The organism is Shewanella sp. BC20, from assembly GCF_003129585.1.
Taxonomy (GTDB): domain Bacteria; phylum Pseudomonadota; class Gammaproteobacteria; order Enterobacterales; family Shewanellaceae; genus Shewanella; species Shewanella seohaensis.
On the sequence record NZ_NHRI01000007.1, the window covers coordinates 1 to 56963 of the forward strand.

The following is a 56963-nucleotide window of genomic DNA, read 5'->3' on the forward strand; positions in this document are numbered from 1 at the left end:
CCATGTTTCTCGTTTCCTCTTACTTGTGGTGAATAAGAAGGTCTCTTTTAACATGGGCGTTATTCAGGCTATAGCCTTAAGGGACAATCACCACCGCCAGAGGCGGTGGTTTTGGGATGACAATAAAAAGGCCTTGCTAAGCAAGGCCTTTTTATTTTCAAGGTTCTTTATCCAAGTGAACTTAAACCTGCCATTGGATCGACGCTTCGCCCCGCGCCATCAGCATTTGATTCACTTTAGAAAAATGCCCACAACCGAAGAAGCCGCGATAGGCCGACAGCGGTGACGGGTGGGGTCCCGACAAAATTTGATGCTGCGGCGCAGTAATCACCGCCCCTTTTTTGATGGCATGGCTGCCCCAGAGTACGAAAATAATCGGCCGCGCCTGCGCATTAAGCAGCTTTAAGGCCTCAGTGGTAAAGGTTTCCCAGCCGGCATTGGCATGTGAGTGGGCTTGCCCTTGTTCCACCGTCAGCACGGTATTGAGCATCAAAATCCCCTGCTCCGCCCATTGGGTTAAATCACCATGGTTCGGGATTTGGAAACCGGGAATATCGTTCACTAACTCTTTATACATATTGGCTAACGATGGCGGCGGTTTAATGCCTCGCTTAACCGAGAAACACAGGCCGTGGGCTTGGTCGGGACCATGGTAGGGATCTTGACCGATAAGCACTACACGCACTTGCTCCAATGGGGTTGTTTTAAAGGCGTTGTACACATCCTCTTTAGGAGGATAGATCACCTTACCCAATTCACGCTCTTGATTCACAAATGCTATCAACTGCTGATAATAGGGTTGAGAACGTTGATGGTCAATAAATGCCTGCCAAGTCGCCAAAATCTGTTTCTCTTACTTAAGTTACGATGCCGTTAGCTTAAAAGTGATAGCGCGACATGACAAGCCAACTCCGGTTTTTATTCCCGAGTCTTAAGATATCGCAAGCATATTGCGGCCTAAACCTGTTCGGTTCCTTTGGTTAAGGCAATCGATTGCTATCGAGAAATGCCCCGTATCGCAAAAGTTAACTCGAGCAAAGTTGAGTGCAGTGCCATGTTGTGTCTAAACGCTTTGGCTCATTAAATGACTCTGATAATCCATCAGCTAGCGTGATAGGGGCGTTTGTATAAACAATCCGTATTAATCGCGACCACGGTGGCCATGACCACGGTCGTCATCCCTATCTTTGCGGCGCTCATGTTTGTCGTAATGTTTGTGGTGATGCTTATCCTGTTTATAGGAGCGATAACGGGGTACGTACTCATCGCGATACCAGACATCCTGAACAAAATAGACTGGGCGGCCGCAGGCACCGTAGGAGGCACAATAGCGACCCCATTTTTTTGCATGACCGGGCGGCACATGCAGATAGATAGGTTCATACACGACCCGAGACTGCTCTATCACGATAGGCTGTTCGTAAATCACCTGTGGACGAGGAAAATTACCAATATTGATCTGACCGTAAAAGTTTGGATCGCCGATGTTAATCGACACTCCGACATCTGCCGCAATGGCCGAAGATGAAGCTGCAGCGAGTAGTAAGGCTGACAGTGTAAGTTTAATTGCTTTCATGGCGGTTCTCCTGTTGATGGAAGCAGTATGCGAGTGGCTAACTGAACAGAAGATGAATCCTCACAGGAGGCTAAATCAGATATTATTTCCCCCGCACCGCCATGCAGACCTTGTATTTCGGCAGGCTATCTACATCCCAAATCGGCAAGAATTTAAATCACGATGATAGAACTGTTACATATCTTCCGTCTTGAAACGATGCAGCAAAACCCATTGATACTAAATACAATATCGCCCAATCAACCATCAAACTAACCGCAAGTTAGCGATGGATGACCTACTAAGTATTGGGCTCACTACAACAGATTTAGATCCCAATACTTAAGCGTAAGCGGTTCCTTCCTGCAGAATTTAGGATAGAATCGCCCACCAATAAATTATTTTGAGTAAGCGCTATGACTGATACCAGCAACACCACGATTTTTGAACTTGCCGATCAATTTATTGCCTTAGCCAATCAGCTAAGCCAGCAGGAAGGTGATGTCGGTAAAGTCGGCACAGCCCTGCGTTTTGCCGCAGCGCGTTTTAACGCCTTTGAAGCCGCGATTAAATCTGCCGACTTAGGCGCAGAAAAAGACAATGCACTCGACTGGTTTAGCGCCGAATACCGCGAAATGCTAAGCGACAACCTAGACGACCATATCGCTAATCCACCCGTTATGCAGGAAGAAGCTGTGGCAGCGGATGATTCGGTACAAATCTTTAAAGGCTGATGATGCGCTATAGGCCAAGCATCGCCTGCTAAAATCCCATAAAAAACGCCATCTTGTGATGGCGTTTTTTTATCTATTTGCACTGTTCAATATGCATTGCGATACGTTAGAGGGTATATACCACTCGTATCGCGAGCAGGATCAGTACCACACCAGAAAGTTTATCGATAAGTCCCGCTTTTTCCCGTAACTTAGGCAATACACTCGAATGGGACAACAGTAAGGCAATCAAGGTGTACCAAAGCCCATCAACCACCAAAGGCGTTAGCACGATAAGTGCTTGACCCGTCAAGCTATCGGCCACCATCACAAACTGACTAAACAGCGCCAAAAAAAACAACATAATCTTAGGATTGAACAGGGAAATCGCAATACCATCCCGCGCCGCAGTGAGCGTATCCGTCGCCTCCCCCGCCGCAAGTTTTGCCTGCATGCCACCGTTTGAGCGCAATGCTTGGATCCCCATCCAGGCGAGATAGAGCGCGCCTAAAATCGCGATCCCATTAAAAATCAATGGCGCTTTTTTCAATACAACGGCTAGGCCGAGCAACGTCACTAACGCATAAATGCCAATACCGATCGAGTGCGCCCAAGCGCAAACTATCCCCTTGCCGCGACCACCGCCCAAGGTATGACGCACAACCATGGCCAAACTCGGCCCGGGAGACATAGCGCCCAAGCAACAAATCGCCAATAGTCCTAACCAAGTACTAAAGCTCATTTTTAACCCTTTAAAGCATAAAAAGGCCCTCAATCGGGCCTTCACAGGAGTGGCAGTTTAACACTGGCCAAATAATACGGTCACTCTCATTTAGCCGCGTTAGGATGATAAAAAGCGCGGATATCTTGCACCAGTTGCGCAAGCGACGCGGGCTCCACATACATCATGTGGCCCGCTTTGTAGTAATGCATAGTGACACGGCTATTATCTATGCCATTATCAGCAAAGGTATTTTCGGTCGCAAAGAAGGGCGTCGCAAAATCGAAATAACCGTTACCAACAAAAATACGTAGGTCTTTATTCTCGCGCTGCGCTTGCCCTAAATAGGGCGCCACATTCACATAATGCATTTGCTTACCACTGATATTCCAGTTCCAGCCACGGTTAACATCGGTGGAGAGCACGTTGAAGGGGCGTGATAATTTAACCCCTAAATCCTCATACAGATACTGATGGATAGCCGCCGTATAAGCGCCATCGATACCATATCCTGAAGGATCGTTATCGGTCGAGTCACCGCCACTGTCGTAATCTTTGCCGGTATAGCGACTGTCTAACCGCCCGACGGTCAAATCCTGATCCCTGAGCAATTCTTTGGTGTAGCGACTCGCACTCACCCGCAAATTCACTCGGTAGAGGTAAGACTCACTCAGGCCCGTAAAACGCGCCAACTGTTTGCGTACACTCTGATAATCGCTTTGCGCTAAACGGCTACCCTGTAATAGGGCTAAGGCGTAATCCTTAATTGCGAATTGACGCGCCTGTTCGACAAACGCTTCGAGCCCTAAGGCCTTGTCGGCATCACTAACTTTATTGTGATAAAACGCAGTTGCCGCCATGGTCGGTAAAAAACCAATGTAGGGTTGGTTATTGCCCGGTTGATAACGAGCGTGGCTAAAGTCGAGAATCGATGAAATCAGCATCACGCCATTGACCGAGATATCGGTCCAACCGCCTTGGAGCTCATCCACTAATGCTGCCGCTCGTGTCGTACCATAACTTTCACCGGCAAGATATTTGGGCGAATTCCAACGCTTATGTTCAATCAACCAACGGCGCATAAACTCGGCAATGGATTGGGCATCTTCTTTCACGCCCCAAAAATCGGCGCCTTTCTTCTCACCGAGGGCGCGGCTAAAACCAGTACCCACAGGGTCGATAAACACTAAGTCTGACTCATCGAGTAATGAGTAATCGTTGGCTTCAATCCGATAAGGCGCCGCACCATCATCTTTGGCATCACCGGGCACAATCACACGTTTTGGGCCAAAGAGGCCCATGTGCAGCCACAGCGAGGCAGAACCTGGGCCACCGTTAAAAATAAACGTGACCGGGCGTTTACTACTGTCCTGCACATCATCCCGTAAATACGTAATAGAGAAGATGCTGGCCTGAGGCTCCCCCTTATCATCCTCTAAAATGGTCTCACCACTGATGGCTTGATAACTGATCTTCTGATTTTGAATTGTCATTCTGTGCTTAGTAGTCACCACCTCTGGCACTAGCTTATCCACTTTGACATCGCTTTTTTTAGCTTGCTCGGCATGGCCGACCATGGACACAGTGAATAATAAGGGCAGCAACACACTTGCCCATTTCAGCCTTGAGGGCGTTTGCTTCTCTGTTAGCGCTAGCATCAATTATTCTTCCCTTCTGTAGTGGTTATTTTGTGACCTTTTTATTGGTGCACCAGCTTACAAAGACTGTGCACTCGGCGCAAAAGCACAATTGCAACCGAATGCGTCAAAGCTTTAATCGGCTTTTAAAGCATAAATTCACGCAGATTTAAGCTGTTAGTCGCTAAGATAGAATGGATTATCGGAAACTCATGTAGGCATCTATGGGCACTATCACTCTTATCAGTCTGGTCATTCTCGCATTACTCGTGGGCGCGATTGGCCTGTTAATCTGGCAACGCAGCAAAGGTAAACGCATTCCACTGGCGGTGATTTTTGTATTGGGATTTTTCGCCGTTGGCCTAGGCGGAATTATCGGTTTTGTACATAAAGGCGAAGATTATCAAGCCTATCAAAAGCTGCAGTGGCATACGCTGGCCCCTGAAAAAATCGCGCCGCTGGTCGCCGATGGCTATACAGTGTTTGTGGATATCACCTCAGACTGGTGCAGCATTTGCCAAACCAACAAGGCTGAAGTCACCCACAGAGAGCAAGTGGTGAATGCACTGATGGCCGACAAGGTTATTTTGATGCAGGGAAATTGGAGCGAAGCCGATTCCACCATTGCGGGTTATATGAAGCATGAAGGCGTACCGGGTACACCTTACAATAAGGTCTATGGTCCAAGGGCGCCTAACGGCATAGTGTTGCCTTCAACGCTCACCATAGAAGCTGTACTTAATGGCTTAGCTCAGGCAAAAGCACTGTAAGCGATTGATTTGGCTTTAACCTCAAAAACCGAAGCCATAAAGCTCAACACTCGCGCAATAAAAAAGGCTGCATCGCAGCCTTTTTGCACACTTCAAATCAGTAGAAAGTAATTTTCCGGAAAGGTGGGCAGAAAATCACTCCATACTCTTAACAGCCATCTCACCCCAAAACGCTATTAAACTCGTTCATTCACTCACACCGTACTTCAATAAACATCTCCGCGTTGCCGTGAATTCCCAGTCTTAAGGGCGAGCCTGCTTTGTTCAGGTCAACTTAGCCAAAGATATTTATGAAACATTTTTATAACAATTTACTCTTTTACGCCAGCACTAAATACAACTTTCGATCGATTAAAATATAAGCTTTTTATTATCAACAAGTTAATGGTCAGACCTCTAAACATATCTCTAAACCATTCAATTCAAGCATTACTGAATAACTCACGATATATCGCGACACGACTCAAGGGGTTATACTCTGGGCACTCATTCGTATTAAGGAATCAACGGAATGACCTCAACACAGCCCGCCGCAATGCCCTTGGATAAACATTTTCTGCCAGAAAACCAGCTACTGCTCAATGCCGTGGGTGAAGGCATTTATGGGTTTGATTTAAATGGTAATGCCGTCTTCATCAATCCCGCCGCCGAGCGCATGACGGGCTGGAAGAATGAAGAATTACTCGGCAAAAATATCCATAATTGCCATCATCATAGCCATGCGGATGGCAGTCATTATCCCCAAGAAGATTGTCCCATCTACAATACCTTGAAGGATGGAATAGCAAGGGAAATCACCCACGATGTGTTTTGGCGCAAAGATGGCAGTAGCTTTCCAGTACATTACAGCTCGACCCCCGTCTATCGGGACAACAAGCTTATCGGCGTAGTCGCGATATTTCGCGATATCAGTATTCAGAAACAAACCGAGCAGTCGCTACGTCAAGCTTTAGCGCAGGTTCAAGCACTGTCGGAGCAACTAGCCAGCGAGAATCATTATCTCCAAGCCGAGTTAGCCGATAAGACAGGCGATGTGGATATTTCGGGCAGCAGCGCGGTAATCCGTCATATGATCCAGCAGCTGCATATGGTGGCCAATACCGACAGTACCGTATTGATTTGTGGCGAAAATGGCACAGGCAAAGAACTGGTTGCCCGTAACTTACATCAACTGAGTCGCCGTAAAGATAAGCCCATGATCAGCGTTAACTGCGCGGCGTTTTCAGCCTCACTGTTAGAGAGTGAGTTGTTTGGCCATGAGAAAGGCGCCTTTACCGGTGCGACACAGCAGCGCAAGGGCCGCTTCGAACTCGCCCATCAAGGGACACTGTTTCTCGATGAGGTGGCCGAATTAAGTTTGGAGGCGCAATCTAAGTTGCTGCGGGTGATCCAAGAGCAATCCTTCGAACGACTCGGCGGCAGTGAAACCATTAAGGTCGATATTCGCTTAGTCGCCGCCAGTCACCATGATTTACTCAAGCGCGTTGAACAGGGCTTATTCAGGATGGATCTCTATTACCGCTTGAATGTCTTCCCAATCCAAGTGCCACCGCTGAGGGCAAGACTTGAGGATATGCCCGAGCTTGTCAGCCACATTTTGCATTCCCTAAACCGCAAACTCGGTAAGAAACTGCGCGGCGTGAGCCAAAAAGGTCTGCAAAAACTGATGGCCTACAGTTGGCCGGGTAATGTGCGCGAATTACAAAATATCCTCGAGCGGGAGGCCATTTTATCTCAAACGGATATATTACAAATCCATGCCATGCCCACGCATCACCTGCAGACTCAAACCGCGGTCTCACCATTACAAACCTTGGCCGAGGCGGAAGCACAACACATAGAGCAAACATTAAAGCAGCTCAACTGGCGTATTTCAGGCCCCAATGGTGCGGCCAATGTACTCGGCGTCCCGCCAAGTACACTCAGATCGCGGATGAAGAAGCTCGGGATTACACGTCAAACCATTGCAGAAGAATAGCTTTAAAAACGCGATATATCGCCAATTAGCGATATATCGCGACACCCACTAAATCGCAAATACACTTAATCATTAAATATCAATAATTTAAAATAAAAAACTCTTGGCCTAACGTTTGCTATAGGGAGCCGAATCTTATTTAAGCCGTTAGGACAGCATATGCCCAAGAGTGACACCCAACACAGAGAGAACGCCAAGCGCCCCTCTGCTGAGCAATTTATCCCCGTAAAAAATATCCAGGCGGACGATAAACCAGCCCCCGTGAATGGTCAGATTCATTTCCGAGAGCAGAAGGGTTATTTTCAGCGCCTAAGAACCACAATGAATAGCCTGTTAGTTCTGCTGTTTTTTGCCCTGCCCTTTATTTCCTTTGATGGTCGGCAAGCGATATTGCTGGATGTGAGTCAGCAGCAGTTCTTCTTTTTCGGCCTCACCCTCTGGCCACAGGATTTCACCTTGCTCGCTTGGGTGTTTATTGCCGCCGCCTTTGGATTGTTTTTCATTACTGTGTTTTGGGGGCGCGTCTGGTGTGGCTATCTTTGCCCGCAAACCGCGTGGACTTTTATGTTTGTCTGGCTCGAGAGCCGAATTGAGGGCAACAGCAACAAACGTAAATTGCTGGATAAGGCGCCGTGGTCAGCCAATAAACTCGGTAAAAGAAGTCTCAAACACGGCCTGTGGGGATTAGCCGCATTAATTACTGGCTGTGGATTCATCGGTTATTTCATTCCCGCCCGCGAACTCTATTTGGATATTTTTACCGGCAACGCCGGTTTTTGGACGACCTGCTGGGTATGGTTTTTCGCGATTTGTACTTACTTAAATGCAGGCTGGATGCGCGAGCAAATGTGCTTACACTGCTGCCCCTACGCGCGTTTTCAGGCCGTGATGTTCGATGCCAACACCAAAACCGTGACCTATGATGCCGCTCGCGGCGAAGCGCGCGGCCCACGTAAGCGCAAACAACAGACGGAACTCGGTGATTGTGTTGACTGTAACCTATGTGTCGAAGTCTGCCCGACGGGGATTGATATTCGCCAAGGCCTACAATACGAGTGCATTAACTGCGGCGCCTGTGTCGATGCCTGTAATGAAACCATGCAAAAATTCGACTACAAACAAAACCTAATTAGCTATGTCAGCGAGAATGAATTAAAGGGCATCACCCATTCCAACTGGCGCTCGCCACGCTTTTTAGGTTACGGCGCCGCCGTTGTTATTATGTTGGTTGTGATAGGTTTAGATCTCTCCAGTCGCAGTGAAATTCAGCTTAACGTCATTCGCGACAGACAGAGCCTGTATCGCGAAACCGCCGATAACAAAGTTGAAAATACCTACCAGCTGAAGATCCGTAACAAGACTCAGCAATCTAAGCAATATCAACTCGCGGTCAACAGCGAAATGCCCTTCAGCTTAATTGCCGACTCGGTCATTACCCTTGCTCCGGGTGAGCAATCGGATTATCCCGTGACAGTATTAGCCGATAAGGATGCAATCCCAACGGGGCGCAAAATTATCGAATTCTCGGTAACGGATGTGAGCAAACCTGAACAAAGCGTTAGCCAAGAAACCGGCTTCTTTAGCCCTTAGTGCGTCATGCGGCAGTGTGCTCGCCGATAAGCGAGCACACTCCATCACAGTTAGCCACTTTCGTAAATCAGGCCCGTTAATCACTGTGGTTCGCGTTTTTTTTACTCAGCTTGTTTCGTTAAATCCGCTAAATAGCCTCAACTCGCGCCGCACAAACATGAAGTATGCCAATGCAAAATCATAGCCTTCTAGCCACTTCTCTTGCGCTTACGGCGACTGCTTCAAAAGAGGCTCGGCTGTCATTGCGGTAAACCAATGTCGATTTATTATTGACGGTTCGCTATATAGATCGAATACAATAAACATACGAAACATATATAAAGTATATTTATGGGCATAGTTAAAATTTCCGAAGAACTGCATGATGAGCTGAGAAAAGCCAGTTCGGTCATGTCACGTTCAATCAACTCGCAGGCAGAATTCTGGATAAGGATCGGGATGCTGGCAGAATTGCATCCACAACTCTCCTTTAATCAGTTAGTCGCCGATCTGATGAAATCTGCGGATGTGAACCTAGCCAACGTGACCCAGGTAAAGGAAATGGCCGATGAATAATCAGGTGAAGATAAAATCTGCCGAAGAAATTGCACTGATGCGCCTCGCGGGGCAATTACTAGCTCAAGTATTTCAAATGCTTGATACCTATGTCCGCCCCGGCATCAGCACCATGGATATCAACGATACGGTCGAAGCCTTTATCGTCAACGAGCTCAAATCGCGTCCCGCGAGTAAGGGTCAGTATGGCTATCAATATGTGTTGAATTCGTCCATTAACGAGGTGGTCTGCCATGGTGTGCCCTCAGCGAATGAGGTCATCAAAAGCACAGATATCATTAACTTAGATATTACCCTCGAGAAAGACGGCTATATTGCCGACTCCAGTAAAATGTATGTGATGCCACAGGCGCCCGCCCCAGCCCAAAAGCTGGCCGATGTTACCTATCTTGCCATGTGGCAGGGGATCAAACAGGTTAAACCTGGGGCCACATTGGGCGATATTGGCCATGCGATTCAACAGTATGCACAATCCTTTGGTTATAGCATCGTCAGGGATTACTGCGGCCATGGGATAGGTCAAGAAATGCATGAAGAGCCGCAAGTCCTTCACTATGGAAAGCCGAATCAAGGCCTTAAGCTCAAAGCGGGCATGGTGTTTACCATTGAGCCTATGGTGAATCAGGGCACTGAAAAGATAAAGCTTAAAAAAGATGGTTGGACGGTTGTCACCCGCGATAAAAAACTCTCGGCGCAATCGGAACATACGATACTTGTCACCCCTACGGGATACGAAGTGCTCACCCTACGCCACGATGAGCAATCTCCCCGTTAATTTCGACGCTAACCCTCGCTTTTTCATCTCAAATTCAGGTGTGCTGTAGTAAATTTGCACTGCAGTTCACCGCCCTTCATTAGAGTAAAAATTCTATTTTTACAATTGGATAGCCGTGCAAATTGCTACAATAATTTAACGATAAACGTTGACCTGACAGGTTGAATCCTTCTAATCTAAACACTCGTTTGATTTTAAAATAATAACAACGATAAACCTATTTGAGGTAGTTAGGCATGGCATACGATCAAGAGTCACAACTCGAACTTGGCAAATACTCATCACTCATAGACTTAATCGAACGCACTAGCCAACGCTTTGGTGATAAAACGGCATATGCTTGTTTGGGGAAAACCAGCAGTTTCAATGATATAGAACGCGATTCACGCTATTTTGCTGCCTATTTGCAGAATAACACTAATCTAAAACCCGGCGATCGGATCGCGATTCAATTACCCAACATTACCCAGTTTGTTATCGCCGCCTATGGTGCGCTGCGGGCGGGACTTATCCTAGTCAACACTAACCCGCTCTACACCGAACGAGAGCTTATTCATCAGTTTAATGACTCGGGTGCTAAGGCCTTAGTGGTGTTGTCGGATCTGTTGCCAACCCTTGCCAAAGTGGTTGCGACCACACCAATTGAATTGGTGATTTCCACTCATCCGTTAGATCTTATCGATCCGCAGGTACAGCCCAAAACGGGGCTTAAAAATGTCGAATTCTGCCAAGTGCTAAAACAAGGGGCCGAGCTACCCTTTAGCCGAATAGTCCCTGCCGCAGGTGACTTAGCGGCGCTGCAATATACCGGTGGTACAACGGGTCTCTCCAAGGGGGCCATGCTGACCCACGGTAATATGCTCGCCAATGCGGCGCAGGTAAAATCCCGCATTGGCAGCGTTATCAGCGAAGGGGAAGATATTTTTGTCGCGCCACTGCCGATTTACCATATCTACGCCTTTATGGTGAACTTAGTACTGTATTTTGAATGTGGTGGTTGCTCGGTATTAATCCCCAATCCCCGTGATATTAGTGGCTTAATCAAGACACTGGCTAAATACCCTTTTACCGGCTTTGCAGGGCTTAACACCCTCTTTGTCGCCCTGTGCCATCAGCCCGAATTTAAGGCGCTGGATTTCAGCCATTTAAAAATCACTATTTCGGGTGGTACGGCACTCACCGCGGCCGCAGCTAATATCTGGCAACAAACTACGGGCAATACCATCAGTGAAGGTTATGGATTATCCGAAACCTCGCCAGTGATTTCACTCAATGCTCCCGGATATCAGAAGATTGGCACTATCGGTAAGCCCGTTCTCGGCACTGAGGTCAAACTGCTAGATGAAAACGGCAATGAAGTCGCGCAAGGGGAAGCTGGCGAACTCGCCGCCCGCGGCCCGCAAGTGATGCTGGGTTATTGGAATAATCCCCAAGAAACGGCCAATGTAATGACTGCCGATGGTTTCTTTAAAACCGGGGATATTGCGATTTTGAACGAGGAAGGATTCCATCAAATCGTTGATCGCAAAAAGGATATGATTATTGTCTCCGGCTTTAACGTCTATCCGAATGAGGTCGAAAACGTGCTCGCCAGCCATCCGAATATCATTGAATGTGCCGTGGTTGGCGTAAGGGATGAACACTCAGGAGAAGCTGTCAAAGCCTTTGTTGTACTTAAGGATGACAGCCAAGATCATGAGCAAATGAAAACCGCCATTCTCAACTTCTGCCGTGAGCAACTCACCGCCTACAAGCTGCCCAAGTTGATTGAATTTATGCCGCAGCTACCTAAGAGTACCGTGGGTAAAATTCTGCGCAGAGAACTCAAAAATCACGCTTAAACATACGCAAACATCAGTGACGTTTGAGCAATCTTAAATCCAAAACAAAACCCCAGAGCAACACTCTGGGGTTTTATTTATATTACATTGTCCATACAAACCTTACTCGCTAAGCACACTCACCTCATCCGTTAGCAGCTGTAAACTGGCAAACTCGCGATATAAGGCATTGGTTTGTAATAGTGTTTGATGCTTACCACTGGCGACGATACGCCCCTTATCGAACACGATAATTCGATCCGCATTGATCACTGTGGCGAGGCGATGGGCGATGATAAGCGTGGTTTTCCCTGTCATCAATTCATCGAGTGCCTGCTTTACTTTTTGCTCACTTAAGGCATCGAGCGCACTGGTCGCCTCATCGAGCAGCAAGATAGGCCTGTCGGCTAAAATCGCCCTCGCAATCGCGATACGCTGCTTTTGACCACCGGATAAGCGCACGCCGCGCTCACCCAAATAGGTTTGATAACCTTCACTAAATTCGCTAATAAACTCATGGGCACGGGCCGCAATACAGGCATCAACCACCTCCTGCTCGCTGGCATCGACGCGGCCATAGCGCACGTTCTCCAGCACGCTAGTAGCAAAAATCACTGAGTCCTGCGGCACAAGCGCAAACTGCGCCCGTAAATCCTTTGGTGAAAGCTCAGCAATATCAATCCCATCCAAATGAATGCTGCCCGATGACGGCACATAAAACCGCTGCAATAACTGAAACAGCGTACTCTTTCCAGCCCCACTCGGCCCGACCAAGGCCACCCGCTCGCCCGCGCTTATCGTCAGTTCTAAGTCGCTGAGCACTAACTGAGTTTGCTCGGGATAATGAAAATTCAGTTGTTGCAGTTGCAGCTCGCCACGCACTTTCGCGGGCAGTGTTTTAGGCACTAGTGGCGCAGGAATATCGACCTCAGTTTCAGCCAGTTCGATTAAGCGCTCGGCGGCGCCCGAGGCGCGTTGGATCTCACCGACAACTTCACTGATGGTGGCGACGGCGCCTGCCACCATCACGGCATAAAACATAAAAGCCGACAGTTCGCCGCCCGTCATTTTTCCCGACATCACGTCGTGGGCGCCGACCCAAGTCACAGATGCAATGGCGGCGATACTTAAAAACATCACGGAGGAAATCAACATGGCACGGTAACGAATACGACCACTGGCGGCGGTCATCACATCTTCGACACGACTATTGAATAAACTGCGGTCCTTATCCTCATGCCCATAGGCTTGCACTGTGTGGATTTCATGTAAGGTTTCATCCACATAGGCCCCCAAATCCGCCACCCGGTCTTGACTCTCCCGCGCTAAGGTTCGCACTTTTCGGCCAAAGAAGCCGACAGGCCCCAGCACCAAAGGCACTGCCAGTAGCACCAGCAGCGTCATCTTCACGCTGGTGATCCCCATCATCGCCAACCCACCGATCACAGTCACGCCGGAGCGCAGCGCCATCGAGAGACTCGAGCCGACCACGGTTTGCAGCAGAGTCGAATCGGCGGTAAAGCGCGAAATCACCTCACCGGTACGCACCTTGGCGTAGAAGGCTGGAGACAACTTCAGCAGTTGATTGTAAACCGTCAGCCTTATATCGGCGCTGACCCGCTCGCCGAGCCAAGTCATCAGATAAAATCGGCAAAACACCGCAGTGCCACTCACTGCGGTGATGAGCAGTACCAACAAAATAATTTCATTGAGACGCTGGGCGTTATCCTTAATAAAACCTTCGTCCACCATCAACCGCACGCCCTGCCCGAGGGATAGCCAGGCCAAGGAGCCAATCAAAAGAAATACAATCGCCGCAACCACCCGCAGGCGATAGGGCTTAAGAAATTGCCAAATCCAGGGCAATACCGCCCGTTGGCGAATCGAGGTATTAGCAGCGTTATGAGGCATAGTGGACTCTGATAATGATCGTGGGGGAAGTGTACTCGATTCTGTAGGCTCAGTTAGCGGTTTGTTCACTATTGATATCCTTAGGCTTTATGCGCCCATCAACCTTAGCACATGCGAGTATCAACAGAGCATACTCGAAAGCCCTAAGGATAAACAAAATGACTTTAGCAAGGCGTCGCTGAAAAGCAGGCAATAACAAAGGATGAAGGTAAAAGTGAAAATGCTTTGAGAAATATAACAATAAACCCGCCTAGATAGCGGGTTTATGCTTTTGCCTTGAGTCGGTCAAGCTCAAGACGCTGATTTTCAAAACATAGGTGTTCAAGACACGGATGTTTAAGACTCGAGAGCTTAAGCTACTTGCATATCTTCGGGTGCTTTAGGTGTGCCATGGTGGCCATCACGCTTCCAGTTAACATCGAGTAATTCACTGCCCGTCAGACTAAAAGCTTGGCCAAAACCTTTCACATACAATCCCTGATGGGGCGCTAACTTATACAGATTAAAGTCCATCAGTGCCGCGAGGTTATCGGACATGTCGCCAAAGCGTTTTGATAACAGGCTGACTCCTTTGCTAAACGAGGGCGTATCGCGTTCAACCGCTTGAGCGATTGCATCGAAAGTGAGGCGTTTACGGGCGAATACCGACTTAGCTTCGGCTTCATCCTCCACCAGCATCACAGACACTTTGGTCGACTGTTTAAGGTTGTGGCCGTGGCGGGCTAAGTCACTCACTAGTATGTAAAACCCATCGTCAGCTAAGGCAAATGGCGCGTAACTGGCATTGGGTTGCCCATCCGCATCCACAGTGGCGAGTTGCAAAGTATGGCGCTGCTGTTTAAAGGCCTCAATTTCGGGTAACAGTTTGTCCCTTAAACGTTGTTCTTGCTCGAAGATTTCAGACTTCATATTGGATACCTTAATAAATTATGTCGGTGACTATTGAGTAGCAAAGGTGCCCGCTAGCGTTTTAAAACGGCGAACTTGCTCAGGAAAAAGCACTCTTTGCTTGTCTCGTCCTAAATAAACTTTGAATACCACCTCGCCTTGAGGGCCAAAAAAGTTAATCGAATGGCTCTCGCTGCCCCTAAAGGGTCTGCTAACTAACGCGATCGCTCGCATGTTATCCAGCTTGAGATGACCATGAAGGCCATCACCTTTGCTGTAGAGGTTGTAGTAACCATGGGCAAATTTCCCTTGGGGAAAATCACCTTTGAATTCAAACACGCTGCCCGAAAGCATCACTATCGTGGTCAGAGGTCCCCACTCGGGTAAGCTCTGCAGCAGCTCGTCGATTTGTGTCAAAGGAAGAAACACTCGCTGCGCTTGCGGCAGTGCTGCGACCACATCAAGCTCGGCAATCCCTAATTCACTCGCCAGTTGTGCAGGCATTAAATCGGGCTGGCTGACAAAACGCTGCCTTAACATTGACTGCGAGTCGGCATCTATGTGATGGCTCGAGTGAGCGATTTCAGTGTCGATTGTCTGTGTCATTTGCGTCTCCTAAAGCTGGGTCTAGAACATATAACGTGCTGACAACTTCATATTGCGGCCAGGTTGATAAAGGGTCTGCCATGCCTGCTGGTATTTCTCGTCACCAATGTTTTCAATGGCGAAGTCGACTCTCAGGCCAGACATAGCCCCCATCGCAGGCTCCCAAGCGAGGTAAACATCCCACAGGGTGTAGTCGTCATACTTAGCCACGCGATAACCTTCGGGTGTATTAGATTGGCTGGCGACATAGGTCACTCGGGTGCCGAGTTTCATATCACCTTCCATAATGCCTTGGGAGAGATCGACGTTGAACTTATTGGCGGGCATACCTTCGATATAGTCACCAGTCTTTCGGTCTTCGCCGCGAGTCTGACCGTAATTCATTGCCAGCCGTGTTTGACCAATGCGATAACGGCCGCTGAGCTCAAAGCCAGTTAACTGCGCATCTTCTACGTTATTCCATGAGGTGGTTTGCTCAAATCCTGGGATCCCCATTAACGGATTGGAGACTTGCTGAACGATAAAATCGTCCACATCGTTACGGAAGATGTTTACGGTGAAAGCCAGCTCATCATCTCCAGCTAAGTCGTTGAAACGAAAATCAGCTTTCAGTTCTTTATTGCGGGCGACTTCAGACTTTAAGTTAGGATTCGTCGCAAAGGTATTACACAGACCTTGGGGTAAAAAACCGGGGATCGGCGGAATGCAATAATGGGTTCCGGTAGAAAACATTTCCTCAACCGTGGGCGCACGGAAAGCCTGATCGTAACGGGCACTTAAGGTTAGCCACGGCTGAGTCTGCCAACTCAAACCCAGCGAAGGCGATAACTCATTGTCATCTGCAGAAGCATTGAGATTGTGGCTCTCGTTTTTGAAGCTGTCGTAACGTAAGGCGGCGTCGAGATTAACGGTTTGCGTCAATTGAATATCGGCACGGGTAAAGGCGCCCCACACTGTGGTCTCACCATCAATATCCCCTGGGCGCTGCCCCACTTGCCCCCTATCGTCTCTGACTGTTTTAAGGGTATCGCGATAACCATCGACACCATAGGTCAGCTTAGTGTTGCCTAACTGCGAACTGTTGTTGAGATTAATCCCAATGGTGCGGTATTCGGTGCTATCGAATTGACCTTTGGTCACCCTGTCTTCGTCATAATCCGTGCTATTCCAATAGACTTGGACTTTGGTGTCCAAATACGGATTATTTGCCGGCGCCAAGCTGTAATTGAGGGTGACGTTTTGATCGTCCGTTTTACGGCGTACTAAAGGCACTGAACTGCTCACCGCGGCGGAAGGATTACTCGGCACCAGTTCATTAATCTTGCCAACTCTTGCCGATAACTCTAAGCGTGAAGCCTCATCGGCTTGCCAACCAAACTTAGCCAAACCGTTGCTCCCCAAAGAAGCACTGTTCGCTAAGGTTTCGTCATTACCCGTATTGATATTATTGGAGTCGAAGTAAGATCCATTGATTAACCAATCAATAGTATCTTGTTGGCCATACACGGCAGCGCTGGTTTTAGTGCGATCGCCATTCGTGTCATAGCCTTGCTTTAGATAGCCACCGAAGGTTTCGTTAGGGGCTAAGAAGTCTTGAGCCGATTTAGTATTCTGCGCCACCACACCACCGATGGCACCACTACCCCAGAGGCTACTGGCAGGACCGCGAATCACCTCAATTGATTTGAGTAATTCAGGATCCATAAAGTAAGAGCCACGGTGACCTGAACTGGTATTCTGTCTTGCGCCATCAATAGTTTGTAATACACGATCGCCGCTTAAACCACGGATCTCAACCCCTTGAGACGTCGCTCTCGGTCCATTGGTTAAAGTGATGTTAGCTTCATTTTTTAATGCTTCAGCAACCGATGATGCCTGAGCCACATTGAGTTGTTCTTCACTCACAACGGCGACACTGCGACTCGTTTGGGAGACTTTTTCACTCAAGCGTGTCGCGCTTACTAATACTTCGTCAAACTCAGTTTCGACTAATCCCGGCTTTTTTTCCTTTTGCTGAGCAGTCACACCTTCTTCAGCCGCTAACGTAAAACTTAGCGCCGTAGTCGTTAATGCGATCGCAACGGCGATAACTAACGGCTTCTTTTTCATGGTTACATCCTCAAATCATCAATGATATTAATCGATTAGAATTCAAATCGACCATTTGTGGTTGGTCCGTCAACCTAGGTCGAACTGCTGCATTTTTGAGCATCCATTTTCGTAATTGCTGGCACTCTAACTGAGATTAGAAAATTGATCAAATAGAAATCATTATCATTTGCGATCTCAGTTGTATTTATGTATCTTAATTAGCATTGATTGATGGGCGACTGTTTTTTGAACTTGGAAGGCGTACTGTGACACCGAAACGATATCTGGTTTTTGGCGCATTAACCGTTGCAATCCAAACGGGTGTGATTGCATCGCAGCCTGCTATGCCATTACCAAGTATTCTCAATGAATCGACCCAAATGCTTGTGTCCAATGAGGCGAATAAAGCGGTTACCTTAAGCTTTGCAGCACCTCGTGCCACAGAAAAATCAGCGGCCATATCTGCGGTAAAAAGTACGCCAGCGAAAACGATTCCCGTAGATGCGACCTCGACACATGTGTCTAATACTAGTAAGCCCCAAACGGCGCCAGCACTCACTGATACGCCAATAACTGAAATAGCAAGGCAAGCACCCGCACCAACCACAGATAAGCCACGAACGATTCAATCCGCAGTGCAAAACAAGCCAACGCCGAACACCTCCTCTAAGGCCGATGCAACAACAGCAAAGCCTCTTATGGCCGCAAATACACAACATCAGAAAGAAACTGGAGAGATAACAAAATCTTCTGACCAAGTGTTGTCGCAAATGGCAGAAATCAAGACTCAAGATAATACCGCCATTAACAACACCAATATGACGTCCACCAGTACCAGCGAGAGCAGTGACGCCACTCCCGAGATTATTGAACTGGCGACGCCAACTTTTGCCAGTAAACCGCCGCAACCCACCTATCCACGCATGGCACGTAAAAAAGGGCTTGAAGGCACGGCGACGGTAGAAGTGATGTTTAACGAATTTGGACAACAGCTCGCCCTCACCTTAGTGAAAAGCTCAGGCGTTGGGCTGCTAGATCAAGCGGCATTAGAGGCGGTTGAGACTTGGGAATTTCAAGCTCCCACCAACAAACTGGCCAGCCATTACAAAGTGAGAGTACCTATTCGCTTCGCCTTAAATTGAACGTCCCTAACCGCAGCATTCCAGTTATCGCTGATAGCTTGATAACCCATTATTAGATAACGAATTTGACCTAAGAGGCTCAATTGCCCATGACTGACTTTTCCACCCTACAGGCTCAACTCGGCGCCCTGACGTGGCCACTACTTATCTGCGCCTTTATCGCGTTAATGATTTGCCTCGAACGTAGTGCCTTATTTTTACAGCAATCCTTTGCATCTATGTCACCCAAAAAACAGGCTTGGGTGAAAGCGCTGCGTCAATCCGATGCCAAGGCCAGCAGTGAAACCATTCAAGCGCTTATCGAGAGCACCAGCCGTCAGCAGGACTTACTGACAAGAGGCGCCAATTTACTGCTAAAACAAGCTGATAAACCAAAGCAACTCAGAGAAGAATTACTCAGTCTGTGGCTGAACAAACAGCAAAGGGACTTACAAGCGGGTCTCAAGTTACTGCAAGTGATTGGGATTATTAGCCCATTACTGGGTTTACTGGGAACGGTACTGGGGCTGATTGAAATGTTTGCCCAGTTAGGGCAATCCCAAGGCCCAGTCACCCCAGCACAGCTCAGTGCTGGGCTTGGGCTGGCGATGAACACCACGGCTGCGGGCCTGATCATCGCAGTGCCGACCATTACCGCCGCCCATCTGTTTGGGATCTGGGCCCATAGCCAGTGCGTAAAAGTGAGTCATGTGCTGAATCAGCTCAATTTGTGGCTATCTGGGGTTGAACATATCGCCCTCGAGCAGAATCACTATCAGGCTTTTGCCGACGTTAATCGCGCTAAACCCGCATCTAACACTCAACTCGAGTCACAGCCATGATCAGTGTCGATAGAGCCTCATTACCTCAAGCGGGGATCTCGGCCTTAGAGCCCCTGCCGAGCATCGATCTTACAGCACTGATAGACATTATTTTTATCGTCTTAGTGTTTCTATTGCTCACCGCCAATAGCCGTTTGATGAGTTTACCCGTGGAAGTGCCGCAAAGCCCAAGCAGCGCCATCACGGCCGTCGAACCGAAACAATCCATCGCTATCAATATTATGGCAAGCGCTCCCCACTGGGCGCTAAACGGCGAGACCTATTCCGACTTAAGCGCCTTCAGCTTGGCATTTGAAGAACGGCTAAAACACCATCCTCAGGCCAGTATCGTTATCGCCGCGGATAAAGCCGCGCCGGTAGAACCCTTAATGCAGCTGTTAGCACTCTTACAGGGCAATGCCATCAGCCAGACGCAAATTTTGATGGAGCATTAATCACTTAGGTTAAAGCAGAACATTTTCGAAACCATTTCCCTTGGCAGTCGCTTTTACCTGCCTTGCACACAGATGAAGTAGGAGTTTACCCATGTTGTTTCAAGCCAATCGTCATGCCAATCAATCAGTCAATCAGTGGCGGCTATTTTTCCAAGCGCTCACCCTCTCCACGCTCGCGGCCTTATTCTCGACCAATGCCTTATCACAGGAGATAAAACTGGTTAGCGCGGGCGCTGGGGTGACAGAGTTGGTGCTCGCCCTCGATGCAGCCGACGAGCTGGTTGCCGTGGACTCCACCAGCTATCTTCCCGAGCACTTGGCGACTGTTGCCAAATTGGGGTATCACAGAATGCTGTCGGCCGAGGGCATTATGGCGTTGTCACCAACTCTAGTTGTCGGCTCTGAGGTGATGGGGCCAGAAACCACCCTTAATGTGCTCAAACAGGCCAAGATTGAGGTGGTGAAGTTACCCTCAAGTGCCTATGAGAAACAGCTGATGACCAATATTGATACCCTAGCTCAGCTACTGAAACGCACAGACAAAGCGATACAGTTAAAACAAGATTTGCATCAAAGACTTGATGGGCTAAATAAACAGCAACAGCAATTGAGCCAACAGCAGACCCAGCCGAAAATCCTGTTTATGTTATTACAGGAAGGACGCGGCGCCCGCGTCGGCGGCAAAGGTACTGCGGCCGATACCATTATCGCGCTCGCGGGGGCAAAAAATATTGCCGACTTTGAAGGTTACAAGAGTCTCTCTCAAGAGGGCATACTCTCACTCCAGCCCGATGTGATTTTACTCTCTACGCGCAGCGAGCAAAGCGATCCACAAACGGATGAACAAACCGCGCAAGCACTCTTAAAGGAAATGCCGTTACTCGCCCATACTCCCGCAGGCAAAAATGGTCATATCCAAACCCTTGCGCCGCAAGCCTTACTCGGCGGATTAGGCATTAGCGCTATCGGTGCGGCTGAAGACTTGGCCGCCACGTTGCTCAAGCAAGATCAATAATGTTAGGGCTGATGAGTATGTTACAACATCGCTGGCTATGGCCCACCATGGCAACGCTGCTACTCCTCAGCAGCTTGCTTTCCGTCAGTGTCGGGCCGGTGAATATCAGCCTTATCGACTCCCTCAGCGCGGTGTTTAATTGGGCCACGGAGCAAAACATTGGCAATCTCGCGCCCCACGAGCAACTGGTTGTCAGCAATGTCCGCTTACCTCGCACCTTATTGGCTCTTGCCGTTGGGGCTATGTTGGCCCAATGCGGCGCTGTGATGCAGGGGTTGTTTCGTAACCCCTTGGCAGATCCTGGGATTATTGGCGTGTCATCCGGCGCAGCATTAGGTGCGGCCATCTGCATAGTGCTATTCCCCCACGCCGAATCTGTCATGATTTCTGTCAGTGCTTTTGCCTCTGGTTTAATCACTACTCTTATCGTCTATCGTCTTGCCAGCAGCGCTTTAGGTACATCGGTCGTGTTATTGCTCTTATCAGGCGTCGCCGTTGCCGCACTCGCCGGAGCTGGGATTGGCGTGTTGACCTATTTAGCCAATGATATGGCGCTCAGGGACTTAACCCTATGGCAGATGGGCAGTATTGCCGGCGCACAATGGCAATATGTGGGTTTGTGTTTAGTCGTGTTAGCACTGCTCAGCTGGCAATTTAATCGTGATGCTAAGGCGCTTAATGCCCTGCTGCTCGGTGAGGCCGAGGCTAGGCATTTAGGGATTGATGTTGATTCACTCAAGCTGAGACTCATCTTGCTCTGCGCCTTAGGGGTTGGCGTCAGTGTTGCGGCAACGGGCATTATCGGTTTTATTGGCTTAGTAGTGCCCCATTTAGTGCGTATGTTGTTGGGGCCAGATCATCAACGCCTCCTCCCCATGAGCGCACTTTTAGGTGCCGCCTTGTTGGCACTTGCCGATATCGGCGCGCGCGCCTTTTTACCCCCAGCGGAACTCCCCGTTGGCTTAGTAACAGCGCTCATTGGCGCCCCATTCTTTATCTTTTTACTCCTGCAACAACGTAGCAAATTAATCTAAGCGAGAACTCCATGGCTATGAGCTTATCGGCTGCGCCCGTCGCTAAACAACATTTTGAACGCACTCAATTAAGCGTAGATAGACTCAGCTACGCTATTGGCGATAAGGCTGTGTTGAAGGACATTAGTGTGCAATTTCAACCGGGCAGTGTCACCGCGCTGTTAGGGCCGAATGGCGCGGGTAAGTCCACACTGTTAAAGGCACTGTGCCAAGAGATCCCCGCCGCGCGCGGCAGCATCCGACTTGGGTACTGCCCGCTCGTCGATTGGCCAAGGGCTGAGCTGGCAAAATCGCTCGCGGTGTTACCACAGCACGCGAGTTTAACCTTTCCCTTTAAGGTGAATGAAGTGGTCGCCATGGGCTTGTATCCCCTCACGCTGAGCCAACAGGCGGGACAGAATCTCGTGAACAAATGGCTCACTGAGGTGGAGATATTGCACTTAGCACAGCGTAGCTACCCCACCCTTTCGGGCGGCGAAAAACAAAGGGTGCAACTGGCGCGGGTATTAACTCAGTTGAGCCAATCTCCCTTCCCGCCGATTTTACTCCTCGATGAACCCACCTCGGCACTGGATCTGGCGCAGCAACATAAGGTATTAGCACTGGCAAAAAATCTCGCTCACAAACACGCCTACACTGTGATTGTGGTACTACACGATCTCAATCAGGCCGCCCGTTACAGCGATAGAGTTATCGTCCTCAAGCAGGGGGAAATCGTCAGTGATGACTCGGCAAAGGAAGCTTTATCGGCCGAGATAATTCGGCAAGTATGGAATTATGAACCTGAATTTATTCCTGCACCACAGGGCGGCTATCCATTGATTTTTTAATCCGAAATCGAACTCGCTAAGCTTTTTCACTTAAAGTTGAGGGTATAATCGTGCCAATCGATATCGCTAGTACATTGAGCAGATGAAAACCACTATTTCCACAGAGACGCAGCAAGACGCCTTAAGCATTGCCAAAGCCACGCAAAAACCGGGGCAAACGAAGGAACAGACTAAGCTTATCGCGCAGGGGATTGAAAAAGGCATTGCCGAATACAAAAAACGCCAAAAAGCCAAGGCCCGTGAGCGCGATAAAATAAGAAAACAACAACTAAGGGCCAGAAACCAACAAGCGAGCGCGGCCGACGAGATGGATGACGGCGAAGATTTTTCGCTGCCGCAGACTCAATTAACTGCTGTTGCTTGGGCAGCTATCGCCTTGTTACTCCTCAGTTGGCTGGGCTTTGGGGCTTATATCTTCCTTTAACTGAGGATATTCGCGCGTAAGGTATCAAGGTAGCTAGTCAGCTCCTGAGGCAAAAACGCTTGTGCCATTAGCGCCTTAGCATTGATATTGCCAGCCTTTAGCTGGACTCGCCCCGTCTCGGGTAAAAAGGCCAACTCGAGCCAGTTGGCTCTGTCGGGGTAGCCATCGAGTGTTAGACAAAGCGTATTATCACGCTCAATGGCAGACTGACAATCCCAGCATTGGCCGACAAGGTCGAGCAGCGCTTGCCCGCTTTGCGTGTCGGTTAATCTCGGCGCATATACCCAATGGGACATACGCATTTCATGGGGAATGGTCTCCAGCTTAAAGCGGCCCTCTAGAAAAAACTGTTCGGCTAACATAATCGGATCATCAAAGTAGTTATCGTGTATGAATAAATCGTTTATTAAAAAGATGAATCGGTAATGGCCTGATTAACTCTCTGGTTTATAAGTAGATTAACTCATTAAGCCTTCTAATCGATTCGCGAGCCGCTTAGCTAAACCTTTTTGCCAAGCCGCACTCTTTGGCTGACTGTAGAGCCTATCTTCCCACGCAAAAATCTTATTCATGCCATGGTATGCGAGCCAAGGTAAAGGCTCGCGCTCCCAAGGTGCTAATACCTGTTGTACTGGAGCATTAAACGCCCAAGGCATAGACGCAAGCTGTGTATCACGCCCTAATATCAAGTCCACCAGCGTGCGGGCAAATAGGTTTGCCGCCCCGACACCTTCCCCGCCATAACCGCCAATCAGGCCTAAACCCAGGCTCTTATCAAAAATGGCATGGGGAGCAAAACGCCTCGCCAAAGCCAACGTACCGCCCCAACCATGGGTAATTTGCACGCCCTTAAGTTGAGGAAATAACGCCAATAATAATTGATAACGGAAACCAAATTCACCCTCGAAGGCACGCTGAGGTAGGCTTTGATTTACAAGAAATTTCCCGTTAAAAAGTTTAGGGTCAAAACCAAATTCTGTGCGTATTTTCGCACCAAAGCCATAGCCGCCACGGGCACCAAATATCAGCCGATTATCAGGGCTACGCTGGCCATAAGTCACTATGCGGCTGGCATCACTAAAGGTCGCGCGATTGGCTAGGCCAATTGCATCCCATGTGGCATCCGTTAACGGCTCGGTGGCGATAAGTAAACTCTGCACAGGTAAGGTAAATCGCCCAAGTCCACTGAGCTGACGCAAATAACCTTCCACTGCGGGCACCACAATCGTCGCACGAACTCGTCCCTTTGGTGTTTGCAATAGGGTTTGTGCATCACCAAGATGCGCCATGTGATTTACTGGGGTGTGCTCGTAGATCTTCACCCCTAAGCGTTGCACCAGATCAGCCAAACCACAGACGAGTTTCGCCGGATGTATTCGCGCGCAATGGGGAGTAAAAAGTGCCGTTTGGCCCTCGGCCATAGATACTTGCTTATTGAGTTCGGCCTTATCCAGCCAACGAATATCTTCTTCGCCAAAACCTTCTGCGCGCCACTGCGCTAATTCGGCTTTAATATTGGCTAATTGCTCGGGATAACGCGCCGCCACCCGCAAGTTACCGCCGTGGTGTAAATCACAGTCGATATGATGCTTGGTGCAAACTGTAGCCACTTCAGAAATAGTTGCTTGAATAATGGCTTTAGCGCTAAGGCGCTGCTCGCCCTCGAGCCGATTGAGATAGGCGACATCGCCACTAAAACTGCCCATCAACCAACCGCCATTTCGACCGGATGCACCTTGGCCTATGCATTCGGCCTCAAAGATAACCACTGACAGATTTGGCTGGTATTGTTTTAGATAATAGGCCGTCCAAAGCCCGGAATACCCCGCACCGATAATGGCAACATCGACACTGATATCCTGCTCTAAGGGCGGTAAAATGGCTCGTTGAGTTAACTTAGGTTCAGTGTCGAACCAAAATCCGCGCTCTTTCACGCCAAGGTTTCACTCGAGGCATTAACACCGATAATTGCCGCAATTTCATCGACATGGGTATCAACCCAGGCGCTGCTGATCGGTCCCCAGGTAAGAATACGATAATAACCCGCATTGTTACGACTGCCGTCCTGCACAAACTCGACTCGAATGCCAATATCTTCAAATGCGGCGATAGAATCCTGCAGCGTGCGCCGCGGCATTCCAGTTAACTTATTGAGTGATAAAAGGTTATGTCGTTCATCATCCATTAAATGCGCTAAATATAGCTTACGCAAAAATGCCTTATGCTGTTTCGACATCGATTGAGTGGCTGCAACTTCTAGGGGCATAACGGAACGATCCAAAAATTAACCAAGAGACAATAAAACTACTTGATATTCAGTGAATAAGAAATAGCCTCAGCGCAAATTATTAGGCAGAGTTTACAGCGCTACACCCGCCAATATTGAACAATTTTGCATCATTGACTTGTGTTTATCCCCCCATCGCTGTTATTTCTAAAAGGAGTCAATCGATGGGAGCAAGCGATGAGCCACATTATTACTGCGGAGCAAGTGCTGCATTTCTGGTTTGAGGAAATCTCACCTAAATCTTGGTGGATAAAAGACCGTGAGTTTGACGCCCTTATCCAATCCCGTTTTGAAGAATTGCTTAAACAAGCAAAACGGGGCGAGCTTGCCGATTGGCGCGTCACCCCTCAGGGACGGTTAGCCGAAATCATAGTGCTGGATCAATTCTCCCGAAATATCTATCGCGACACACCCGCCGCCTTTGAGGCCGATACTATCGCGCTCGTCCTTGCCCAAGAGGCCGTCGCCCAACAGGTTGACCAAGCACTTAAACCAAAACAGGTGCCCTTTTTATTTATGCCTTACATGCATAGCGAGTCGGCCGTCATTCATCAGGTCGCCGAAAAGTTATTTAATCGAGAGGCGGCAATCGCCAATTTAGAATTTGAGCTTAGGCACAAAGCCATCATTGACAGATTTGGCCGTTATCCCCATCGAAACAAGATATTAGGCAGAGAATCCACCGCCGATGAACTCGCCTTTTTAACCCAGCCGGGGTCCTCTTTCTAAGGGCTAGTTGCGCCTTTGCTAAATAAATTAAACAAGACTATAAATTAGCAAACTACACTTATTGCAGTAGGTCATGGAGCGGCCAAAACTGGTTGGTGACTCACTAAGAGGTATTGATGAGTGATGAGACAGGTTAACCTTGCTTCGGCTTACGCTAAATTTTGCCATATTCGCTACCCGCTAATGGGGCTAATCGCCCTATTTCATCCCCTTACAAGCAAAGCCGATGAACTCAAAATAGGGGTCAGTGTGTCAATCCCTCCCTATGTGATTCAAGAGACCAATAGTGGCTTAGAGCTTGAATTACTCTACAAAGCCCTCGCCGTTAAAGGGCACAATGCCAGTATCCATTATTTCCCCTTGGCGCGTACCTTTCATGAGCTTCGAAAGGGCAATCTCGACGGCATTATCAACATCAAAGAAGGCATGGTGGATAACGTATTCTACTCCGATGTTGCTATCCGCTATCAAAACTGTGCCATCAGCCTCGATGAACATAGGTTTGCTATCAACAGTGTTCAAGACCTTGCCAATAAAAAGGTGGTCGCCTTCCAACGGGCCTCAGTGTTGCTCGGCGAGGAATTTAGCCTGATGGCAAAAGCCAACAGCGGTTATCAAGAACAGGCGAGGCAAATACAACAGGTCTATATGTTGATGAAACACAGGGCCGATGTGGTAGTGATGGATAAGAACATTTTTAAATACTATCTCAAGCAGGCATTTATCGAGGGGAAATTGACCGAGGCGGAAATCAAGCAAGTGGCTATTTGCAATCGTATTTTCCCGCCAACGGAATATAAATTTGCCTTTTTAAATGAACAAATTCGGGATGACTTTAATCTGGGATTGAAGCAGATCACCGAGGATGGAACCATCAACGCGCTACAGGAAAAATATCGACGTTTCGTGTCCCTCGACAACGATGCCGAGGCCTCAAATACCCTGCTAGACCACACAGTGTTAAAGCATGATCCCCTCTAGTTTTACTTAACTACTAATACTGGGCATTTTGCCAGTCTCACTACATCTTGGCTCACATGGGGTTTTAAAAAGTCAGCCAAGCCGCTACTACCGTGACTGGCGAGAACCACCATACCTACATCGGCTGCTTCAGCGAGGATTTCTTCGCTCGCATCGCCGTGGCGAACAATGCATTTGATATTAAGGCCAGACTTTAATCCTTGCTGCATCTCCAGCTGTAGGCTCTGCATTTTTTCATCGACAAATTCCGCCAGCTTTTGCTCCAATGCCGCTGGAGTCTCCACGGCTACACCGTAAAAATGGGCGCTTCGTGCGGGGCTAACGACATGTAGCAAGCGGATATCCACCTGATAAAGATTCGCCATTTCAACCGCATATTTAAGAGCATGGGCGGCTGTCGCCGAAAAGTCCGTCGGGCATAACACTTCTTGAGTACGCATAATCTTATCCATCGCTGATTGTTGTTTCGCCCAATATTGGGGGCAAATCGCATTGCTGATAATCTGTATTTTATAGCAGTAAATCGGCACAAGCAGCTAGGGCGTAAAATTAATTATGCTTTAGCAATCAAAAACAAAGGGCGCCTTAGCGCCCTCTTGTACCTCTGTTAAACGTTATTTTACTACCAGTACGGGGCATGCGGCGCCATTGGCAACGGCCTCGGCGACATTGGTATGTAAAAAGTGCGAGATCCCCGTCCTGCCATGGCTGGCAATCACTACCATGCCCACGTCTTTGCCATTCGCCTCTTCGAGGATCTGATCGACGGGATCGCCACGGCGAATTAAGGTCGTGATAGGTAATTCGGTTTTAAGGCCCTCGAGTAAAGCCTGCATCTTAGTTGCGGCGGCTTCTTCCATACTCTTAGCGAGCTCTTCTGGCGTGATCGCTAAGATCATATAGTTTTCGTCACCCAAGGGTTGCTCTACAACGTGTAAAATCTTTAGCCCTACATGGTATAGATTTGCCATTTCAATAGCATAACGTAGCGCATGGGCCGCAGTTTCCGAAAAATCGGTGGGCCAGAGTATTTGACCTGAACGCATAATCTGTTCTCCTTAATGGCTAGTCATCGTGAAGCTCATCTTTGAGCCAAGTAATAGCATCCAGCTTATCGACAAAAAACTTAACCTCAGCAGGAGTAAACCAGTTTGCCAGCTTCGCCATGACTTCCTGTAAAGTCGTTTTACCGACAATGGCAATCCGCTCAAAGTGGCGAACATGCTTAACCCCTAGTTTTAGATCGTCCCAAGCGGCTTGAAGTTCCCAACCATCGAGCTCAGTAACATCGACTAAGGCATAAATATCAGGATCTTTTACCCCAGCTAACGCGGCTTCGAGCACGGGCACCATCACCTCATAGTCATGATGGGTTAAGGTGCCAATCGCTTTAAAGGCAACAAAAAAATCATCGTCACCATAACGCTCAATGCCAACTGAAATACCATGCTTTAACAAAGTCATACCCACTCCTTGTTTAACAAACTACTATTTCAGTGTAGAAGTTAAGCCCACTTCGGGCCGTGATCTTGCTCATAAATACACCAGAACACTTGCGAATGCTCACGCTGTTCGCTAGGATAAACCGACTAATCAGTCGGTTTGTTTTTATCCACCACAAATCACGTCATCAGCTCAAGACTTGCATCCGAGGAATCACTATGAATATGGCAACAGACCCAGCAAAAATCTCGCCACTCACCGAGTTACTCCAACGCCAACGTGCAAGTTACTTGGCCGCACCTAATCCCGATTACGCTATCCGTAAAGAACGCTTAATCCGCCTTAAAGCCGCCTTGCTGAAATTCCAACAGCCGCTCGTCGAGGCGCTGTCACAGGACTATGGCCACAGATCGGTCGACGACAGCTTGATTTCCGACATTATGCCCGTGGTCAATAACATCAATTACAGCCTGAAAAACCTGAAGAAATGGCTCAAGCCAAGCCGCCGTCATGCGGGTCTCTTACTCGCCCCAGCCCAAGTGAAAGTGCATTATCAACCACTTGGGGTTATTGGGATAATCGTGCCTTGGAACTTCCCCGTCATGCTCTCCATCGGCCCCTTAGTCACGGCCATCGCCGCAGGCAACCATGCCATGCTCAAACTCTCGGAATTCACCCCAGCGACCAATAGCGTCATTAAGCAATTGCTTGCCGAAGTGTTTGAAGAATCCCATGTTGCCGTGGTCGAAGGGGAAGCCGATGTCGCGGCGCAGTTTTCAGCCCTGCCCTTCGATCATCTGCTGTTCACCGGTTCAACCACAGTCGGTCGCCATGTGATGCGTGCCGCCGCCAATAATCTCACACCTGTGACTCTCGAGCTTGGCGGTAAGTCGCCAGTGATTATCGCCCCCGATATGCCACTTGAGATAGCAGTAGAACGAATGATTTATGGTAAGTGTTTGAATGCTGGACAAATCTGTGTAGCCCCTGACTATGTGCTTTGTCCTAAGGCGAAAGTGGCAGAGTTTATCCAAGCCTATCAGACGAAATTCCAGGCCATGTATGGCGCCATTACCCACAATAAAGATTACGGCAGCATCATTAACGCCCGCCAGTTTGAGCGCCTGTTAACCGTGCTTGAGGATGCCAAGGCTAAAGGGGCTAAGGTGATCCCCGCCTCGAATGACGTGATTGATAGCCAGCATCGTAAACTCGCTACTCAGCTCATTACCGACACCACTGAAGATATGCTACTGATGCAAGAGGAAATCTTCGGCCCACTGCTGCCAGTGATTGGTTATGACAGCCTAGATGAGGCCATTAGCTACGTGAACCATCGTGCTCGCCCCTTAGCCCTGTATGTGATGAGCTTTGATGAAGCGAGCCAACAAAAAATCCTCAAGCAAACTCATTCCGGCGGTGTGTGCATCAACGAAACCGTGTTCCATGTGGCGGCCGATGATGCCCCCTTTGGCGGTATAGGTCCATCGGGGATGGGGCATTACCACGGCAAGGAAGGATTCCTCACCTTTAGTCACGCTAAAACCGTGCTCAGCCGAGGTCGCTTCAACACGGGTAAGTTTGTCCACCCTCCCTATGGTACTTTTATCCAACGCATGTTGATGAAGCTGTTTTTACGCTAATACGGGCGCTTAGGAGGGGTTATGCCGAGCTTATTACCAACAGATACAGACACTAAACCCATGACAGATAAACGTCAGGCCATTTTGGAGACCGCCTTACGCTTATTTGTCGACCAAGGATTTCATGGCACCTCGACCGCATCGATAGCCAAGCAGGCGGGCGTCGCCACGGGCACTCTGTTCCATCATTTTCCGACCAAGGAAGCACTGATGGAAAGCCTGTTTCTTACCATCAAGCAAGAATTTGCCGATGCCTTGTTGTTAAAGGTCGGTGACGGGCAAGATCTTAAACACAATGCCGAAACGCTTTGGCAGAGTGCGATCGATTGGTCGATTGAAAATCCAGTCAAACAATTGTTTTTCCAGCAGTATTCTATGTCGCCGCAGATAGCAGTGCATATTCGCGAGCAGGCGATGAACAGCATCTTAGGGTTTATCGCGCAATTGATAAAACAGGGACAACTGATGGGATTGATAGCTCACTATCCCGTTGATTTGATGCTTGAAAACTGTCACGGCCAATACTTGGCCGCCACGCGCTTTTTTATCGATAGTCCAGAATTAGGCAAAGATAAGCATTACCGCGATGCCAGCTTTGCGCTGTTTTGGAAGGCGTTACAGGCCGATTAACCATAAAAAAACCGAGCCAGACATGTCGCTGGCTCGGTGCTTGTTATCGCAATGGGAATTAACCTTGGCTCAACTCCTGCTGTCTTTCTGCGGGTTGTGTCACCTGAGCCTGACTCCAATAACCTTGCTTAATGCCCTTATCAATCAACTCGGCGACCGCGAGTTCGATGGCTTGCAGCACGCAAAATTGCACGGGTTCGTTAGTGGTAAAACCGACTTCAGCCTCGGCCAAACGATTCAAACTGGTATAGCGGAACAGGCCTGCACGCATTTCCTGCGAAAGTACCCTTTTACTCGTAGATACAGACATCATCACTTTACCCGTGTGCACATCGACCGCGCGCAGATAGATAGTGACTAAATCCTCACGGTACATTTCCGAGGCGCCGATGCCATAGTATTCCACTCCTGTGCCGCCGGTGCTGGTGTTGGTCTCGTAGCTGATAATGCCACCTTCTAATAGCAATCTCGCCGTCGATAACACCGGAATATCATCGCCCTTGGTGCCATTTTGTTTGTTGCTGATTTTGCGCTCGGTCAGTAGGTTTTGCAGGCCCTCACGCTCAACGGGGGTAAACCATTTCGAGTCGAGCAAGGTTTGCATCAACATAGAGGTTGCTCCTTGCGTGACCGCCGTGGAGAAGGAACTCACGTTCGCCTGAGGCTTATACTGGCCCGTTTGGTCGCGAAATGAATACACGGCCACAGGGATAGGAAACTTAGGCCCAGGCTGACTCTGTAATCCCTTCATCACCTCACTCACGGGATTCACCTGTGCGGGCGTGATATTTAAGTCAGGCTTTGGGATCAAGCTACAGGCAGACATACTCAGCAGCATCAGGGCGATAAAGATGAAACGAGTCATTAGTTTCCGCCTCCGAAGGTTGGCATTTCAATCACTGTCACTTCACCGGTTTCGATATTAGTGATGGTCAGCATCACCCCTGTGCCAGTAGAAGCCACTTCAATACGAAAATCACCGGTATCGTACACGCCATCGGTGATTTCCCCATCGGCCACGCCACGGGTGATAGAGTTGATGATGTTACGTTCTAAGGATTCCTTAAAGCGGGTAACAAAGTCCTTCTCGGTCGAGCTAGCTTTGTTATCGTTTTGAGCCTGCGCTTTATTCAGCAGAAAGGCGCCATTGAGCGGATTACCGCCAAAGCTGGGATTCACAGGGGTATAGATTAATTCGGTTGCTTGGCTTGTGCATGCCATGCAGAGCACGGCAAGAGAAAGTAACGTCCTGTAAGTCATTATTATTATCCTAAAAGTCGTCCGTTGTTCCTGAAAAATCACCCGTAATGGCATTAGCTCGAACCTGAGCTAAGTAATCAATGGTCAGCAATATGGCCTGCTCTGCGCTTTCCTTAATCGGATTGGCGCGGCGACCAAAGTGCGTGGTATAGATGCGCGTACCGTTGACCTCCAAGGTTAAAACCGTGCCCGCCTGCGGAAACACGGTTTCATACAGGGTCACGTTAAAGCCTTGGGTAAAGGGCAATTCGCGCCAATAACTTGAATAGTAAAAGCCAAAATCCTTACCAAAACGGGTTAAGGTTCTGTCTATGACTAATCCACTGATTTCAATGTCATCATCGGCCAAAACACTGGGGGAACTGACAAACAGCAAGGGACACAAGATGCAGACGAATAACCGCTTTTTTAACGATCTCACTTTCCTCTCCCTGTTGATGAAAGCCACCCATTGCGCGATATCCAAAGCCGAACCAAGGACAAGCCCTTAGCCAACATTTTCGCTTACGCAGGGTAACAGGACAGCCGATCTGTCGTCATTAGAGGGAGGGGCAAATTAGCCCGAAAAGCTAAGGTAAAAACCGCAAAATAGCCCATTTGGGTAATACATTCGGCTGAGGAGTGAAACCTCTTGATACACACTTGAACGCGGTTTATTGCGGCAGCCACAAATGTACCGATAGGCCGCCGTCGCTGCGATTATGCATGCTAATGCTGCCATCGTGGGCTTCGATAATTTCGCGGCAAAGGGGCAGACCTAAACCCGTGCCCGATTGTTTAGTCGAGTAAAAGGGCAATAGGGCTTGCTCTAACACTTCCTCGGACATACCGCTGCCGCGATCCTCGATTTTGATACTAAAGCCCGCCCCATCCACCATGGTTTGGTGGCGAATCGAGAGCGAGACTTCATCGGGATTGGAACCTGATTCATGGGCATTTTTCAATAAATTCAGCAGGACCTGCTCCATTTGCCCTTGGTCGAAATAGCCCATCTCAGCGGGTAACTCATTGGCTAAGGTAAAAGGATAATGTTGGGTTAAATGTTCGATAAGCTGCTGCCACGGCACGTCACGTCGCTGCGGTAAAGGCAGTTTAGCAAAGCGCGCATAATTGAAAATAAACTGGCTCAAGTGATTCGTTCGACTCTCTATGGTATCGAATATCAGCTTAAGCTTGGGATTATCGAGATCTTTCGTCAGTAAACGCCCCGAGTTCACCATGGAGGCGATGGGCGCGACAGAATTATTCAACTCATGGCTGATAATGCGGATCACCTTCTTCCATACCGCCACTTCCTGACGATTGAGTTCTCGGGTCATTTGCTTGAGCAAGATTAAGTTATGCTGTTGGTTATTCAGTAAAAACTGGCCACGGCTCAGATACCAAGTCTCAGTATCATCCTCACCCATGGTAAACAGGCCGCTCTTTTCTTGCTTAAGGGCCAAGGCAAGCGCTTCGGGTAAGTCTTGCAGCAGCTCATCGAGGCTTAAGCCTTCCATCTTGCCTTTGATATGAAAAAGATGCCGCGCCGCATCGTTGGCATACATGAGTTTTTGGTGATCGTTAAATAGCAGCATCACATTCGGAGAACTTTGAATCACCTTATCCAGCAGCAGTTCCCGCTGGTAAATATATTGCCGCTCTTGGCGCAGCTTAGCCGCCGAATCATTGAATAATTCCGCCAATGCTTTCAGCTGCCCCTCACCATTTGCCGGAATGCTCACGCTAAAGTCATTGTCGTTAAAGTTGAGTAAACCAACCTCTAAGGCATTGAGACTGCGAGCTAAATGGCGAGTAAACCAAGCAACCCCAAGCGCGCAGCTACCACAGGCCAGCAGCAATATCAGCAGCATGTCAAATACTGCTGGCATCGACTGAGTGTGTTCCGACAGGCTAAATTCGGCGGGGATCACAGGTTCAACCGGCGCAACCATAGGTGGCGCCTCAATAGGATGGGGGGCGGGACTAAAAAGCCCGTCCTTCAAACGATCGAGTTTATAGAGCTTAATCTGCACTTGCTCTTGCTTTAGCTGCTCTAACTTTTGCAACTCGTGTTTGATTTGCTCTGTCTTCAAGCGCTCCTGCAATGAGAGTGCCTTTTGAAATTGCTCAGTATCCTTAATCGTCGATTCGATTGCAGCCACTGCATCTTCGAGCTGCGCCAAATCCAGCTCTGGCACGGTAATATCGGGCAACGTATGGGGAGCATCCTCCACAAGAGAGAAAACTGACGAGCGATAACTCATGGCGCCTAGGGTGAGTAACACACCCAAAGCACAACAAGCTGTTGAATAAATGATTAATTTTGTTCGCAGTAGCACGTTAATTCCCGCCTAATCTCCACCCATTATGCTGCCAATCGTTACTTCTCTAAGCCAAACTTGTCCATACGGCGATATAAGGCTTGGCGACTCAACCCTAAGGATTTCGCCACGCGCGCAATCACGCCCTTGTGTTGCCTTAAGGCCATTTCAATCTGCTCTCGGCTCACATCCGTCGCCTCATTGCTCTCTTGCTCAATCGGCGGATTCGCCATGGATTGCGGTTCAAGTGGCGAGACTAAGGGCCGAGTCTGCCCAAGGGGCGCGACACTCATATGGCTAGCATGATGACTCGTTTGGTGGCTAGTTTGATGGTGGGCATACGCGGGCGGTAAACCAAAATCGACTTCGGTTAACACTCGGCTTTTGGCCAACAGCGCCGCACGTTTGCAGGCGTTTTCCAACTCGCGCACATTGCCCGGCCAGCGGTGCTGCAATAGGGCTTGCTGCGCTGGTTTACTCAGGCTAAAACCCTCGCCGACAAAATGCTTCACTAAGGGCAAGATATCGTCAATGCGTTGATTCAGCGGCGGTAAGGCCAATTCAATCACATTCAAACGATAGAATAAGTCCTCACGGAAACGCCCTTCGGCAATATCTTGGGCCAGATCGGCGTTAGTCGCACTGATCACCCTCACCTTCACCTTTAAGGTTTTATGGCTGCCTAAGCGCTCGAATTCCCCGGTTTGTAATACCCGCAGCAATTTCACTTGGCCCGACAGAGGTAAATTGCCAATTTCGTCCAAAAACAGCGTGCCGCCATCGGCCGCCTCAAAGCGGCCAATACGCGCCTTATTGGCGCCGGTAAAAGCCCCCGCCTCGGCACCAAAGAGTTCAGCTTCGAGTAACTCCATCGGCAAGGCGCCCACATTTACCTTGATAAAAGGTTTGTTTTTTAAAGGGGAATTGGCGTGAATAATATCGGCAAGCTTGTCTTTACCCGCACCATTGGGGCCGGTTATCAACACTGACACATCGGAGCGCGCCAGTTGTAAGGCTAAGTCGATACAGCGCTGCATAGCGCCACTGCCAAACACGATTCCGCAGAGATCCGCATCGGCGATCGCCACCTGACGCTGGGAATTCACCCGTTCGAGCTGCTGGTTTGCACGGGCAAGTTTATGTAACGCAATTAAATTAGTGATACTGTTGAGTAACTTAGCATCATCCCACGGTTTGCCCATATAATCGGCGGCGCCCGCTTTAACTAACTCGACCGCAGTTTCTAGCTGGGTCCACGCCGTCATCAGGATGATCGGCAGATCTTGCTGACGCTCACGCAGGGCATAAAATAGCTGTCGCCCTTCTTCACCCGAGGTGGTATCGCGGGTGAAGTTCATATCTTGGATAACCAAATCAACATCTTGGGTTGCCATTAGGCTAAGGGCATCTTCGGGCGTATGACAAGTCAACACCTGATAACCATTGATCTCCAGCATTAAGCCTAAGGCCTGACAGATGGCATGGTTATCGTCGACAATCAGAATAGTGTCCATGTAAGCATGTGCGTCCAGAGTAAAACTATTAACCTTAAAGTAACAAAAAGTGCAATAACATCCTAATGTTATTGCACTTAATGCCCTTCATCCTATTTAAACACTGCGGGTGGCTGTCGCAGGAGAAATCTTAGCGGCCTTGCGAGCTGGCAAGTACACCGCAAGGGTAGTTACCGCAAACAGCCCCGCCACAGTCAGCAATGGATAGATTATCTCCAGCATTGGCAGGCTATAGAGACTCATCAATTGCTGGCCGAGCTGAATCGCTAACAGCACACCAATGCCACCGCCGAGCAAGCAGAGCAGATAGTTCTCTACGAGGAAGTAGCTGATAATATCCCGTTTTTTCGCCCCTAACGCGCGGCGAGTGCCAATTTGCTTAGTGCGGCGCTGGATATTAAACATCACCATGCCTGTCACCCCAAGGGATGTGATCAGCAGCAGTAACACCACCATCATGGTCAATACGGTTGCCATTAACTCATGGTCACGATACGCCTCGATACGGCGCTCGCCCATGGTTGTAAAACCTTCGACCACGCGGCTCGGATATTCCTTATGCAACAGCTCGGGAATGACTTCCTTGAGGCGGGCCATATCGCTCGACTTAGCTCTCACTAAATAGCGTTTATAGTCAGCGGGATAATTCACCGACAACACTGAGCTAAACTCTAGGTTTTTGTTATCTACCCATGCCGTTTGTAAGCGCTCCAACACCCCAATCACCACAAAGTGCTGCGTGCCCATATATACGCTCTTGCCGAGTGCAGTCTCATTCGGCCATACCTTATCGGCAAAGGCTTTAGTGACGATCATCTTGCCACCATCTTCCAACAACTCTGTGGTGATCTCCTGGGGATAGAAGTTGCGTCCTTCGACTAACTTCAGTCCTAGGGAGTTGATGAAATGCTCATCACTCATATACATGCCCGTATTGGGCGTGGATTTAGCGCGCTCCTCAGGCCCCAGCGTAAAGTTACTCGACCAACCGCCACCGCTCAGGGGAGCCATAGAGGTGGGTGCCACATCGATAACGCCCGGGATCGCACGGATGATCTCTAAATCTCGTTTATCCTGCGCGACTAAATCCGTTGTTTTATCAAAATGATAAATACTGAAATCGAAGACTTCGCTTTCAACAATCCCCGAATCCCGCGCCATTAAATTCAAGCGCTCGGCGATAATAAAGCTGGCATTCGCGACGATAGCCACAGATAAAATGATCTGTAATAACAGCAACAAGGGGCCACTTTTACTGCGTAATAAACTGCTAAGAATAGGTTTGATATGTAACATATTGCCCCCGATTATTGGCTCTTAAGATAAACACTTGGGTTAGTCGTACACACACGCCACGCGGGGTAGATGCCAGCCACCACTGCCGCCAAAATCGCGATCAAAGGTGCTATCAACCACATACTGGTATCGAGGTGAGTTAAAGACGCCTCCAACTGAAACTTCTTCGTCAGCAGCATCAGTGAGCCCCAGGCCCAAGCTAAGCCGAGCAAACCGCCGAATAATCCCATCAAGGACACTTCCACCATATGTTGGGCAAAGATCTGCCCTTGGCTGGCGCCAATGGCGCGGCGCACACCGATCTCGGGAGCACGGCGTAAAAACTTAGACAGCAATAAACCTAACATATTGACTAAACAGACAATTAAGAAAAGTGCGCTCAGGCCCACTAGCACCTTGTTATCCTCAGGCACCACTTTATTGATGGCTAACCATTGGTCAACATCGGACAACTGTACATCGGCCTTAGGTGAGCTAAAGCGGCCTAATTTCTTTTGTTGCTCAATATATTGGCGTACCCACTGGCGGTACTCAGCCACTTGATCAGGCGTATCCAGTTGCACCCAATATTGCGTCCAATGCTTTTCTGAGGTTAAACGTTGTGCATAGTTGTTGATGCTTTCATAGTTCCAGCCATTGGTATTCCCCCAACTGCCATATTCCTCAATCGGCGCTAAGCTGTAGGGCACAAACAAGCTATCCACATTGCCAAAGGCGCCGTTGTTAAGATCGTAATAGTTTGGACTCGGTGCCCAAGGCTTAAGCACTCCCACCACCTGATAGGGCTTAGCATTGAAATAAATCGTCTTGCCGACACTATTTTGGCCCGCAAACAGCGTCTTATTTAGCTCATCGGTGAGCACCACTTCGTAGCGAGCATCTTTATCGACACTGTCATCCCATGCCTGACCGTATTGGAATTCGAGGCCAAACAGTGGGAAAAAGTCATTATTGGTTACCCTAACCCGAGATTGCAGCACGGGTAAAAAAGCGGGATCTTCGGTTTGCACCGCGCCGCCCGTGCGAAACATGGGGGTTTGCAGGCTCGGAATATCACTCTTGAGTAAGTTCATCCCGTCTTGATAGGTGATCTGTTGATCGAAGCGATCCCAGGCATCTGGCCCTTGGCTCCACAACTGCACCGCAAACAATTGACCGGATTTATCCCCCGCAGGGTTAATCGACATCATTTTATAGATATTGAGTGTAGTGATAGTGATGCCAATGCCGATGGAAATCGCCATGATCATCAATGCCGACAACATGGGCGTTTTTTTGATGCTACGCCAAGCTAAATCTAAGTAATAGAAGAACATAACCGCTCCTAGCCTTGGGCGTTAGCAACCAGTTTATCGACACAGCCGTGGCTTGCACTGCGGGCCGCATTGGGTTGATACATGGTAAAGTCGCAGACTTGACCATCGACAATTTGAATATTGCGCTGGGCACGGCGGGCCAGTTCAGGATCGTGGGTCACCATGATGATCGTGGTGCCAGATTGGTTAATATTCTCTAATAATTCCATCACTTGGCGGGCCATTAAACTGTCGAGGTTACCCGTAGGTTCGTCGGCGAGCAGAAAACGGGGTTCCCCCGCTAAAGCGCGGGCAATCGCCACCCTTTGCTGCTGACCGCCGGATAATTGGGTCGGTAAATGCTTCATCCTCGCACCTAAACCCACTTGCTCTAATGCTTGCTCCACACGGCGTTTACGCTCCTTGGCACTGAAACCACGGTAGCGCAGCGGCACTTCAATGTTTTCCGCGAGGTTAAGATCGGGGATCAAGTTAAAGCCTTGGAAGATAAAGCCAATCTTCTCGTTGCGTACGGCAGCACTCTTGTTATCACTGAGGTTGGAGACATTAATCCCATCTAAAAAATAATCCCCATGGGTGAAGCCTTCGAGCAAGCCTGCGATATTTAAGAAGGTGGTTTTGCCAGATCCCGAAGGGCCAGTTACAGCCACAAACTCGCCCTCATTCACCTCAAGGTTGAAATCCCGCAGCGCGTGGGTTTCCACTAAGTCCGTTTTAAAAACCTTACTGATATTCTTCATTGATAACATTTTAATTTCCTTGATTAATTTTTATCTTTGCGCGCAAACGGCTTATAAAACGCGCCAGTATTTTCTTTATCTTTAAGCGGTAACGGCTAACACAAAGCCATTACCCCGCAAAACGGCCCATCACAAACCCACTCAAGGCATCGAACAACCCATTGAGACAGGCGAATATAAAGCTCACACTTTCCATCGAGACATCACCCACTTTGCGCGCCTCTTCTAAGGGATTCGTCCATTCCAAAATATTTAAACCGAGGAAAAACCAGCTATTGGCCTCACCTATGCCCAGCTCAACCGCCACAACCAGTAGGGCCAAGGCCAGCACGCCAAACAATTTGGATGACATCAGCAGACCAAGATCGACGTTTTTAGTACGCATAATGAACTCCTTGTACACCTTAGCCGCAGATTTTTTAGCCAGAGCGGCGTTAATTACATCAATTTGATTAATAAGTAATTTTTGACTATCGGTCATCAATGCATTTTGACCTGTTCGGCATGGTTGAAGGGCTCAACACTGGAGATCACCCATTCGTCACCCGCTTTACCGCCTTCGATCACTTCCACCTGACTCATGCTAGTGCTGCCGAGCTTAATCTCGCGGCGGGTAGCAATATCGCCTTCGACTTGGTAAACCTCATCGCCGCCACCGCTGGTCATAAAGGCACCGCGTTTAACCATCAACACATTCGCCCTGTGTTCGAGTAAGACTCTGGCGGAGATCCGTTGGTTTTGGCGCAGCTTCAAGCTTTCGCTCTGGACAAACTGCACTCTGGCGGTCACTTCACGGTTACGCACTTCAGGGGAAATTGAGGATAACTTGCCCATGAGTTTGACTTCACCGAAGCTCAGTTCGACCTCCATTCCGAGCCCTAACTCGTCGGCGTAGGATTCTGGCACCGCCAACTCGGCCTCATAGGCACTTAAATCGACCACGGTCAGGATGGGCTGATTGGCGCTCAGACGCGTTTTTTGCTCGGTCAACCAGTTACCAATAATGCCGCTCACCGGCGCCTTGATATTTAAGGCGTCGACCTGACGCTCAAGCTCTTTCACCGCCAGACTCTGACGCTCCATTTCCAAGGCCTTGTTTTTCACCTCAAAGGTTAAGGTATCCTTGGTTAAGGCCACTTCCTGCTCCGCATGCTTAAACTTGAGTTTTGCCTTGTGCAGATCGTCCTTGCCCTTCTCATAGTCAATTTGGCTGATCAGTTTAGATTGGATCAACAAATCCCCACGACGGCTCTCCCGATCGGCAGCTTCCAAATCGACCGAGGCCATGTCTAAGGTTTGATTGACTTGTAATTGGTTACGTCTGGCGTCTAGCTTGGCACGCTCAAGGGCGCTCTCTAATCCCGCCAATAGCGATTTCGCTTGCTCTAATTGATTGGTTAATCTTGGACTATCCAGCTTTGCGACCACATCACCTTTGCTGACGCTATCACCTGGGTTGCTCAGTAGCGTCACTGTGCCTTCTTCGGTGCTGTAGAGGATTGGCGCATTGGCGGCAACAATTTTGCCCGTGGTGGCCACATCTCGAGTGAGCGTGCCAACGTACAAAGTTGCGGTCGTGAGCTCGCTACGGCTGATGGACTGGCTGACTTTATCGCTACCAAAACTGGCCCACACTAAGGCGCTAACCAGTAAGGTGCAGCCGCCAATCATTAGAGGCAACTTGAGGCGTTTGGCGGTCGATGGCACAAGGACTTTATCTTGGCCGCTGGTATCTTTAATCATGGCGTTTCTCGCTTCCCTGTCGGAGGGCTGGATAGGCCCATCGCTACGGACACTATTAAAAATCGATATCCAGTAATAGCAACGCCTATGCCAATTTCGTTAAATCATTTACTTTCATGCAGTTAAGTTGCATTTAAGATAAAAGTGTCCGCGGACACCGAGGGCTTTATTAGAAAGTGTCCGCAGGTTTTCGCGAAAGTGTCCGCTGAAAAGCGGTTTGTGAACATAGGAGTAAGACGGAGTGCGGACACTCAACATGCGTTAACACTTTTATTGGTGAAATGGCTGAGTTTCCCTTTACAGCTAAATCCTTGCCACATAAGATCCTGCCACCCTCGCAGCAGAAACATTCAACAAGATGAATCGCCCTATGACAACACTCACTATTACTCGTCCTGACGACTGGCACATTCACCTAAGAGACGGCGCACAATTAAAAGACACGGTTCGCGATATCAGCCGCTATATGGGCCGCGCTATCGTCATGCCTAATCTGGTTCCTCCCGCTATCGATACTGAAACCGCCTTGGCTTATTACGATCGTATCAAGGCGCAAGTGCCAGCGGGCTCGCAATTTGAACCCTTAATGGTGTTGTATCTCACCGACAAAACCAGCCCAGAAGAAATCCGTAAAGCCAAAGCCTCGGGCAAAATCGTTGCCGCTAAACTCTACCCAGCTGGCGCGACCACCAACTCGGATTCTGGCGTGACCGATTTGAAGAACATCTACCCCGCCCTCGAAGCGATGCAGGAAGTGGGCATGTTGTTCCTAGTACATGGTGAAGTGACTGATTCATCGATTGATATTTTCGACCGCGAGCGCGTGTTTATTGAGAATATCCTCAGCAAGATCGTGGCCGATTTCCCGAAGCTTAAAATCGTTCTCGAGCATATCACCACTAAGGATGCGGTCGATTTCGTGACTCAAGCGTCTGACAACGTGGCAGCCACGATCACCGCGCACCACTTGCTCTATAACCGCAACCATATGTTAGCTGGCGGTATTCGTCCGCACTTCTATTGCCTGCCGATTTTAAAGCGCAATACCCACCAGCAAGCGCTGTTAGGCGCCGCGGCCAGTGGCAATAAGAAGTTCTTCCTCGGTACCGACTCAGCGCCACACGCTAAAGATCGAAAAGAAGCCGCCTGTGGCTGCGCGGGTTCTTATACAGCCCATGCGGCCATTGAGCTGTACGCCGAAGCCTTTGAATCGGTTAATGCGCTGGATAAATTAGAAGCCTTTGCCAGCTTCAACGGCCCAGATTTTTACAATCTGCCTCGCAACAGCGATACCATCACCCTAGTGAAAAAATCTTGGGATGTGCCCGTCAGTTACCCACTTGGCGACAACAACGTTGTGCCAATTCGCGCTGGCGAACAAATCGATTGGCAGGTCGAATAAACGGGCCTTTTGACGCGATAAACGGCTATCTAAGCCTGCCGTTTATCGAGACCTACACCGTTAAGAGTCGCCTTAGGGCGACTTTTTTATAACCAGCAAATAACGCCATAAGCGATTATCTTTTAAGAGAAAAAACATGAATACACGGAAGTTACTTAAGCTGCTGTCCTCAAGCCTATTATTTGCCACTACGCTGCCACTCAGCACTTTTGCCGCCGATGAACTCTCAGGTATTTGGCAGGGCACGCTGGGTAAAAGCAGTGTTAGAGTCTGCTTTAATCAATACGGCAGTGGCAGTTACTACTATCAACGCTACTTAACCCCAATACAACTCGAGCTGCAAAACGGTATTTGGAAAGAAGAAAACAATACAGGAAACTGGCAGTTCGATAGCGCTACGGCGCAGCAACTCAGCGGCCATTGGTTTAAAGACAATTCGGGTAAATCGTTGCCCATAAAGCTTGAGCGCCAACTCAGCCCAGATAATCAAGATGACTGCAGCGCCGATGCCTACAACCTACCGCTTGAAACCAAACCTTCACTGAGCCGCGGAAAATGGCAAGCTTTTCAAACCATTGAATACCGTCCGCTGACCTATGGCACCGAAGTCGGCATCGAATTTAACGGCCCACAAAAAGGCATTCCCGCCATTAATCAGTGGCTTGAGAAAAAGCTCACCGATGATGCGCAGCTGGCACAGACCTTTGATACTCGCCGCAGAATGTTGTCGCAAATGGGCCACTTTGTGGCAGATGAAACCTATGCAGAACCGATTTTCCTCAATCAGCATTGGCTAAGCGTGCGCTTATATCGCTGGGCGGCGGGTTTTGGCGCGAATGGGATCAGCCAAGAATTTGTTAGCTTCTCCCTCGCCGATGGCAAACCTTTCCATCCGTGGCAGTGGTTTATTGCCGATAAACCCTCGCAAACCTTGCCAGAAAGCATGAGTTATCAGCTCCCACCCGCACTTAAGGAAAAGTTGTTTGCTAATGCGGTCCCAGATGCAGAATGCCCAAGTGCCGACGGCTCTGGGTATTTTCAACTCACCCTCGAGGCGAATGGGATTAAGTTTTGGGAAATGCCCCGTGGCGATGGTTGTGAGCAGGAGTTTACCTTAACCCCACAAGAAGCCATGCCCTTTGCCACACCTTGGGGGCAAACGCAGCTTAAGCTATTGGAATAATAAAATTTAATATAAATTCATCATTAATCGCGATGGCGGGAAAGCAGGCTGAGATAACGATAATAAGCGTTTGAAAGCCCTTTCTCGTAAACCTTAACGGGCTAGCGTCTCTTGTCAGATTCTGCCCCTATTTTGAAGGAAGATAGCTTGAGTCAGCAAATGCCCCAGATAGCAGAACAAACTGCCGAAGCCTTAGTGCAAGCCCAGTTAGTCGCCTATAACCAACACGATCTTGCAAGCTTTGTCGCGCTCTTTAGCGACGATGTTTGTATTTACCGCCCACCCGCCACAGAACCCGTGATCCGAGGCAAGGCTGCCTTTAGTGATTTCTATCAGAATGAACGCTTTAACTTGCCGCATCTGCACGCCGAGATCCTCAACCGTATGGTGGTCGGCAATAAGGTGGTCGATCACGAACGGATCAGCGGCATCCGCGAGGAGCCCTTTGAAGTCATGGTGGTCTTTGAAGTCGCTAATGGCCTTATCCAAGCGATGTGGAGCTTTGCCGCTAACTAGGGCGCGCGCTAAATGGTCATATCAAGCTGACAGGCGTAACAACAAGCATCTGCGGCAAAGGCGCTCGCTAAAGCAGTGAAAAATGTTACGCCTATCCCATATTTCATTTCGGCGCCGCCTTTTGGTGTGATATCAACGGATTCTGTGAAGCGCACTACTGTCCCTCAACCACAAAATACCTTAGGGTTATTAAAGGGCGATGCACTCAACGCCCCCTTTACTTTGCCCAACAATAGGAATTGCTGATGTCTGATAACCAACAAGCCTTTTACGAACGTGCCACCGAGATGATTAAGCTCGCGAACCAGCAAAACCAAAACACCGAGATCCAAACCGGTGAGGTCAGCGCTTCCTTTATGTGGGCCGTCGCCCGCTACAACGCTTGGTTTGGTTCCACCAGCTTTGAATCCAAAGAACAAATGCAGGCCAAAAAACAGGAAATGATGGATTACTATATCGAGCGCTACAAAGAGATGATTGACGCCAATCTCGAAGACTATATCGAGAACTTCGACCACTACCGCGCCACACAAAAGTAGTCAGTGAATAAACAATTGCTCTAACAGGATTGATTTGGTTTTAGGGCTCATAAGCCCAAGAGGGGCAAATAGGATTATTTGCCCCTCTACTATGACACTGTGGCGAACAGCTTCTTACTTATGCGCAGCAAGAACAAAGATGATACATCGCCGTTATTGAGTGCATGCGTTTGTCGTTTGGCAGTCGGCTGCGGCCTGACGCTTAAGCTGCTGTGCGTATTGCTCCGCCGCTGCTTTTGCCTTTCGAGCCTCAACCTTATGTTGCACATTCTCCACCAAGACCTTATCAAAGGTCTCCATCCCAAAATGGTCGGAAACATCCTGATAAATAAACCAAGATGCAAAGGCGACAATGCCATAGGTCATTAGACGTAACATGGTTTTTAAACCTCAACAATTGTATCAACAACTGCAATATAACTGAGGTTTTTCATAAAGAAAACTGTCAATTAAATGGCTTGAAATTGTCAAATTACCACCATTATTCAATAGGATACAGAAACACAAAAACCTTTAATTACATCAATTTAGCTATTTTAGGCAAAAGTCAGTGCCTAGCCGTCAAAATTGGCTGTTAACCATTAAAAATGAGCGATTATTTGACATAGATTTTTAAGTGACAATAAATCATGTTCCGCTTAACTAATGTCAGAAAATCGACGATAAATTCATCAGTTGTGATTTTTGACACAACAAGTCAAGCCAAGACTGTAGTACAGTCTTAAGTTGTCGAAGGAAGCCTTTCTCGCCATAGCTGGATAGCGCGACGAGTTAAGGGTTCAAATTCTCTGGATTGATCTCTGCCTCGATAAATTGAGCGGCTGTTTTCAGCAATCGGCACCGAATAATGGATGTCGTAGGCGAGTTGCGTTAAGTATGCTCGCCCCATCTCACGATAGCGCGCAGATTCCTGTTCATTTAATTGGATCAAGTAGTGATAACCAAATGCACTCATACTGCAGTTAGCATCCAGATAAAATTCGCCCTCATGTTCAAACAAAAACCAGGCTCGATTCTCAGCATCCACTACTCTCATCTCAGCTCCTTCGGTCTGAGAGACTCACATCACTGTTAACCAACATCAGGCCGTTAAAACGCTTGGAAGAAGATTCCAAAGGCGCTGAAAATCGCTACAAACCAAGACAATGAACGCAACGTGCCTTTGTTCAGTAGATACAAGATCTGATACGCCACCCGCGCAACGATATGCACAACCGCTAACCACTCAGCAGTCGCAGTGACTTTGCCCGTGGCGATAACCGTCACTACGGCTAAACCAAAAATCAGTAGGGATTCGAAGGCGTTTTGATGCCCAGCGAGTGCCCGCGCACCAAATCCGGTTAATTGCGCCTGTTGAGTACGCGGATGTTGATTATCATAACCGCCCGCTTTGGCCATTGCCCATGCGACGGGCCCTTTGGCCAAATACGGCAATAACATAGCGATAAACAAACAAGTCAGTAATGTATGCATGGAACTTCCTTATTATTTTGATGATAAATATCAATAAAACAGTACATTGCATTAAATTGAATAATACGTGATAAGCGATTAACGTGCTTTATCCAAGGCATCACAGACCGCCTTCACACCGAGTAATGCCCTAGGTGTTGCGCGGTGTAATAGATCGGCATTTAATTGATAAATATGCTGGTTCTTAACAGCAGGAATTTCGGTCCATTTGCTCCAATCAACCCCTTTGACATTGCCTTCCTCTTCGCTCTGTAAAATCACCTCGGGCAAGGTCATTAACACATTCTCCAAACTCACCTGCGGGTAATCACTCGCCGCATCGTAAAAAACGTTTTTGCCATGACACACGCCGATGATTTGCTGGATCCAACTGTTTTTCGCGACCGTCATTAACGGCGTTGACCACAGCTGATAAAACACCTTTGGCTCGGATTTCGCGGCATTCTCACTGCGTAATTGCAGCAGCTCAGTGCGATAATCGGCCGCCACTTGGCTCGCCTGCTCAGTGCGCCCCGTAAGTGCTCCTAACTCCTCAATTTCTTTGGCGACATCCTCAAGGGTCTTGGGGGAACTGCTATAGAGTTTAAAGCCTAAACTTTTGAGTTGATTGATATCCTCAGCTTTATTGCCCGTATCCCATACCACAATCAGATCGGGATTTAGCTCTAATACCCTCTCAATCTGGATCCCATAATACCCACCGATACTGGGGATTTTTTTCGCCGCTTCGGGATAATCCGCATAATCTGTCGCGGCCACAATCGACTCCCCCGCGCCGATAGCGTAGAGCATTTCAACCGCGTGGGGCGAAAGCGCAATAATACGTTTTGCAGGCTCGGCCAGCGCCGCCATGGGTAACAGCGCCAAGCTCAGGCCGAGGGCAATAAAGCGTCGCATTAACATGATATTCCTTATATTTAATCGATGAATTCTTCTGGCCAGCCGTACTGCTCAAGGTAGGTCTGCAGGTTTTTAGGCCGATATTTAGGGTCTTGATCCCAGCGCGTTTTCACCGAGCGATGCAGCAACACGGGCGCGACGTTAGGATCAATTGGGCGCAAATAGGATTGCTTAATTCGGTAAAAACTGCGGCGCGAGTCGTGTAAGGTCGCCAAAGGATTGGGGTGCAAACTCGCCGCTAGGTGCGGCTCTAAGCTCAAATTAAACCGCTCAGCCTCGGCCATCATCCATGCGAGCGCATTATCAGACAATAGCGAGCCGTCCTTATCCGGTAGATAGCTGCCGCCAATATTGCTATGGGCGCCGGCAAACCAGACCTGCTGCATATCCATATTATCGCGCACTTGCCAAATCGTAGGTTCGAAGTCGCTGCGATGTTCGTCTATCGCTAAGGCATGGCGAGCAACCCGCACATTACGGCCAATCTTAGTATCGTAAAACTCGTCTTTATCTTCGAACAAGCCGAGAAACGAAATCGGGATCCCCATGGCGCCCACCGTATCCCACACACCGACAAACTTAATCTCCCGCGATTCGTGGCTGTGCTGTTGTCTAAATTCAACGGATTTATCGCCGCTTGGGGCAAAGGGCGCACTGCTTTTTTTATAGTGGTCAAAGGCTTGTTGAATAAGCCTCGCATCGGGGCGCTTGAGGATACCGCAATTATTGATAAGACCACATAAACAGCGCACTGTGTATGCGCCTCGACTAAAGCCAAAGAGATAGATCTCATCACCAGGGGAATAGTTCTGCACTAAGTAGCGGTAACCATCCATGATATTTTTGTGTAGTCCACGCCCCGTCGCGCCGCCAATGGCTTGATCGTAATAGGAGCCAACACCCCAGTCGTAAAACACCTGCTGAGGTTTTCCATCGGCCGCCATCGGGCTGATGGCCCGCGCCAGACGCAGCACATTGGTGGGAAAATCCACTTTAAGGTCTTTCTCTGGCCGATTCCAAGTTCCGTCGGCACAAATCACAATACGTTTATTCATCGCATCATCCTTGAGATACCCATGCTACTCACGCTAACGGCTAAAGATAAAAACGCTAACCATAGTGACGCTAACGGATTTTACCGAGGAACAACAGCCCTAATGGGGTTTAAAGGGCGGCTCGCGGTGTAACCAATCCGCCTTCGCCGCGCTGTTTAATAGTCGAATCCCGGCTGCGCTTTAATGCCCGCTTCGAAGGCATGTTTAATCGGCTGCACTTCGCTAACCGTATCCGCCAGTTCGATAATCGCGCGGTGGCAAGCACGGCCAGTGATAATCACATGCTGCATCGGCGGACGGTTTTTCAGCGCCGTGAGCACCCGCTCCACATCGAGGTAATGGTAACTCACCATATAGGTCAGTTCATCGAGCATCACACAATCAATACTTTCGTCTTGAAGCAAGGCTTCGGCGGCATCCCACGCCACGAGAGCGGCGGCAGTGTCCTTTTCTCTGTCTTGGGTTTCCCAGGTAAATCCGGTGCCCATCACATGAAATGCCACGCCCGCACCTTCAAGCAGATTACGCTCACCGCATTCCCATGTGCCCTTGATAAATTGCACTACCGCGGCTTTTTTGCCATGACCCACCGCGCGGGCAACCGTGCCAAAACCTGAGGTCGACTTGCCTTTGCCATTGCCTGTGAGCACCAGCAGAATGCCTTTTTCTTCTTGGGCGGCGGCAATTTTAGCGTCCACACCCGCCTTCACTTTTTGCTGGCGCGCCTTATGGCGTTCAGCCTTGATTTGCGCTTGTTCGGTGTCGAGCTGTTTTTCGTTCTCTGCTGTCATGATCTTCTGTTTATCCTACTGCTAACACTTATGCATTTATAATGGACGCGAGTTTTTGCATATCGAGGTGCTCGGCTAATACATAGGCCAAACGGTCCAGCTGTTGTTCGCGAATTTCATTGATATCAATCGATTGAGCATTCTCCAACCCAGCCCAGTTAAGGACTAGCTGACAGGCCTCTGGGCTGTCGAATAGCCCATGTAAATAGCTGCCGAGCACTTGCCCGTCGTCACTTAAACAGCCATCGGCAAAAGACTTTTCTGGCAGTTGATCGCAAGCACTCTCACTTTTCAAGCGTAATGGCGCACTCTTGGCGGCATCACTGGACGTGAGATATTGGGACTCACCGCAGTGGATCTCATAGCCCTTCACCTCCACTTGTTGCCCTTGAAGCGCTAAATGGCCTGTGACCCTACGTAGCTGTTTTTCAGCTTTAAATTCGGTGGTAATGGGTAAATATCCGAGCCCTTGGCTCACGCCGAGCGAGTCTTCGATCCCCATGGTATCGGCAATGCATTCACCCAACATTTGATAGCCGCCGCAAATCCCCAGCAGCTTACCGCCGTAGCGTAGATGCTTGGCAATTTGTTTGTCCCAACCCTGCTCACGCAAAAAAGCCAAGTCCGCTCGAACATTCTTACTGCCGGGTAAAATCAGCAGATCGGCGGCAATCTCCTGCGTCTGATCTGAGGCCTGAGTCTGGAGCGACACATAATCAAAATCGATATCGGGGTGCAACCTAAGTGGGTCAAAATCCGTGTGATTACTGGTGCGCGGATACACTAATACCCGCACCTTAAAACGGCTTTTTGCCTGCTTAGTAGGCGACTCAATCAGTGCATCCTCGGCGTCTAAATGCAAATCATGCAAATAGGGCAACACCCCCAACACAGGCTTTTGCGTATGAGCCTCGAGCCAATCGAGGCCAGACTGTAATAGGCTGATATCGCCACGAAAGCGATTGATCACAAAGCCTTTTACCCTAGCCTGCTCTGAGGGCGACAGCAGCGCTAAGGTGCCAACTAAATGGGCAAACACCCCGCCTTTATCGATGTCGGCAATGATGATCACCGGACAATCGACCGCCTCGGCAAAGCCCATATTGGCGATATCCCCTTCACGCAGATTGATTTCCGCTGGGCTTCCCGCCCCTTCAACCACAATCGTTTGGTATTGCTGGCCTAAACGCGCAAAGGATTCCAGCACGGCATTTAACGCCATGGCTTTATAATCCTTAGATTTTTCACCGAAAAAGGCCGAGGCCTCTAGGGTGGTTAAGGCTTTGCCATGCACTATGATCTGCGCGCCCGTGTCTGAACTTGGCTTAAGCAGGATGGGATTAAAATCCGTATGCGGCGCGAGAAAACAAGCTGCAGCTTGCAGCGCCTGCGCGCGGCCAATCTCGCCGCCATCAATAGTGACAGCACTATTGAGCGCCATATTCTGTGGTTTAAACGGCGCGACCTTCACGCCCTCACGGGCGAGCAATCGACATATTCCCGCCACCAGCGTACTTTTGCCCGCATCCGAGGTTGTCCCCTGCACCATAAGCACTTTTGCGCCTGAATGCTGAGCTTCGCTTTGACTTGCAACACCTTGAAACTGGTTTTGCGACAAGGCCGAAGTAGGATTAGAGGCGTTATTTGAATTCATGGGCAAGAACATCACTCAACAGAGGAAAATAAACTAACGGGGGATCGATTCGCTCCCTCACTAAGAATGCGTCGATAACAGTTTGTCTTAGCTGGATTTAAGCACCAGTGGCAGACCCGCCACTACTAAGGTCACATTATCCGCCACCTCGGCAACGGCCTGATTTAACCAACCCGCTTCATCGACAAACTGACGACTCAATTCACCCAAGGGCACAATGCCAGAGCCGACCTCATTGCTGATTAAAATCACTACGCCCTCAAGGGTGCTTAAGGTCTGGATAAAATCGGCGCGTTGCTGCCGCCAGTGTTCTAAAGGCTCATGGCGAGAGCGGGCAAAATCCAAGGCAAAGTCCGATTCCGTTGAAGCGGGCTCGGCCTCGGGGCTCTGTGCAAGTAATTGATTGGTTAGCCAAAGCGTTAAACAATCCACCAGAATCACTCGGCCGGGTTTGGCTAAGTGTTCGAGCTTGGCGGTTAATGCCAAGGGTTCTTCGACGAGTTGCCAGTCGATATCATCCTTGGCACGTCCATCCTGATGTAAACGAATGCGACTGCTCATTTCGGCATCGAGCGCCTGTGCAGTCGCCAAATAGCAGGCATCAAATCCGAGGGCGGTATACTGGCGCACTAAGGCTTCGCCGTAGCGGCTCTTACCGCTACGCGCGCCGCCCAGCACTAAATGGATCACAGTATGCTACCCACAACGAGCAGCACGAAGTAACAGACGATTTCGCAGATCTGCTGCGCCGCGCCTAAGGTATCCCCCGTGTAGCCACCGATTTGGCGTCTAAAGATCACCACAATCAAACGACGTAGGCCTATCATCACCAGTAACAACGACAACGCGGCAATGCCCTTAAGCACTAACAGCACTAACACACCGCTGGCGATCAAAATAAACAGTTCATTAATACCTTGATGCTGCGCTAACGGCTTGGATTTACTGGATTCATCGTCGCGCACGTATTTCTCGGTAAAGATAAGGCTGGCGGCAACGACGCGGCTCACAGTGTGGGCGACTATCATCGCCGAGCCTGCAACCACAGGATCATAAAGCGCGAGTTCCACTAATAATTGCCACTTAAGCATCAGCACGAGCATCAAAGCCAAGGCGCCGTAGCTGCCTAGGCGAGAGTCTTTCATGATCCGCAGCTTGTCTTCCGCCGTCCAACCGCCACCGAAACCATCGAAGGTATCGGCTAAACCGTCCTCGTGAAAACCACCCGTGAGCAGCACACCTGTGACCATCGACAGCAGTACGGACACGCCGGCGGGCAACCAGTTTTGGGTGAGCCAAAACACGATGGCACTGAGTAGCCCCACCAGCAGGCCCACTAACCCAAAGTAACGGCTGGCTTTATTGAGCTTGTCGGCATCGACCTCAACCCATTTGGGCATAGGAATGCGGGTAAAATAGCCCATAGCCACTAAAAACAAATCTATCTCTTTGTGCCAGCTTTCGCGTTCTGACATAAAGCATCCTTAGTGAATTAACACTTGCTGCAAGGTTTAAGATTAAAACGGTTAGCTAAAAGTTATTATTTTAAATAAGACACTTAGCAGGGCTACATCATACAACAGCCTCAATCCCGGCATCACTAAAACTCGCCATTTGATTGTAAAAATTTACTGCGGCTTGAATTAACGGCAATGCCAAGGCAGCGCCCGTGCCTTCGCCTAATCTCAGCCCTAAAGATAACAATGGTTTAGCCTTTAAATGTTCCAACATCCGCTGATGACCTTGCTCCTCGGAGCGGTGGGCAAAAATCAAATAATCCCGCACATGGGCATTGATAGTCACGGCAACTAAAGCCGCCGCGGTTGCAATAAAACCATCCACCACGACCAGCATTTTGCGCTCTGCTGCGACGAGCATCGCCCCCGTCATCTGCACAATTTCAAAGCCGCCCAAACAGGCCAGCACTTGCTTTGGCCCTGTCATCGCACTCTGATGTAACAGCAGCGCGAGTTCGATAAGCATCTGTTTACGCTCTAAGGTTTCGCTACTGATCCCCGTGCCACGGCCAACACAGTCGGCCACGTCGAGTTGCATGATAGCGGCCATAATCGCCGCAGCGGATGAAGTATTGCCTATGCCCATCTCACCAAAGGCGACCAAGTTACAACCCGCCTGATGGTGGCGCTCGATTAATGCCTGCGCCATGGCAAAGCCATTATCCACACTGGCCATGGACATAGCTGGCTCTAGGTGAATCGCGGCGGTGCCCGCGCCAAGGCGTTGGTCGATAATGCCTTCGACACCCTCAACCGGGGTTAAAATACCGCAATCAATCACTTCGAGATTGAAGCCTAATTGGCGACAAAACACATTGATGGCCGCGCCGCCATGGGCAAAATTTTGCACCATTTGCCGCGTGACTTCGCTCGGGGCTATCGACACGCCTTCGGCGGCAATCCCATGATCCCCAGCAAACACCAACATGGTTGGGTTAACTATCTCTAATTGCTTAGGCCCTTGAATGCGGGCAATTTGCAGCGCCAAGGGTTCTAACAACCCCAGAGCGCCCGGCGGCTTAGTCTTCAGATCGATCTTTTGTTGAATAAACTGATCCTGCGCTCGACTCGCAGGCTCGATTTGAAATAACAGGACAGATTGAGACATTCACGCTCCAGTGGCAATTTAGGCTCCCATGTGGAGCCGCTACTCATAACTTATTGGCTAATACGCTCGCGACATTCATTTACAACGATTCGTTCACAACGATTTGTTCGCAACGATGCGTTCGCAACTACATTCTAGAACAACCACTACGACGCATTCGGCAGCGATTTGCTATACGCACTAAGTACGAATTTGGCTCATTCGAGTTGGGCAATTTCTCTTTCAACAATCACTTATCGAACAATTGCTTATCAACATCAGCGTGCAAACAACTAATTCGATAGCTTGCGCCGACGCAAAATCAGCAAAAAGAAGAAGCTACCAATCGCGGCGGTGATAATCCCTACGGGTAATTCCTGATTACCAAGCAAACATCGGGCGAGCACATCAATCCACACCATAAACAGGCCACCCACCAGCGCCGTCAGTAAGATGGGCTGACGACCGGGGAATAACAAACGTACTGTGTGCGGGATCATCAAGCCGACAAAGCCAATGCCGCCACAGGTCGCCACTAAAATGGCGGTGATAAGCGAGCAGAGCAGCAGCATATTGAGGCGCAGCTTAGGCACATTCACCCCTAAGGTGTGGGCTGTTTCATCCCCCGCCTGCAACGCCATGATTTGGCGCTTCCAACCGAGAATAATCAAAAAGCTCACCAGCACCACTAAGGACGGCAGCACCAGCAGCGACCAACTGGCCTTGGCAAAACTGCCAAGGCTCCAAAACAATACCGATGCGGTGGCCTGTGGGCTGGCAAAGTACAGCAGTAAACTGGTTAACGCGCCAAACATAAAAGAGGTTGCCACGCCAGAGAGCAACATGCGCTCTACCTGGCTCTTAAGGCCTAACCCAGCTAACGCCAGCACGATTAACACCGACAGACTGGCACCAATAAAGGCGCCGAAGGGTAAGCTCAACCAGAGCAGCCCCGCAAAGCTGCCCGAACCGCTAAAAATCCCCGAACTGGCTATCGCGCCCGCATTGCCAAACAGGCCAGAACCTGTGAATAGCGTCAGCATGACCACGGCACCAAACGAAGCGCCAGAGCTAATGCCGAACAGATAAGGATCGGCAAGGGGGTTGCGGGTCACGGTTTGCAGCACGCTCCCCGCCAAGGACAGCCCAGCCCCTGCCACAAAGGCGAGTAAAATCCGTGGCAGTCGCAGCTCCATCACAATCCGCTCTGTCATGCTGCTGGTGCTCACGGCCTCATCAGCCATAAACAGCTGACTGAGTTTATTGATAAACACATGCAGCACATCTAAAAAGCTAATGTTTGCCGCGCCAAAACTCGCGGCAGCGATGGGGGTGAGCAGGGCAAAGCCCGCCAAGCCTAAAATCAGCCATTGCTGGCGGGTGAGCGGCGTAAAAATGTGGCTAAAAAAATTCATGGTCACCAATTTGAGTGTGTCTATCATGGCGTGGGTTCAACGCTATGCTTGTGCAAGGCAGCGCTTGGCGCCCCGGGGTTATGACAGGCGCAGGCCATAGGAGGTAACGCTTGAGCCGAAACTGCATGGGAGTCACTCGCCGCGTCCGCAGTATCGCTCTTAGGCTTTTGATAACCATAAAAGTAATTAATCAAGGGGTTACCATGCTGTGGATGGGGCGTCACTTGGGCGCATACCCCAAACACTTCGGCGATACGTTCTTCGGTTAACACCTGAGCCGGCGTGCCCATGGCACTCACCAGCCCTTTATCCAGTAGCAATAAGTGGTCGCACAGGGCGCTGGCTAAATTCAGGTCATGAATCGAGGCGATGACACTGATCCCAAGGCTTCGCACTAGCTCTAAGATTTGAATTTGATAGCGGATATCGAGGTGGTTTGTCGGCTCATCTAAAATCAATAACTGCGGCTGCTGCACTATGGCACGGGCGATCAGGGCGCGCTGCTTCTCACCGCCCGATAATCGATCGTATTGCTGATGCACTTTATGGCTCAGACCGACCTTTTCCAGCGCTTTGGCAATCTTGTCACTGTCTTCGCTGGAATGGCTATCAAACATGCCCTTATGAGGCGTGAGTCCCATGGCAACCAATTGCTCTGTGGTCATATCGAAATATTGCGGCGTATCCTGCTGCACCACCGCCACTTTACAGGCAAACGCCTTGGGCGACAGCTCGCTAATATCCTGCGAAAACAGGCTGATATGCCCTTTAGCTGGGCGAATAAAGCGGTATAAACAGCGCAGCAAACTGGATTTTCCCGCGCCATTGGGGCCAATCAGCCCGAGCATTTCCCCCTGCGGCAGGGCAAAGCTTATCTCCGAGAGAATGGTTTTTCCCTCAATCGCCCAGCTCAATTGGCTCACTTGAAGGGCCATATTAGCGGAAGTCGCAGCGGGCGCTAAGGGCGCAAGGCTCGATGTGGAAGGCATCACTAACGATTGCTCCCACATGGATATTGATTGGTGTTATTTGTGCCAGCAGCCGCTTGGGCCAACAGGGCGAAACTCATAAATGTCATCTTCTGCTCCCTCGAGTTACCCGCTCGAGAACTAAGGCTGCACGCAGCGAAAACAGAAATAGGCAGGTATCCTGACTCGTAGGTAAGAAGCAAAACGCTTCGACTACTCACAGTTGCGGGTACAGTTCGGGCTACTGACGGGCAGCTCCCCGATTCCCTATTATGTTTGGGTTATCCGGCGCGCTTAAATACTGTTGCCTTTAAGCAATAGCACTCAATCGCACAAAATTCCTAACACCTATTTCTGCGACCTTCGAGCTTAACGTACTGGGTTCGTTATCTGGCTCAAACGTCAGGGAAAAGCATTATCCTATATCTTGCTCATTAGGCAATGCTGTTTAAATCAGAAAATTTTCATCATACCGATGGCAGATGCTTTCAAGCTACTCACAGTGACCCGAGGGCCAGTCTAAACGCCAGTATCTTTTACCTTGCTCATCCTCGAGGACATTAATCGTCACCACCGCCGCTACGGGTAAGGCGAGCTGACTGTAAAAACCTAAGGTTTTCACTGCCCCCAGCGCCCTTGACATCAAGTGGCGAATAACTCCGCCGTGGGTCACCACCCAGATATTGGCCGCAGGTGCATTGGCATTAAACTCGCCGTGGGCCTGTTCATCATCCATTGCCAGCAGGGTAAACTCTTTATCGAGGATTTGTTCTATCGCACCATCGATACGGGCTTCGAAGTTTGCCATGGCTTCACCATTGGGCGGCGTCACCTCCCAAGGATTCTGCCAATAGGCCGCCATCCGCTCGCCGTCGCGTTGATATAAGTCATCGAGCAGGCAACCATCCCAATCGCCGAAGGCTATTTCCTGTAACTCCTCCAGCAGGTTGACCTTCAGCGGCAAAGGCGCGGGCGCATCTAAACTTCTGCCCACGGACGCACTCGAATGCAGTTCAGCCGCAAAGGCCTTGGCAAACTCGGCGCAGCGCCTTGAGGTCGAGCTATAAATGCCGTGGCACACAGTCGCCTGCGCCTCCACCGCCGCCGACATCTGCCGCCAGCCCTTGTCGCTCAGTGGCACATCGACTCGGCCACGTAAAATCGCCCCGCCCTCGCATTCTCCATGGCGTAACAGTAATAACCTGAGCTGCTTCATCTGATCTTTCCTTTTATCGTTTTTATCTGGGTTATCTCGCCTATGCTATACC

General features: G+C 49.3%; 59 protein-coding genes and 1 riboswitch. Of the genes, 22 read left to right on the forward strand and 37 right to left on the reverse strand.

Going from position 1 to position 56963, the window contains the following annotated elements:
* Positions 1-181: 181 nt before the first annotated feature.
* Together ung and CBX96_RS08975 are read right to left on the reverse strand one after the other, a co-directional pair.
* Complete coding sequence (ung, locus tag CBX96_RS08970) at positions 182-841, reverse strand: uracil-DNA glycosylase (RefSeq protein WP_109286446.1); 660 nt, start codon at positions 839-841, stop codon at positions 182-184.
* Between the two features lie 300 nt (positions 842-1141).
* Positions 1142-1576 (reverse strand): hypothetical protein, encoded by a 435-nt coding sequence (locus tag CBX96_RS08975; RefSeq protein ID WP_011627030.1) that lies wholly within the window; start codon positions 1574-1576, stop codon positions 1142-1144.
* A gap of 395 nt (positions 1577-1971) precedes the next feature.
* On the opposite strand from CBX96_RS08975, the gene CBX96_RS08980 reads away from it, so the two are divergent.
* Positions 1972-2289 carry a DUF3144 domain-containing protein gene (locus CBX96_RS08980; protein WP_011621686.1) on the forward strand — a complete coding sequence of 106 codons (318 nt, stop codon included), beginning with the start codon at positions 1972-1974 and terminating at the stop codon, positions 2287-2289.
* 106 nt (positions 2290-2395) lie between these two features.
* Here CBX96_RS08980 and CBX96_RS08985 read toward each other — a convergent pair whose 3' ends face one another.
* Entirely contained in the window at positions 2396-3010 is a 615-nt protein-coding gene (locus tag CBX96_RS08985; RefSeq protein WP_011621685.1) for a LysE family translocator, read from the reverse strand.
* Between the two features lie 86 nt (positions 3011-3096).
* A complete protein-coding gene (locus tag CBX96_RS08990; RefSeq protein WP_258294376.1) occupies positions 3097-4647 on the reverse strand; it encodes a S10 family peptidase in 1551 nt (516 codons plus the stop codon).
* Positions 4648-4850: 203 nt separating this feature from the next.
* On the opposite strand from CBX96_RS08990, the gene CBX96_RS08995 reads away from it, so the two are divergent.
* The 6 genes from CBX96_RS08995 to CBX96_RS09020 all read left to right on the forward strand — a co-directional run bounded on the left by CBX96_RS08995 (position 4851) and on the right by CBX96_RS09020 (position 12135).
* Positions 4851-5396, forward strand: coding sequence for a thioredoxin family protein (locus CBX96_RS08995; protein WP_088210347.1), 546 nt, complete (start codon positions 4851-4853; stop codon positions 5394-5396).
* A gap of 511 nt (positions 5397-5907) precedes the next feature.
* Positions 5908-7374 carry a sigma-54-dependent Fis family transcriptional regulator gene (locus CBX96_RS09000; RefSeq protein ID WP_109286448.1) on the forward strand — a complete coding sequence of 489 codons (1467 nt, stop codon included), beginning with the start codon at positions 5908-5910 and terminating at the stop codon, positions 7372-7374.
* Positions 7375-7533: 159 nt separating this feature from the next.
* Complete coding sequence (gene ccoG, locus CBX96_RS09005; protein ID WP_109286449.1) at positions 7534-8964, forward strand: cytochrome c oxidase accessory protein CcoG; 1431 nt, start codon at positions 7534-7536, stop codon at positions 8962-8964.
* 330 nt (positions 8965-9294) lie between these two features.
* A complete protein-coding gene (locus tag CBX96_RS09010; protein WP_011621680.1) occupies positions 9295-9519 on the forward strand; it encodes a ParD-like family protein in 225 nt (74 codons plus the stop codon).
* Positions 9512-10294 (forward strand): type I methionyl aminopeptidase, encoded by a 783-nt coding sequence (map, locus tag CBX96_RS09015; protein WP_109286450.1) that lies wholly within the window; start codon positions 9512-9514, stop codon positions 10292-10294. Before CBX96_RS09010 ends, map begins: the two co-directional genes overlap by 8 nt.
* Before the next feature lie 236 nt (positions 10295-10530).
* On the forward strand, positions 10531-12135 hold the full coding sequence (locus CBX96_RS09020) for a long-chain fatty acid--CoA ligase (RefSeq protein ID WP_109286451.1): 1605 nt from the start codon (positions 10531-10533) through the stop codon (positions 12133-12135).
* A 102-nt stretch (positions 12136-12237) separates the two neighbouring features.
* On the opposite strand, the gene CBX96_RS09025 is transcribed toward CBX96_RS09020, so the two are convergent.
* The 4 genes from CBX96_RS09025 to CBX96_RS09045 all read right to left on the reverse strand — a co-directional run bounded on the left by CBX96_RS09025 (position 12238) and on the right by CBX96_RS09045 (position 17628).
* Positions 12238-14025 carry an ABC transporter ATP-binding protein/permease gene (locus tag CBX96_RS09025; RefSeq protein WP_109286452.1) on the reverse strand — a complete coding sequence of 596 codons (1788 nt, stop codon included), beginning with the start codon at positions 14023-14025 and terminating at the stop codon, positions 12238-12240.
* Positions 14026-14376: 351 nt separating this feature from the next.
* Entirely contained in the window at positions 14377-14934 is a 558-nt protein-coding gene (gene hutZ / locus CBX96_RS09035; RefSeq protein ID WP_109286454.1) for a heme utilization protein HutZ, read from the reverse strand.
* 30 nt (positions 14935-14964) lie between these two features.
* Positions 14965-15519 (reverse strand): heme utilization cystosolic carrier protein HutX, encoded by a 555-nt coding sequence (hutX, locus tag CBX96_RS09040; RefSeq protein WP_109286455.1) that lies wholly within the window; start codon positions 15517-15519, stop codon positions 14965-14967.
* A gap of 21 nt (positions 15520-15540) precedes the next feature.
* On the reverse strand, positions 15541-17628 hold the full coding sequence (locus CBX96_RS09045; RefSeq protein ID WP_109286456.1) for a TonB-dependent hemoglobin/transferrin/lactoferrin family receptor: 2088 nt from the start codon (positions 17626-17628) through the stop codon (positions 15541-15543).
* Between the two features lie 248 nt (positions 17629-17876).
* On the opposite strand from CBX96_RS09045, the gene CBX96_RS09050 reads away from it, so the two are divergent.
* The 7 genes from CBX96_RS09050 (at position 17877) to CBX96_RS09080 (ending at position 23310) form a co-directional block, all read left to right on the forward strand.
* On the forward strand, positions 17877-18752 hold the full coding sequence (locus CBX96_RS09050) for an energy transducer TonB (RefSeq protein ID WP_258294379.1): 876 nt from the start codon (positions 17877-17879) through the stop codon (positions 18750-18752).
* A gap of 83 nt (positions 18753-18835) precedes the next feature.
* Positions 18836-19573, forward strand: coding sequence for a MotA/TolQ/ExbB proton channel family protein (locus tag CBX96_RS09055; RefSeq protein WP_181382178.1), 738 nt, complete (start codon positions 18836-18838; stop codon positions 19571-19573).
* Entirely contained in the window at positions 19570-20007 is a 438-nt protein-coding gene (locus CBX96_RS09060; protein ID WP_109286458.1) for a biopolymer transporter ExbD, read from the forward strand. Before CBX96_RS09055 ends, CBX96_RS09060 begins: the two co-directional genes overlap by 4 nt.
* 91 nt (positions 20008-20098) lie before the next feature.
* Positions 20099-21022 carry a hemin ABC transporter substrate-binding protein gene (locus CBX96_RS09065; RefSeq protein ID WP_109286459.1) on the forward strand — a complete coding sequence of 308 codons (924 nt, stop codon included), beginning with the start codon at positions 20099-20101 and terminating at the stop codon, positions 21020-21022.
* Between the two features lie 17 nt (positions 21023-21039).
* On the forward strand, positions 21040-22056 hold the full coding sequence (locus tag CBX96_RS09070; RefSeq protein WP_109286550.1) for an iron ABC transporter permease: 1017 nt from the start codon (positions 21040-21042) through the stop codon (positions 22054-22056).
* Positions 22057-22067: 11 nt separating this feature from the next.
* Positions 22068-22886: a heme ABC transporter ATP-binding protein gene (locus CBX96_RS09075; RefSeq protein WP_109286460.1), complete on the forward strand. Its 819-nt coding sequence runs from the start codon at positions 22068-22070 to the stop codon at positions 22884-22886.
* Positions 22887-22968: 82 nt separating this feature from the next.
* Positions 22969-23310 carry a DUF2956 domain-containing protein gene (locus CBX96_RS09080; RefSeq protein WP_109286461.1) on the forward strand — a complete coding sequence of 114 codons (342 nt, stop codon included), beginning with the start codon at positions 22969-22971 and terminating at the stop codon, positions 23308-23310.
* Here the strand turns inward: CBX96_RS09080 and CBX96_RS09085 are convergent.
* The 3 genes from CBX96_RS09085 to CBX96_RS09095 all read right to left on the reverse strand — a co-directional run bounded on the left by CBX96_RS09085 (position 23307) and on the right by CBX96_RS09095 (position 25576).
* Positions 23307-23672, reverse strand: a complete 366-nt coding sequence (locus tag CBX96_RS09085) for a hypothetical protein (protein WP_181382179.1) — start codon at positions 23670-23672, stop codon at positions 23307-23309. The two genes, CBX96_RS09080 and CBX96_RS09085, sit on opposite strands and share 4 nt — an antisense overlap.
* Positions 23673-23768: 96 nt before the next feature.
* Positions 23769-25244 carry an FAD-binding oxidoreductase gene (locus tag CBX96_RS09090; protein ID WP_109286463.1) on the reverse strand — a complete coding sequence of 492 codons (1476 nt, stop codon included), beginning with the start codon at positions 25242-25244 and terminating at the stop codon, positions 23769-23771.
* Positions 25241-25576, reverse strand: coding sequence for a winged helix-turn-helix domain-containing protein (locus CBX96_RS09095; protein ID WP_109286464.1), 336 nt, complete (start codon positions 25574-25576; stop codon positions 25241-25243). The genes CBX96_RS09090 and CBX96_RS09095 overlap by 4 nt, the downstream gene beginning before the upstream one ends.
* 198 nt (positions 25577-25774) lie before the next feature.
* On the opposite strand from CBX96_RS09095, the gene CBX96_RS09100 reads away from it, so the two are divergent.
* Together CBX96_RS09100 and CBX96_RS09105 are read left to right on the forward strand one after the other, a co-directional pair.
* Positions 25775-26326 carry a DUF924 family protein gene (locus CBX96_RS09100; RefSeq protein WP_109286465.1) on the forward strand — a complete coding sequence of 184 codons (552 nt, stop codon included), beginning with the start codon at positions 25775-25777 and terminating at the stop codon, positions 26324-26326.
* A gap of 123 nt (positions 26327-26449) precedes the next feature.
* Positions 26450-27307, forward strand: coding sequence for an ABC transporter substrate-binding protein (locus CBX96_RS09105; RefSeq protein ID WP_109286466.1), 858 nt, complete (start codon positions 26450-26452; stop codon positions 27305-27307).
* Positions 27308-27309: 2 nt separating this feature from the next.
* Here CBX96_RS09105 and CBX96_RS09110 read toward each other — a convergent pair whose 3' ends face one another.
* The 3 genes from CBX96_RS09110 to CBX96_RS09120 all read right to left on the reverse strand — a co-directional run bounded on the left by CBX96_RS09110 (position 27310) and on the right by CBX96_RS09120 (position 28771).
* Positions 27310-27747, reverse strand: a complete 438-nt coding sequence (locus tag CBX96_RS09110; protein ID WP_109286467.1) for a universal stress protein — start codon at positions 27745-27747, stop codon at positions 27310-27312.
* A 174-nt stretch (positions 27748-27921) separates the two neighbouring features.
* Positions 27922-28353 (reverse strand): universal stress protein, encoded by a 432-nt coding sequence (locus tag CBX96_RS09115; RefSeq protein WP_011621669.1) that lies wholly within the window; start codon positions 28351-28353, stop codon positions 27922-27924.
* Positions 28354-28372: 19 nt separating this feature from the next.
* The gene (locus tag CBX96_RS09120; protein WP_089067119.1) at positions 28373-28771 is read right to left on the reverse strand and encodes an STAS/SEC14 domain-containing protein; all 399 of its coding nucleotides are present in this window, start codon (positions 28769-28771) and stop codon (positions 28373-28375) included.
* Between the two features lie 197 nt (positions 28772-28968).
* Between CBX96_RS09120 and CBX96_RS09125 the strand changes: the two genes are divergently transcribed.
* Entirely contained in the window at positions 28969-30393 is a 1425-nt protein-coding gene (locus CBX96_RS09125; RefSeq protein WP_109286468.1) for a coniferyl aldehyde dehydrogenase, read from the forward strand.
* Positions 30394-30414: 21 nt separating this feature from the next.
* Positions 30415-31023 carry a TetR/AcrR family transcriptional regulator gene (locus CBX96_RS09130; RefSeq protein WP_109286469.1) on the forward strand — a complete coding sequence of 203 codons (609 nt, stop codon included), beginning with the start codon at positions 30415-30417 and terminating at the stop codon, positions 31021-31023.
* Positions 31024-31081: 58 nt separating this feature from the next.
* Here CBX96_RS09130 and CBX96_RS09135 read toward each other — a convergent pair whose 3' ends face one another.
* The 10 genes from CBX96_RS09135 to CBX96_RS09180 all read right to left on the reverse strand — a co-directional run bounded on the left by CBX96_RS09135 (position 31082) and on the right by CBX96_RS09180 (position 41195).
* Positions 31082-31888, reverse strand: coding sequence for a CsgG/HfaB family protein (locus CBX96_RS09135; protein WP_088210326.1), 807 nt, complete (start codon positions 31886-31888; stop codon positions 31082-31084).
* Positions 31888-32283: a curli assembly protein CsgF gene (locus tag CBX96_RS09140; RefSeq protein ID WP_088210325.1), complete on the reverse strand. Its 396-nt coding sequence runs from the start codon at positions 32281-32283 to the stop codon at positions 31888-31890. The genes CBX96_RS09135 and CBX96_RS09140 overlap by 1 nt, the downstream gene beginning before the upstream one ends.
* Before the next feature lie 10 nt (positions 32284-32293).
* Entirely contained in the window at positions 32294-32704 is a 411-nt protein-coding gene (locus CBX96_RS09145) for a curli production assembly/transport protein CsgE (protein ID WP_088210324.1), read from the reverse strand.
* Between the two features lie 232 nt (positions 32705-32936).
* Positions 32937-34604: a PAS domain-containing sensor histidine kinase gene (locus tag CBX96_RS09150; protein ID WP_109286470.1), complete on the reverse strand. Its 1668-nt coding sequence runs from the start codon at positions 34602-34604 to the stop codon at positions 32937-32939.
* Between the two features lie 41 nt (positions 34605-34645).
* On the reverse strand, positions 34646-36100 hold the full coding sequence (locus CBX96_RS09155; protein WP_109286471.1) for a sigma-54 dependent transcriptional regulator: 1455 nt from the start codon (positions 36098-36100) through the stop codon (positions 34646-34648).
* A gap of 96 nt (positions 36101-36196) precedes the next feature.
* Positions 36197-37396 (reverse strand): ABC transporter permease, encoded by a 1200-nt coding sequence (locus CBX96_RS09160; RefSeq protein ID WP_109286472.1) that lies wholly within the window; start codon positions 37394-37396, stop codon positions 36197-36199.
* An 11-nt stretch (positions 37397-37407) separates the two neighbouring features.
* Positions 37408-38712: an ABC transporter permease gene (locus CBX96_RS09165; RefSeq protein WP_109286473.1), complete on the reverse strand. Its 1305-nt coding sequence runs from the start codon at positions 38710-38712 to the stop codon at positions 37408-37410.
* A gap of 8 nt (positions 38713-38720) precedes the next feature.
* Positions 38721-39461 carry an ABC transporter ATP-binding protein gene (locus CBX96_RS09170; RefSeq protein WP_109286474.1) on the reverse strand — a complete coding sequence of 247 codons (741 nt, stop codon included), beginning with the start codon at positions 39459-39461 and terminating at the stop codon, positions 38721-38723.
* Between the two features lie 100 nt (positions 39462-39561).
* Positions 39562-39837, reverse strand: a complete 276-nt coding sequence (locus CBX96_RS09175) for a hypothetical protein (RefSeq protein ID WP_109286551.1) — start codon at positions 39835-39837, stop codon at positions 39562-39564.
* Between the two features lie 95 nt (positions 39838-39932).
* Positions 39933-41195, reverse strand: coding sequence for an efflux RND transporter periplasmic adaptor subunit (locus tag CBX96_RS09180; RefSeq protein WP_011627055.1), 1263 nt, complete (start codon positions 41193-41195; stop codon positions 39933-39935).
* Between the two features lie 370 nt (positions 41196-41565).
* Between CBX96_RS09180 and pyrC the strand changes: the two genes are divergently transcribed.
* The 4 genes from pyrC to CBX96_RS09200 all read left to right on the forward strand — a co-directional run bounded on the left by pyrC (position 41566) and on the right by CBX96_RS09200 (position 44835).
* The gene (gene pyrC / locus CBX96_RS09185; protein ID WP_023269013.1) at positions 41566-42597 is read left to right on the forward strand and encodes a dihydroorotase; all 1032 of its coding nucleotides are present in this window, start codon (positions 41566-41568) and stop codon (positions 42595-42597) included.
* A gap of 136 nt (positions 42598-42733) precedes the next feature.
* Entirely contained in the window at positions 42734-43780 is a 1047-nt protein-coding gene (locus CBX96_RS09190; RefSeq protein WP_109286475.1) for a hypothetical protein, read from the forward strand.
* A 159-nt stretch (positions 43781-43939) separates the two neighbouring features.
* Complete coding sequence (locus CBX96_RS09195) at positions 43940-44296, forward strand: nuclear transport factor 2 family protein (RefSeq protein WP_011621653.1); 357 nt, start codon at positions 43940-43942, stop codon at positions 44294-44296.
* Positions 44297-44541: 245 nt separating this feature from the next.
* Complete coding sequence (locus tag CBX96_RS09200) at positions 44542-44835, forward strand: DUF3144 domain-containing protein (protein WP_011621652.1); 294 nt, start codon at positions 44542-44544, stop codon at positions 44833-44835.
* Between the two features lie 153 nt (positions 44836-44988).
* Here CBX96_RS09200 and CBX96_RS09205 read toward each other — a convergent pair whose 3' ends face one another.
* The 13 genes from CBX96_RS09205 to CBX96_RS09265 form a co-directional block, all read right to left on the reverse strand.
* A complete protein-coding gene (locus CBX96_RS09205; protein WP_011621646.1) occupies positions 44989-45213 on the reverse strand; it encodes a hypothetical protein in 225 nt (74 codons plus the stop codon).
* A 343-nt stretch (positions 45214-45556) separates the two neighbouring features.
* Positions 45557-45871, reverse strand: a complete 315-nt coding sequence (locus CBX96_RS09210; RefSeq protein WP_109286476.1) for a hypothetical protein — start codon at positions 45869-45871, stop codon at positions 45557-45559.
* A gap of 53 nt (positions 45872-45924) precedes the next feature.
* Positions 45925-46308, reverse strand: a complete 384-nt coding sequence (locus CBX96_RS09215; RefSeq protein WP_109286477.1) for an MAPEG family protein — start codon at positions 46306-46308, stop codon at positions 45925-45927.
* Positions 46309-46386: 78 nt separating this feature from the next.
* Positions 46387-47211 carry a cobalamin-binding protein gene (locus CBX96_RS09220; protein WP_109286478.1) on the reverse strand — a complete coding sequence of 275 codons (825 nt, stop codon included), beginning with the start codon at positions 47209-47211 and terminating at the stop codon, positions 46387-46389.
* A 14-nt stretch (positions 47212-47225) separates the two neighbouring features.
* Positions 47226-48263: a DUF2235 domain-containing protein gene (locus tag CBX96_RS09225; protein WP_011627061.1), complete on the reverse strand. Its 1038-nt coding sequence runs from the start codon at positions 48261-48263 to the stop codon at positions 47226-47228.
* A 155-nt stretch (positions 48264-48418) separates the two neighbouring features.
* Positions 48419-49054, reverse strand: a complete 636-nt coding sequence (gene cobO, locus CBX96_RS09230; RefSeq protein WP_011621641.1) for a cob(I)yrinic acid a,c-diamide adenosyltransferase — start codon at positions 49052-49054, stop codon at positions 48419-48421.
* Between the two features lie 28 nt (positions 49055-49082).
* Positions 49083-50708: a cobyric acid synthase gene (locus CBX96_RS09235; protein WP_181382180.1), complete on the reverse strand. Its 1626-nt coding sequence runs from the start codon at positions 50706-50708 to the stop codon at positions 49083-49085.
* An 87-nt stretch (positions 50709-50795) separates the two neighbouring features.
* Positions 50796-51398 carry a bifunctional adenosylcobinamide kinase/adenosylcobinamide-phosphate guanylyltransferase gene (cobU, locus tag CBX96_RS09240; protein ID WP_109286479.1) on the reverse strand — a complete coding sequence of 201 codons (603 nt, stop codon included), beginning with the start codon at positions 51396-51398 and terminating at the stop codon, positions 50796-50798.
* Positions 51395-52183, reverse strand: coding sequence for an adenosylcobinamide-GDP ribazoletransferase (locus CBX96_RS09245; protein ID WP_011621638.1), 789 nt, complete (start codon positions 52181-52183; stop codon positions 51395-51397). Before CBX96_RS09245 ends, cobU begins: the two co-directional genes overlap by 4 nt.
* 97 nt (positions 52184-52280) lie before the next feature.
* Complete coding sequence (gene cobT / locus CBX96_RS09250) at positions 52281-53333, reverse strand: nicotinate-nucleotide--dimethylbenzimidazole phosphoribosyltransferase (protein WP_109286480.1); 1053 nt, start codon at positions 53331-53333, stop codon at positions 52281-52283.
* A gap of 272 nt (positions 53334-53605) precedes the next feature.
* Positions 53606-54754 carry an iron ABC transporter permease gene (locus tag CBX96_RS09255; RefSeq protein ID WP_109286481.1) on the reverse strand — a complete coding sequence of 383 codons (1149 nt, stop codon included), beginning with the start codon at positions 54752-54754 and terminating at the stop codon, positions 53606-53608.
* The gene (locus CBX96_RS09260; protein ID WP_109286482.1) at positions 54751-55716 is read right to left on the reverse strand and encodes an ABC transporter ATP-binding protein; all 966 of its coding nucleotides are present in this window, start codon (positions 55714-55716) and stop codon (positions 54751-54753) included. The genes CBX96_RS09255 and CBX96_RS09260 overlap by 4 nt, the downstream gene beginning before the upstream one ends.
* 132 nt (positions 55717-55848) lie before the next feature.
* Positions 55849-56008: riboswitch (cobalamin riboswitch) on the reverse strand.
* Between the two features lie 180 nt (positions 56009-56188).
* Positions 56189-56911: a histidine phosphatase family protein gene (locus CBX96_RS09265; RefSeq protein ID WP_109286483.1), complete on the reverse strand. Its 723-nt coding sequence runs from the start codon at positions 56909-56911 to the stop codon at positions 56189-56191.
* Positions 56912-56963: the final 52 nt, after the last annotated feature.

Coding starts and splice junctions, on each gene's coding strand:
- CBX96_RS09045 (WP_109286456.1), bottom strand. CDS start 17,628: ATGAAAAAGAAGCCGTTAGTTATCGCCGTTGCGATCGCATTAACGACT.
- CBX96_RS09215 (WP_109286477.1), bottom strand. CDS start 46,308: ATGCATACATTACTGACTTGTTTGTTTATCGCTATGTTATTGCCGTAT.
- pyrC (WP_023269013.1), top strand. CDS start 41,566: ATGACAACACTCACTATTACTCGTCCTGACGACTGGCACATTCACCTA.
- CBX96_RS09135 (WP_088210326.1), bottom strand. CDS start 31,888: ATGACTCGTTTCATCTTTATCGCCCTGATGCTGCTGAGTATGTCTGCC.
- CBX96_RS09225 (WP_011627061.1), bottom strand. CDS start 48,263: ATGAATAAACGTATTGTGATTTGTGCCGACGGAACTTGGAATCGGCCA.
- CBX96_RS08995 (WP_088210347.1), top strand. CDS start 4,851: ATGGGCACTATCACTCTTATCAGTCTGGTCATTCTCGCATTACTCGTG.
- CBX96_RS08980 (WP_011621686.1), top strand. CDS start 1,972: ATGACTGATACCAGCAACACCACGATTTTTGAACTTGCCGATCAATTT.
- CBX96_RS09195 (WP_011621653.1), top strand. CDS start 43,940: ATGCCCCAGATAGCAGAACAAACTGCCGAAGCCTTAGTGCAAGCCCAG.
- CBX96_RS09255 (WP_109286481.1), bottom strand. CDS start 54,754: ATGATAGACACACTCAAATTGGTGACCATGAATTTTTTTAGCCACATT.
- CBX96_RS09125 (WP_109286468.1), top strand. CDS start 28,969: ATGAATATGGCAACAGACCCAGCAAAAATCTCGCCACTCACCGAGTTA.
- CBX96_RS09095 (WP_109286464.1), bottom strand. CDS start 25,576: ATGCCCCTAGAAGTTGCAGCCACTCAATCGATGTCGAAACAGCATAAG.
- map (WP_109286450.1), top strand. CDS start 9,512: ATGAATAATCAGGTGAAGATAAAATCTGCCGAAGAAATTGCACTGATG.
- hutX (WP_109286455.1), bottom strand. CDS start 15,519: ATGACACAGACAATCGACACTGAAATCGCTCACTCGAGCCATCACATA.
- CBX96_RS08990 (WP_258294376.1), bottom strand. CDS start 4,647: ATGCTAGCGCTAACAGAGAAGCAAACGCCCTCAAGGCTGAAATGGGCA.
- CBX96_RS09220 (WP_109286478.1), bottom strand. CDS start 47,211: ATGTTAATGCGACGCTTTATTGCCCTCGGCCTGAGCTTGGCGCTGTTA.
- CBX96_RS09085 (WP_181382179.1), bottom strand. CDS start 23,672: ATGTTAGCCGAACAGTTTTTTCTAGAGGGCCGCTTTAAGCTGGAGACC.
- CBX96_RS09080 (WP_109286461.1), top strand. CDS start 22,969: ATGAAAACCACTATTTCCACAGAGACGCAGCAAGACGCCTTAAGCATT.
- CBX96_RS09000 (WP_109286448.1), top strand. CDS start 5,908: ATGACCTCAACACAGCCCGCCGCAATGCCCTTGGATAAACATTTTCTG.
- CBX96_RS09165 (WP_109286473.1), bottom strand. CDS start 38,712: ATGTTCTTCTATTACTTAGATTTAGCTTGGCGTAGCATCAAAAAAACG.
- ccoG (WP_109286449.1), top strand. CDS start 7,534: ATGCCCAAGAGTGACACCCAACACAGAGAGAACGCCAAGCGCCCCTCT.
- CBX96_RS09155 (WP_109286471.1), bottom strand. CDS start 36,100: ATGGACACTATTCTGATTGTCGACGATAACCATGCCATCTGTCAGGCC.
- CBX96_RS09245 (WP_011621638.1), bottom strand. CDS start 52,183: ATGTCAGAACGCGAAAGCTGGCACAAAGAGATAGATTTGTTTTTAGTG.
- CBX96_RS09060 (WP_109286458.1), top strand. CDS start 19,570: ATGATCAGTGTCGATAGAGCCTCATTACCTCAAGCGGGGATCTCGGCC.
- CBX96_RS09010 (WP_011621680.1), top strand. CDS start 9,295: ATGGGCATAGTTAAAATTTCCGAAGAACTGCATGATGAGCTGAGAAAA.
- CBX96_RS09210 (WP_109286476.1), bottom strand. CDS start 45,871: ATGAGAGTAGTGGATGCTGAGAATCGAGCCTGGTTTTTGTTTGAACAT.
- CBX96_RS09110 (WP_109286467.1), bottom strand. CDS start 27,747: ATGCGTACTCAAGAAGTGTTATGCCCGACGGACTTTTCGGCGACAGCC.
- cobO (WP_011621641.1), bottom strand. CDS start 49,054: ATGACAGCAGAGAACGAAAAACAGCTCGACACCGAACAAGCGCAAATC.
- CBX96_RS08985 (WP_011621685.1), bottom strand. CDS start 3,010: ATGAGCTTTAGTACTTGGTTAGGACTATTGGCGATTTGTTGCTTGGGC.
- CBX96_RS09175 (WP_109286551.1), bottom strand. CDS start 39,837: ATGCGTACTAAAAACGTCGATCTTGGTCTGCTGATGTCATCCAAATTG.
- CBX96_RS09170 (WP_109286474.1), bottom strand. CDS start 39,461: ATGTTATCAATGAAGAATATCAGTAAGGTTTTTAAAACGGACTTAGTG.
- CBX96_RS08975 (WP_011627030.1), bottom strand. CDS start 1,576: ATGAAAGCAATTAAACTTACACTGTCAGCCTTACTACTCGCTGCAGCT.
- CBX96_RS09160 (WP_109286472.1), bottom strand. CDS start 37,396: ATGTTACATATCAAACCTATTCTTAGCAGTTTATTACGCAGTAAAAGT.
- CBX96_RS09070 (WP_109286550.1), top strand. CDS start 21,040: ATGTTACAACATCGCTGGCTATGGCCCACCATGGCAACGCTGCTACTC.
- hutZ (WP_109286454.1), bottom strand. CDS start 14,934: ATGAAGTCTGAAATCTTCGAGCAAGAACAACGTTTAAGGGACAAACTG.
- CBX96_RS09140 (WP_088210325.1), bottom strand. CDS start 32,283: ATGACTTACAGGACGTTACTTTCTCTTGCCGTGCTCTGCATGGCATGC.
- CBX96_RS09235 (WP_181382180.1), bottom strand. CDS start 50,708: ATGAATTCAAATAACGCCTCTAATCCTACTTCGGCCTTGTCGCAAAAC.
- CBX96_RS09190 (WP_109286475.1), top strand. CDS start 42,734: ATGAATACACGGAAGTTACTTAAGCTGCTGTCCTCAAGCCTATTATTT.
- CBX96_RS09020 (WP_109286451.1), top strand. CDS start 10,531: ATGGCATACGATCAAGAGTCACAACTCGAACTTGGCAAATACTCATCA.
- CBX96_RS09130 (WP_109286469.1), top strand. CDS start 30,415: ATGCCGAGCTTATTACCAACAGATACAGACACTAAACCCATGACAGAT.
- CBX96_RS09180 (WP_011627055.1), bottom strand. CDS start 41,195: ATGATTAAAGATACCAGCGGCCAAGATAAAGTCCTTGTGCCATCGACC.
- CBX96_RS09100 (WP_109286465.1), top strand. CDS start 25,775: ATGAGCCACATTATTACTGCGGAGCAAGTGCTGCATTTCTGGTTTGAG.
- CBX96_RS09260 (WP_109286482.1), bottom strand. CDS start 55,716: ATGCCTTCCACATCGAGCCTTGCGCCCTTAGCGCCCGCTGCGACTTCC.
- CBX96_RS09205 (WP_011621646.1), bottom strand. CDS start 45,213: ATGTTACGTCTAATGACCTATGGCATTGTCGCCTTTGCATCTTGGTTT.
- CBX96_RS09120 (WP_089067119.1), bottom strand. CDS start 28,771: ATGACTTTGTTAAAGCATGGTATTTCAGTTGGCATTGAGCGTTATGGT.
- CBX96_RS09200 (WP_011621652.1), top strand. CDS start 44,542: ATGTCTGATAACCAACAAGCCTTTTACGAACGTGCCACCGAGATGATT.
- CBX96_RS09105 (WP_109286466.1), top strand. CDS start 26,450: ATGAGACAGGTTAACCTTGCTTCGGCTTACGCTAAATTTTGCCATATT.
- cobT (WP_109286480.1), bottom strand. CDS start 53,333: ATGTCTCAATCTGTCCTGTTATTTCAAATCGAGCCTGCGAGTCGAGCG.
- CBX96_RS09065 (WP_109286459.1), top strand. CDS start 20,099: ATGTTGTTTCAAGCCAATCGTCATGCCAATCAATCAGTCAATCAGTGG.
- CBX96_RS09075 (WP_109286460.1), top strand. CDS start 22,068: ATGGCTATGAGCTTATCGGCTGCGCCCGTCGCTAAACAACATTTTGAA.
- CBX96_RS09025 (WP_109286452.1), bottom strand. CDS start 14,025: ATGCCTCATAACGCTGCTAATACCTCGATTCGCCAACGGGCGGTATTG.
- CBX96_RS09115 (WP_011621669.1), bottom strand. CDS start 28,353: ATGCGTTCAGGTCAAATACTCTGGCCCACCGATTTTTCGGAAACTGCG.
- CBX96_RS09265 (WP_109286483.1), bottom strand. CDS start 56,911: ATGAAGCAGCTCAGGTTATTACTGTTACGCCATGGAGAATGCGAGGGC.